This window comes from Temperatibacter marinus (assembly GCF_031598375.1).
In the GTDB taxonomy this organism is placed as follows: Bacteria; Pseudomonadota; Alphaproteobacteria; order Sphingomonadales; family Kordiimonadaceae; genus Temperatibacter; species Temperatibacter marinus.
Genome location: NZ_CP123872.1, coordinates 1 through 56767 on the forward strand (window position 1 = coordinate 1; position 56767 = coordinate 56767).

Consider the following 56767-nt stretch of genomic DNA (forward strand, 5'->3'; position numbering starts at 1 on the left):
ATGCGTGTCTTACTCATAGAAGATGATCCAACGGTCACCAGATCAATAGAGCTGATGCTGGCATCAGAAGGGTTTAATGTATACAGCACAGACATGGGCGAGGAAGGCCTTGATCTTGGAAAGTTGTATGACTACGATATCATCCTTTTAGATCTTAACCTTCCCGATATGCATGGGTATGATGTTTTGCGCCAGCTTCGGGCATCAAAAATTGAAACCCCTATCTTGATCCTCTCAGGCCTGACTGAAATGGAAAATAAGGTCAAAGGTCTCGGATTTGGGGCCGATGATTATCTCACCAAACCTTTCCACAAAGAGGAACTCGTTGCGAGAATTCAGGCTATTGTTCGGCGCTCTAAAGGGCATGCGCAGTCTATCATCACGACAGGTCAGCTGTCGGTAAATCTGGACCAGAAAACTGTAGAAGTGAATAAGAAACGTGTCCATCTTACTGGGAAAGAGTATGCGATGATCGAGCTCTTTTCTCTTAGAAAAGGTACGACGTTAACAAAAGAAATGTTTCTCAATCATTTATATGGGGGCATTGACGAACCTGAGTTAAAGATTATTGACGTTTTCATCTGTAAATTGCGAAAGAAAATTGCAACAGCTGCAGGCGGTGCTAATTATATCGAGACTGTGTGGGGACGAGGATATGTCCTGCGGGAACCTGAGGCTGCAGAATAAATTGTCACCAATATGGATCCAATATGGATAAAGACAAAGTGTCATTGATGGTAAAGGCCTGAGGAATTCAGGCCTTTTTTTTGGCTGTAATTTTTTAGAAGCTCAAACCCAGTTACTTCGAAGGGCCGTATTCAGCACAGTCCCCTTTATGGTCTGTATCCATGCCACTGACGATCTTCCAATTTTTCCCTTTAGGTTTTGCTAAAATAAATGTGTTCACACCGCATCCCACCAACTTTCCATTAAAATGAATTGTAAAGGGTGCCCAAACTGTTGCCAGGTTTCCAAATTGTGTGACCTTAAGGTCAAAGATTTTTTCATCCGCAGCCCCCTGATCCAATGTCCCGACCCACTCACTCCAACGGGGCAAAGCATCTCCCTTCACTTCGCCTTTTGAGGTGACACGGCGCAGGCTCGCACCCTCCACCCAATGTGAAAGCAGGGCCTCTTTATCCCCTGCGCGCATTGCATCAAACAAAGCCTCGATGACTTTTTGCGGCGATGTTTCTTGTTCCTCTACCGCAGAGACTTGAAGTGCTACTATGCATGTGGCTAAAATGAATGCGATTGTGTATTTCATAACTTTTCTCCCTCAAACCATGAGAGCAAGACAAGCAAGAAAAGTCTAGTAAGAAATTCGTTTACTAAGCATTGAGGTCTGCAGCTGTGTATCTCTTTATAACAAAAATTTCATAGAGTAACACTTTGAGTATCTTATAGAATAATTCCACTCTTTTGCTCATTTTGTTTTTACTAAAAACCGCAGAGCCCTTATAGTTAAAGCTTATGAAAAAAAGCATCAAGGCCATCACCTTCCTCTTTATAACGATTCTAGTCTTAAGCCTAGTGATTGCTATATTATCTATTGATCATGTCATAGATAATAAGGCAACCACTGCACACTTCTTTTATAACAACTGCAAAAAGATATGGTCTCATAGGGGATACACCCAAAATACTGATCAAAATTCAATCGAGGCTATGCAAGCAGCGATTGATCTCAGCGCACCTGGGCTAGAGATCGATGTTTTTTTTGATAAAGATCATAATGAATTTATTGTCTCACATGACTATCCATACAACCTTAAAAATGGAGAGATATTAAAATTAGAAACAGTCCTTCAAAAATTCGGAAACTCGATTTATTATTGGTTAGATTTTAAAAACTTAAGTCAAATGTCCAAAACTGAAGCCTTGGAGGCCCTAGAAGGGTTAACAAAACTTGATAAGGCATACCAGCTGAAGACTAGGACCTTGTTGGAATCTAAAAATACTCGTAATTTGTCTTTCTTTACGCAATCGAACTTCCCTACCAGTTACTGGTTTACGCATTCTCCTGATGCAAGCGTCTTTAGATTTTGGATTGATACTTACAAAGCTAAAATTAAATATCTCTATGGTGATTTTTCTGCTATTTCTATGGACTATAGACAGTATTCAACGCGGCTTAAAAATGCCCTAGGTGAAATCCCAATTTTACTATGGACAGTCAATGACAGTCCTCTTCTATCAACTTATTTAAACGATAGATCAGTAAAAATAATTCTCACTGATGAACAATTTTTTGATATAAATAAATGTAGCCTTTAAAGTTAGGCAAGAGATTCAAAGGGATGAAGAATGAACTATAAATTACTCATTTTACCCCTCACAATACTGACTTATTGTATTCTAATCAATCTTGCTAAATTTGATGCCTCAATTGTAAAAGGCCTCATTCACATCGCTTTTCAATCTTGTTTATTGCTAGGCCTATTCACTCTTGTAAAAAGAAAAGGGATTAGACTAACTCTTGCTTTAGTATTGAGTGCGGAACTGTTTACACAACTCACGTATCAGTCCTCCCTCTCGGTAAGCCTCATCATGAGTCTCTTAAACACATCTCTTGGTGAAGTCATCTCATTCATCAGCTACAACAGCCTTCAAATTCTTACGATTGGGCTGTTTCTATTCAGCATCACCGCAGCCCCATCCCAGCAACGTCAATCAATCTCATATCTCTTAACCTTTGTTGGCATTCTCTATGTTTTTATGCCTCTAGGTATCTCTAGCAACAACCTCTTCTCATCAGACCATTATAAAAGCTATCTAAAGACAGGGATGGCACGAGGGTTTTCGGAAAGATATACTAAAATTGAATATGCCATCCATGAGGATATTGGGGGTAGACTGCCAGCGATTAAATCAATTCGCGGCATTATGGATAGCCTCGTCTTATTTTCCCGCCAAGTCAACATCGAAAGCAGCTGGAGCCACGTCACATCCTCTCGCAATGGTAAGGATTTATTGGTCATAGGTATCGGTGAAGCACTTAGAGCTGATAATTTAGGGATTTATGGGTATTCTAGACAGACAACACCTCTCTTATCGCAACGCATAAATACACTTGATTTATTCAAAAATACATATGCGGCCGGAACAAATACATGGAGTTCTATTCCTGCAATCTTAACAAAAATGAATCAGACACCCGATCTCTCAAAATCTATTATCAATCTGGCAAAAGATGCCGGGTATACAACTTACTGGATCTCAAATCATGCCAAGGTAAGCCGCTGGGATTTTTCAGTGTCTGCTCTGGCGGGTCAAGCCGACCATTCTTTCTTTTTTTCCACAGATGAAGGCGGGGAAGTCTACGATGAGGCGTTGTTAAAGACGCTAAAGACCATGCTTGTAAAGAGGGACGATAAATCCCTTTTTATCTTACACTTTTATGGGTCACATATGTCATTTGAAGATCGCTACCCTAAGAATTTCTCTAAATTCAGAGGCGAAAACTCGTCTTTAGACCGCTATGATAACTCAATTCTATATACTGATTATGTTCAGGATAAGATCATAGACTTGGTGGCCGCAGAAAAAGGAAAATATCTATTCTTTGCAGACCACGGACTTACCTCACCAGAGGGTAAAATACCTTTGAGGCATGATGTCAGAAAAAGCCCAGATCCGAATTCATTAAAAGTACCGTTTTTTACATTTCCAAAAGAAGAGTTTTTAACAAGCCTTCATGAAAAAGAGGCTATTTCCCTTTATTATTTTGAATGTATTTTCTCGAGATGGGCGGCTATTACTGCCCCTGACCTACAGGCGAACAAACATTGTGAAACCAAGAGCGGCGATCAAGATATCCAGTTTCTTGATTCCAACCTGAAACTTCATACGATCTCCTCGCAAAAGAAGTCACACTAGGCTGTTTTTTTCTTCACCTTCTGATCATGTTTTCGAACAAAATCTTTAAAGCGCGGACAAATGTCCTCTCTCCAGCGTCGACCATTAAAGATACCATAGTGTCCGACTTTGGGGGCAAGGTAATAGTCTTTTAATTCATGCGGCAGTGACGTTGAAATATCCAAAGCAGCCTTCGTCTGTCCCTGACCAGAAATATCATCTAGCTCCCCTTCTATAGCAAGAATAGCTGTCTCGTTGATTGCTTCTGGTTTAATGGTCCGCCCCTTTGAAACCCACTTTCCATCGGGTAAAAGGTGACGCTGAAATACAATATCAATCGTCTGCAAATAGAATTCTGCAGTCATGTCCATCACTGCCCGATATTCTTCGTAAAAAGCCCTCGTTTTATTTGCGCTCTCTCCGTCGCCGGTGACCAGTTTCTCAAACATTTCATTATGCTTATCCACATGATCACCTAGATTCATTGTCATAAAGCCTGCGAGTTGCAGAAATCCAGGGTAAACTTTTCTCATCATTCCAGGATTTGGTGCTGGAACCATCGTGATAACGTTATTTTCAAACCAACTATAGGGGCGATCTTGCGCCAACTGATTTACCTCTGTCGGGCTTTTTCTTGTATCGATCGGGCCACCCATCAGTGTCATTGAGGCAGGCGTACACGGATGATCTTCTTCACTCATAAGAGCAAGAGCAGCATAAACAGGCACACAAGGCTGACAAACGGCTAATATATGTGTGTTCGGTCCTAAATCCTCTAACCAATCAACAATATAATCAACATAATCGTCTAAATCGAAACTGCCCTCCGTCATGGGAATTTTTCGGGCATCGCGCCAATCTGTGATATAAACATCATGATCTGGCAAAAGAGCTTCAACTGTTCCCCGTAATAAAGTGGCATAATGTCCAGACATGGGAGCGACAATCAATACCCGAGGATCACTGCAATGAGTTTTCCTCTTAAAATGTTTAAGTTGCCCAAACGGGCGACGGCTAACAATTTGCTCTTCTACCTCAATGGTCTGCCCCTCAATAATCGTTGAAGTCAGGCCGAATTTAGGCTTGCCGTATCGTCGCGTTAACTGTTCGAGAATATCAAAGCTTGCAGAGGCAAAACGCCCTGCCGGTGTATGAGATACAGGATTAGTCGGGTTAGAATAAAACTTCTGTCCCTGTGTTGCCATATAGCGCATTGGCGCAAAAGCCATCTGTTGCATTTCATAAAATGTGTATAGCATGATAAACTTTCTGATACTAAGAACTTGAGATAGAACGCTCTGCTGGGAAATTAATTGTAATTTTTGTCCCTTCACCCATTTCACTGTCCAGTTCAATGGTGCCTTCATGTTCATTCACAAAGGAAGCAACAATCGCAAGGCCCAGTCCTGTTCCTTCGTGGGAACGACTTAAAGCGCCTGAGGCTCTCATAAAGGGCGTGAAAATGTCTTCATGCTCTTCTGAAGGGATGCCAATACCGGTATCCTCAACATAGACCGAGCACCCACCGTCCTCTCGGATATGTGCTTCTAAATGGACTTTTCCTGATTCAGGTGTAAATTTTATGGCATTGGAAAGGATATTGATGACGGACTGCTTAATGCGCAGCCGATCCCCATGCAACAGAGGGAGGTCGTTAGGGATCTTACTGGTAAGTTTTAAACTCTTAGACGCGGCTTGCCCACTCATCAGAGAAACGCTTTCATTCAGTAAATCTGTAAAGGCAAAGTCTTCAGGTTCCATCTGCATTTGGCCCGCTTCAATTTTCGCCAAATCCAAGACTTCACCAAGCAACGCTCCTAAATGTTCACTGCTGTCCTTAATATCATTCAAATAAGATTTATAGCGGTCATTTCCAATGGGACCAAACATCTCGTCACTCATAATACTAGAAAAACCAATAATCGCATTCAACGGCGTTCTTAATTCGTGGGAGACATTAGCAAGGAAAGCTGATTTAGCACGGTTTGCCTTCTCCGCCTCTTCTTTCGTTGCTATCAATTCCATGGTGATTTTACGACCATTCTGCACTTCTTTTTCGAGTTCCCAAGTCCTTTTACGAAGGGTATCTTCAGACGAAGCCAGCGCTTTGTTCGTTGCTCGCATATTGTCCAACATTGCTTGTGACTTATCAAAAGCATTATTCAGAGATTGTGCAAGAATACCGATTTCATCTTCGCGATGATTTTCTGCAATTGGGATTCGGCGCTCACCGGGCTGCTCGGGGTCAATTAAACTCACCTGTCCAACCATCTGCGAGAGAGGTTTCGTCAGAGACGCATAAAAGACAAAATACAAAAGCCCCACAAGGAGAAAATTGCGGATAAACCCTGACAGAAAAATTGTCATCACGCGGGAGAAAAAGGGCTGCATACCGAGGGCTTTATCAACGACCACTTCTAATCGGCCTGGCTTATCAGAGAAAGTGTTTTCAACTTCAAGGTCACGAGAGAATGTGATCATATCCGTTACAAAAGAGCGGGCTATCCTAAGAGTTGTGCTGTTCTTACTGAGTTCTTGGTCTGTTGAAACATCTCTATAGGACGCAAGAATTTCATTATTCTCATCAATAATCCGGGCTTCCCGAATGAAAGGATAAATGACAAGCCCTTCTACCATTTCTTCCGCCAACTCAGGATCAAGAATCATTACAACACGAGAAGAAGATTTAGAGTGCACCAGCATAATCTCTTCTACAGAACGAGAGAGCTCATCCCCTTCTTGCAAATAATCCCAATAAACCTGGAGGCAGGAAAGCAAAATTCCAACAGAAAAGGCGATGAGAACTGCTGTCCTTGCCATCTTAAAAGATAATCTTTTCTGCCAATCCGACTTCAAATAAACCTCCCCAAGCCAACTATTCGAGACAACGTCGTGAATAGTAACAGTTAATTCTTTATTAAGTGTAAACGAAGACTACTGTCATTTCCTCTTTCTGACCAGTGAAATATTAGGGAATGATGCTTTTGCGCTGCAAAAAAGACATCCGATATTAACAGTAAACTTTTACCACTTTCCAACATTCCCCATAGATGCCCAAGGTTCTTTGGGAGGCAGCCTTTCCCCTTGCTGTAATAACTCTATGGAAATATTATCAGGGGACCTAACAAATGCCATATGACCATCGCGGGGTGGACGGTTAATTGTGACACCCGCATCCATCAGGCGCTGACATGTCTCATAAATATTTTCAACATGATAGGCTAAATGCCCAAAGTTTCGACCTTCATCATAGACTTCGGGATCCCAGTTGTATGTAAGTTCAACCTGAGAAGATTCGTCGCCTTCAGCAGCTAAAAATACAAGGGTAAAACGACCGGCCGGCACCTCTTTACGATTCACCTCTGTGAGGCCGAGTTTTTTACAATAAAAATCTAGAGACTCATCTAAGTCTGAGACACGAACCATTGTGTGTAAATATTTCATAAAATTCCCTATGTGAAGATTTGCTTCATCAATCGCTCTAAGGCGACCTGATCAACGTTATTAAAGGACCCTAAATCTGTAGAATCCACATCAAATACAGCCAATAATTTGCCCTTTTGATCAAGAACAGGCACGACTATTTCAGACTGACTCCGACTATCACACGCAATATGATTTGGATGCGCATGAACGTCATCTACAATTTGCGTTTCCTTTTCCTGCGCTGCAAGACCACAAACTCCCCGGCCAAATGCAATTCTAAGACAGCCTAGGGTACCCTGATAGGGGCCGACAATTAATTCATCCTCTTTCAGCGGGTCGACAATGTAAAATCCGGTCCAAAAATATGTTTCAGGAAAGGCCTGAGAAAGTAGACAGCTAATAGTGGCCATTTGGGCTATTCTATTTTCCTCACCGTCAAGAACTGCAAGGATTTGGCCTTCAACCTCAGTGTAAATCTGTTCTTTTCGTGTATCTTCTAATTTCATATTAAGCGTCACTTATTCTTTTTATAAATTCACTATCACCATCAAAGTGTACTCGACCTGTTTCAAGTTCAGCACCCATTTTCTCGTAGAAAGTAATGGCAATTTCGTTGAAATCAAGGGCTGACCATTCCATGGCGATACAGTTTTTATGCTGAGCAAATCTAGATATCTCCTGCATGAAGGAAAACCCTGCACCCTTCCCTCTTGCCTTTTGTTGAATATACACATCTTCGATATAGAGTACAGGCTTCCCTCTGAAACTTGAAAATTTTATCGCAAGCAAGGCGTAGCCTACTATGTGACCATCTCGTTCAGCAACCAATCCATAACCGATTGGGTGAGGTGAAAAAAGGATACTCTCTAAATCTTGAACCGATGCAACAACAGCATCAGGCCGCCTTTCATGCGTTGCTAATTCTTTGATAAGAGCTAAAACAATCGTGAGATCTTTCTTTTCAACAGGTCTAAAAAACATGCTTTTTCTTTTCATTGATTAGGGAATAGCCTATATAGCATAGGATCTCTCTATAAAGGGAAAAGAAGAATTTAGCACTATGAAAAAAGTTATCATTGGCATTGGCGGCGCAAGCGGCTCTCTTTACGGCATTCGTCTTCTAGAAGTCCTTAAACCTATTGAGGAAATAGAAACACATCTGGTTATGTCAAAAACTGGCCGGATGAATATTGGACTAGAAACCGAATATACCGTTATAGAGGTAGAAGGCTTAGCAGACTTTGTGCATAAAAACTCAAATGTCGGAGCCTCGATTGCTAGTGGGAGCTTTAAGACAGACTGCATGATTGTCGCAGCGTGTTCCATGAAAAACCTATCCGGCATTGTTCATAGCTTTGCAGATGATTTACTAACTCGCGCTGCTGATGTAATTCTCAAAGAAAACAGACAGCTCATTCTGATGCCTCGTGAAACACCCTTACATGCTGGTCACTGTGAACTGTTACTTAAGGCAACACAAATTGGGGCTCTCGTAGCACCGCCCATGCCTGCTCTTTATACGAAACCACAAACAATTGATGAGATGATTAACCATACCGTTGGCCGTATCTTAGACTTGGCACATATTGATAGTGGCCTTGTGGATCGGTGGCCTGGGGCAGAAAACCTTTAGATTTACATATTTCCAAAGTCACCTTTTTCTATCCGAGTAAATCAGTGGCCACTTCTTTAAAGGGTCTAGGATCTTGTAAAGAGTCAGCTGTGACTGGCACACGGGCAGCGATCAGCTTTTTCGACTGCATGAATTCCGCCATTGATGAAATACAGTCTGCGGCTATCATCCGCCCCTCTTTCAGATAAAAGAAAGCAAGCTTGCCTTCCTCTCGGCTTCCACGCTCAATGATTTCATCGTAGCCTTGGTTTAAACCAACCATCTGAAGTTTCAACTCATATTGATCAGACCAGAACCAAGGTTGTGCGTTATAAGATACGTCGTGACCACATATATGCTGTATGGCTACTTTTGCTTGATCCACAGCATTTTGAACAGATTCAAGGCGCATGTGACGATCATAAAAAGGATTATGGTGCCATGTGACATCCCCGACGGCGTATATATCCGAATCTGATGTTTGGCATTGGGCATTGACCACAATCCCTGCTTGGTTTGTCTCTAACCCCGCCGCATCAGCGAGTTCGCTATTGGCGATTAATCCAATTCCAATAATAACAAGATCAGCTTCCAAGCGTGCCCCGTCCTGTGTCACCACTGAACGTATGCAGTCATCCCCTTCAAAAGCAGTCGCAATTTTATTCAATTGAATGTCGACACCCTTTGAAGAATGAACAGCGTGATAAAACTCAGAGACAGTGGGCGCAGTAACACGTTTAAGCAATCGATCCTCTGCCTCAAGCAGTGTAACAGACTTCTCTGCGCCGCGCGCAACCGCTGCGATCTCAAGACCAATATAGCCGCCGCCGATAATGACGATCTTTTCTGCTTTATCCCATGAAGCATGCATTGCATCAATATCTGCAATCTTTCTAACATAGTGAAGACCTGTTTTATCGCACCCTGGCACTTCAAGCTGACGCGCATGGCCGCCTGTTGCTAAAATCAAAGAGCCGTAAGGAATGGTTGAGCCATCCGCAAGCAAGACTGACTTTGCCTCCCTATCAATCTTTTCAGCGCGACAGTTCAATTTGAGATCTACATTCATATCTTCGTAGAGTTTTTGACGATTTATGACGAGACGTTCTCGTGTCATCTCCCCTTTCAAGTAGGCTTTCGAAAGGGGTGGTCGTTGATACGGCAGTTCATTCTCATCCGAGATAAGAACGATAGATCCATCAAATTTTTGCTGTTTTAAACTCGTCACCAGCTGCGCCGCCGCGTGACCTCCACCAATTATAACGATATCAGCCATAATAATCCCCACTTAAATAATTCTACCACCGCAATATAGGGCGGACTGTAAAAAAAACACTGACAATTATCAAGATCCATAACAAAAGAAAGGCCCGCCAAATTCATAGCGAGCCTTGCCTCTTTAAATTTAAACCATGAACCTATTTGCCCGGCAAGACATAACTTGCAGAGGCTCCGGGCCCAAGCGGCAAGTCTAATCCTATCCATGTCATGGTCATGAGAAGGCCGAGAACCAACATCCAGATAGAATAAGGAATCATCATGGCCGTCAAACTGCCGAGACCAAACTCAGGTTTCCAGCGCTGACAGAAAGCAAGAATTAGAGGGAAATAAAACATCAATGGTGTGATGATATTTGTAGCACCGTCTCCCATTCTGTAGGCTGCAGTCGCCATTTCAGGGCTTACCCCAAGCAACATAAACATTGGGACCATCACGGGAGCCAGTATGGCCCATTTAGCACTGGCAGATCCTACAAAGATATTAATCATGGCCGCAATCAGAATCATGAGCCCAATCAACACAGGCATCGGCAGATCTGTCGATCCCAGAAATTCTGCACCGTTGATCGCTAAAATTATTCCCATATTCGACCAATTGAACATTACAACAAAATGTGCTGCTGTAAAGACGATGACAAGATAATAGGCCATGTCCTTCATAGAATCTGCCATCATAGTCACAACATCACGGTGATCCTTCACCGTTCCAACAGCCGAGCCATAGGCCCACCCTGCAAGCAGAAACATGACAAAAAAGCCTGCTACCAACGACTTATAGAAGGGAGAAAGTTGTGCAGTCGCAACTGCAGACTCATCAATCAGAGGTGTGCCTGGTCCAAGAGTAATATAAACCCAAAAAGCAATGACGGCGAGAACAGCAAGTCCCGCTCTCTTTAGACCCTTTCTCTGCTGTTCAGAAAGTCTGCCCTGATCTTCTGCACTAATATCAATTGTGCTTTCTTTTGCATTAAATTTACCGAGGCGCGGTTCGACAATTTTATCTGTCACATACCAAATAATCGGTAGAAAAACAAAAGTCATCGCCATGATGAAATACCAGTTACCTGCAATATTTGCATCCCATGTTGGCACCAATAGCTCAACGGCTGATTCTGTTATTCCAAACAGCAGTGCGTCTAGTTGACCTGGCAACAAATTCGCTGAAAAACCACCAGACACCCCTGCAAATGCCGCTGCAATGCCCGCAATTGGATGGCGGCCAGCTGAGGCGAATAATATGCCGGCAAGAGGAATGAGTACCACATAAGCGGCATCTGCCGCCAAGTTCGCAATCATGGCAACCAAAGCAACCACTGGGGTGAGAAGCATTTTGGGTGCTGAAGCGACCCCTGCGCGCATTGCACTGGAGAAAAGCCCTGTGCGCTCTGCGACACCTGCTCCCAGCATCACAATCAACACATATCCCAAAGGATGAAAGTGAGTCATAGTTTTTGGCATATCTACAAAGAGCTTTTCAATATTTTCTGCAGACAACAAACTGCTGACAGCAATCACCGTCGCATTGCCCGCAGAATCCTTAATCGTAGGATGCAAAGCAGAAACGCCCATCGACGATAATAGGACAGAGGCAATAACGAGAAAGAGAATAAGCCATAAAAAGAGAAAGACAGGATCAGGTAATCTGTTACCCGTGCGCTCAATCCATCCTAAAATTCCGCTATTCAGTTCTTTTGGTTGATGATCAGACATATATTCCTCCCTAGAATAATGGCAGTATAGTATGGCGAAAAATCAAGAATGCAAGGAAGCCTTATAAAAACAAAGCAAAGACCTAAGAATAAAGCAAAAATAGGGAAAATGGTGCGGCCAAGAAGACTCGAACTTCCACGGGATACAATCCCACAGCGACCTCAACGCTGCGCGTCTACCAATTCCGCCATGGCCGCGAAATGGTGTGCGGCGATAAATAGCGAAAGCCCTTTAAAGACGCAAGCCTTTTTTTGAAATAATATTTAAACTTGTAATTGAGACATCATGCGAGTGATTGAAACCCCAACTCTATCTCCGACTATCATGATTTCACCGCGCGCAATTAATTCTTCATTCGCATAGATCCAGCACTCATCTTCATGGCGCGCATCTAAGTCAATCACTGCGCCGCGACCCATCTTAAGAAGCTGACGGACAGGCATAATTGATTTACCAAGGGTAACGGTAATTTCAACGGTGACTCGATTAACAGCTTGTGTAGCCATAACATCCTACTTCTTAATTTCTTTGGTGACCTTACACTAAGCCATTCAGATAAAAAGGTAAAGAGGGTTTCTATTGACCTAAATTCTAGAACATATATATAGCCTGTATAGAGGAAAAAGGATCTTGCGATGGCCCTTGAATGGAAAATAAGTGATCAGACTGTTGACTATCCATATGCGATGAACGCGATGGAAGAGCGCGCAGCTGCAATCTTCACGAACTCCGCAGAGGAGCAAGTTTGGTTGCTTGAACATGAACCGCTCTATACAGCTGGAACCAGCGCTGATCCTTCTGATCTTTTAGACCCTGATCGTTTCCCAGTTTACGATGCTGGACGTGGCGGTCAATATACATACCACGGGCCCGGTCAACGCGTAGTATACTTCATGCTCAATTTGAATGAGCGCGGTAAAGATCTTCGAAAGTTTATTTGGAATTTGGAAGAGGTTATTATACAAACCCTTGATGCCTTCCAAGTGAAGGGGGAACGTCGTGATGGGCGTGTGGGGATCTGGGTAAAGCGTGATAACGGTCGAGAAGATAAAATTGCTGCCATTGGTGTTCGTGTTAGAAAATGGGTAACCTTTCACGGAATCGCTATAAATGTAGATCCTGATCTCTCACATTTTAATGGTATAGTTCCCTGCGGCATTGAAAGTCACGGCGTTACAAGCTTGCATGATCTTGGGCATATTTTGACCCTTGAAGATGTCGATGTCATTCTAAAAGAAAAATTTGAAACCATTATGGGGATGAGCCCTAGGCCAATGATGGAAATCCACCAAGCTGTGCCCGCGGATAGTATGTCCCCGATCGTGCGCAGCGAAAATGATGATATCCTCACAACAAACCCTGTTTTTCAGCTCTAGGTTAGCGTTTAAACCCAAAGAGGCTCGCGCCTTTAGGGGCGATAGTCATATGTCTATTTGTAGCCACACAGAGAATAAGTCCAACAGCGATCATATACGTTAACATTGCAGAGCCCCCATAAGACACCAAGGGGAGAGGCACCCCGACAACTGGCATCAATCCCATAACCATTCCGACATTAATTAACGTATATAAGAAAAGTGTGAACCCAAGCCCTGACGCCAGCAAGCGACCATAATGGTTTCTACACCCCACTCCTATGAGGACACCATAGCTAAACACAAGCATATAGAGAGCAAGAAGAACGGCTCCTCCAACCAAGCCGAATTCTTCAACTTGGGCTGTAAAAATAAAATCTGTCCTCATCTCGGGCAAAAACTTGAGATGGCTTTGAGTTCCTTGAAGAAACCCTTTGCCAGACATTCCACCAGAACCAATGGCGATTTTAGACTGAATAATTTGGTATCCCGCCCCATAAGGGTCTGATTCAGGATTCATAAATGTGATGACTCGACTTTTCTGATAATCTTTCAGTGCAGACCATGCAATTGGGGTCGCAACAAGGGCTAAGACAGCCCCTACAATAAAGAGCCAACGCGGTACACCGGCTAAAAAAATCACGACAATACCACCCGCCAAAATCATTAAACTTGTCCCCAAATCAGGTTGCCGAAGAACAAGCAAGATTGGCAGGGCCACAAGAAAGACTGGAATGATGAGGCTTTTTAATGATTTCACTTTATTAAAATCAATGCCGTGGAAATACCGTGCCATTGCCATCACAACAGCAACTTTCATTAACTCCGAAGGCTGAAGGCGCATAAAGCCGAGATCTAACCAGCGTTGTCCGCCCATGCCTGTGTGTCCTATAAATTCAACGACAACAAGTAAAATAAGACCAAAGAACCAGGCAGGATAAGACAGAGACATCCATACACGGATATCTGTTGTGGCAATGACAATCATTACGGCAAAAGATAGGGCAAACCTTTGAATATGAGCCGCCGCATAGGGTTCATAAGTACCACCAGAGACAGAATAGAGCATCGCCACACCCACTGAAGCTAACCCACAGACAAGCAAGACGATGAACCAATTCAGGCCGATTAGCCGTTGCCACCACGTCTTGTCATTGTGTCGCGGAGCAAACATACCGGTTTTACCCATCAAGTCCCTCCTCTTTTTCTCTTGCCAGTCGCTTCGCCACCTCTTCAGGTGTGAAATTACCTGTCTCAGTTAATTTATAGAGTATTTCACGGCCGATCGGAGCTGCGACAGAGCCGCCACCGCCTCCATGCTGGACAAGGACAGAAACAATATACTCAGGATTATCAAAAGGAGCATATCCTACAAAAAGAGCATGGTCCCGAGATTTCCAGGCAAGATCTTCATTCTTCACGACGCCATCTTTTCTCTCTGCCTTCGAGATGGTTCTAACTTGAGACGTTCCTGTCTTGCCTGCAATCTTTTGAGTGTCTCTTGGATTCCGGAAGTCATGGGCAGTGCCCCCGCTCTTCATGACATCATGCATTCCGTTTCGCATTAATTCTAGATGTAAAGGGTTCGCATCAAGGGTCGCTGTACCAGATAAATGATCTGCACCTATAGTATCTTGGATTAACTTTGGAAATATCGCTTTGCCTGTCGCTAAACGAGCGGTCATAACCGCTAATTCTAAAGGTGTCGCTGTGAAGGCTCCTTGACCAATAGAAGCATTCAGGGTTTCCCCTTGATACCAATTTACGCCTAATGCCGATTCTTTCCATGCCTTTGTAGGAACCAGACCTTTGGAAACGCCATCAAGCCCAATGTCGTAGGATGTTCCTAGGCCAAACCTTTCGCACACAACAGCCAGATCATCAATGTCCAATTTTTCTGCAAGTTCATAATAATAAACATCACAACTTTTGGCGATTGACTGAAGTAAATTTACACGCCCATGACCTTTATCTTCCCAACAGTGATAAGTGCGGTCCCCGTAAGTGTGTTTACCCGTGCATCTGACTGTTGTCTCTTCAGTGATTAAGCCTTTTTCAAGAGCCGCGAGCGCAACAAGCATTTTTATTGTCGATCCAGGAGGGAATTTTCCAGCGAGAGCTTTATTCAACAAAGGTTTTCTTGGATCTTTTAAAATTGCATTCCAGTTTTCCTGGCTAATCCCAGAATTAAAATCATTGGGATCATAAGAGGGCGTCGATGCCATGGAAAGAATTTCGCCTGATTCAGCTTTCATTACCACTGCACCTGCAGCTTGTTCGCCCAATTTTTCAGCAACAAACTGTTGAAGTTCCATATCCAAGGTCAATTGAATGGGATGCCCCTCTTCAGCATCCTGGCGCGGATCTAGTTCGCGGATTTCCCGCCCAACTGCATTGACCTCAACGCGTCGCGCACCTGCCCGACCTCTCAGGCTATCTTCATAACGCCGTTCAATGCCGTCGCGCCCTAATTTGAAACCTGGCAGTTGATACAAAGGATCTTTCCCAATGTCTTCGGGTCGGGGACTGCCCACATAGCCAACAATATGCGCCGCAAGGTGACTATAAGGGTAATCTCGTGTCATACCAGAATCTGGAAACACCCCCTCTAGACCTGGAATTTCCACATTAACACGCGCAAAATCATGCCACTCAAGGCCTTTGGCAATTGTAACGGGAACAAAGTTTCTCTGCCGCTTTATTGTCCGCTCTATACGGGAAATCTGATTTTTCGAGAGTGGAAGAATGCGATTAATTTTCTGCAACGTCCTTGATACATTTTGAGTTTGTTCTGGCACAAGGTATACACGGAAATCCTGTTTATTAGTTGCTACCTTCTTTCCATAACGATCCAGAATTTCTCCCCGTTTGGGAGCAATAAGGCGCAAGGAGATCCGATTATTATCAGCTTTAAGCTTATAGCTCTTTCCCTGGATGACAGAAAGATAATAGAGCCGAGCCCCAAGGCCAGCCATAAATGCACCTTGCAATCCAGCAAGCAAGAAAGCTCGTCTGGAATATTTTTGATATCGCTGCCCTTCTCTTGCCACGCTTCACTCACCTAAGCCAAAATTGTTCTACGGATACGCCCCAATAGCAAACCAATGATAGCATAGGAAAAAATTGTGAGCAAAAATTGAAAAAGAATGGGTTCAACAGCTGTCACGCGGCCGGACACAATACTTGTCAACGCCCAGGAAAGGGTGAATAAGCCTGCCGCAAGGACAGCGAAGACTGCCCAATAAATCAAACGGCTTCTGCCTTTATAATATTTGATCTGATTAATCACAAAAAGGCGGGCCAGCACAAGAATTAGAAGATTCAAGCCCATAGGGACATTCAGCCACAAATCTAACATTAATCCAATGATAGCGCAGGCACCATAGGGCATCATCAGAGGACGCGTAGAAGTCCAGTAAAATACACACATTAATGCGAAATGAGGCATCATTAAATTTGATACTCCCGTCCCAACCGGCAAAAGCATTAAAGCAGATAAGAAAAGCGAAACCATCAAAGGCACATAGCCTTTAGCACCAAAAGAAGAAATATTTAGTTTGACTTTAGCCATCCTCTTCCTCCTGTTTTAGCCCGTCTCCTTGAGGTTCTCCTTGATTCAAAAGAGAAGCGTAATTTAAGACACGGACATGATCAATCTTATTAAAAAGACCTGTCGGCTTCATCAATACTGTATTCTCTGAAACTTCAACCACTTGGGCCAGAGGTAAATTAGCAGGAAAAAGTCCCCCATGACCGGAAGTGACAACAAGATCTCCTACTTTCACCTGAACCCCCTCAGGAAGAAAGGCAAGTCGGAGTAGATCGTTATTCAACCCTTCGGCAATGGCGACAGCACCTGACGGAGAGTGAAGAACCGGTATTCGACTATTTATATCTGTGACCAGCAAAACTCGGGCCGTCCATCGACTGGTAGATTGCACCCGTCCAACAACACCGCGATCGTCCACAACAGGCTGGTGCATACGCACGCCGTCCACTTGCCCTGCGCCAATAAGGAAGTTCCTTTGAAAAGCGCCGCCCCCAATTCCGATAACGCGCGCAGTCGCAGCTATGGGCACTTCGCGACCCGGCACTTTTAACATACGGTGGAGCTGCTCATTTTCGCGCATGAATTGTTCAGCTGCCAATCGCCAGCGTCTTAACTCCACATTCTCGGACTTCAGTCGTTCATTCTCTTGGTAAATGTCAGAAGCCCCTGCTACACGTTCTAATCCATCTTGAAGGGCTCTAACGGGGCGCTCAAAAAAGACCAGTACTGGGTAGATCAGATCAGTCGCATAACTACGCATAACAGAAGGTAAACGGCTTCCACTTGCGTCAAAAACCATCAGAACAAGGGCCAGCAAAATATAAAGATAAGCGGTAAATCGATTACGCTTTCCTTTTCTACTTGTTCCGCCTAGTGGATTTGATCCTTGCGCTATCACAGCAAACCAGGTCCCCTCTTAAATTTCCCTTCGCATCATCCCATAGACTGGGCAGAGCACATAAAAAAGGCGTCGATTTCCTCGACACCTTCTTTTTTCTTAGTAACTATCAGACAAGACAGCATGAAGTCCTGGGTCTTCCATGGCGCGCCCCGTTCCAATCGCAACACATGTTAAGGCTTCTTCTGCAACGGCAACAGGCAATCCTGTCGCATTCCGTAAAACTGAATCTAGATCACCAAGCAGCCCCCCGCCGCCTGTAATCACAATACCGCGGTCGACGATATCTGCAGCCAGCTCTGGTGCTGTTTGCTCAAGTGCCACTTTAACACCTTCAATGATAGCTGAAACGGGCTCAGACAATGCCTCTGCGACTTGCGCCTGATTGATTTCCATTTCTTTTGGAACACCATTCATTAAATCACGGCCTTTAATGACCATTGAATTACCAACGCCGTCTTCTGGTGTCATTGCTGTGCCAATTTCTTTTTTAATCCGTTCAGCTGTAGCTTCGCCGATCAATAGATTGTGATTTCGTCTAATATAAGCAATCAAAGATTCGTCCATCTTATCACCGCCAACTCGAACAGAAGTGGCATAAACGATCCCTGCAAGCGAGAGAACCGCAACTTCTGTTGTTCCCCCACCGATATCAACAACCATGGAACCAGCTGGCTCAGTAACAGGCAGACCAGCACCGATCGCTGCTGCCATCGGTTCGTCAATTAAATAGACCTTTCTTGCCCCTGCTTGTTCGGCAGATTCCTGAATGGCCTTCCGCTCTACAGCTGTAGACCCTGAGGGCACACAAATCACAACTTCTGGGCTGGCGAATGAACTGTTATGCACTTTGTGAATAAAGTGTTTAATCATATGCTCGGCCACTTGGAAATCAGCAATGACACCGTCTCTTAGAGGACGAATAGCCTGAATATTTCCAGGTGTCCGACCTAGCATCAATTTTGCTTCATCCCCGACAGCATAGGGGCGAGCCCTTCCATCTTCTAATTTCATTGCGACAACTGAAGGTTCATTCAGCACGATGCCGCGACCTTTCACATAGACAAGTGTATTGGCGGTACCTAAATCGATCGCCATATCACTTGAAAACATCCCCAAAAGCTTAGAGAGCATTGAGCATCCTTTTGTTAAGTGTTACTGTTTCGCCTACTACAATAGACGAATCCCTTTAGAATTCTTATGCGGCTTTTAAGCGCTGCGTGCAAGTCATCTTACCAATTTTTAGGGCAGAAATATGATTTTTTTGTCCAATTATCCAGCACCATGAGGTGGAGACAGCAATTCTTTCAATTCTTTACTCGAAATTGGTTTAGAGAAAAAGTACCCTTGCGCTAATTCACAGCCCAAGGAAGTGAGATAATCACAGATCTCTTTTGTCTCGACCCCTTCCGCAACAACCGTCAGATCCATGGTCGCAGCAATTTTAATGACAGATTCTACGATGACCTTATTTGCAGCCTTTTCGGTAAGATCCCGCACAAAAGATTGATCAATTTTCACCACATCTACCGGCAACATCTGTAGGTAGCTGAGCGAAGAATACCCTGTCCCAAAATCATCAATGTTAATCCGATACCCTTGACGCCTCAGGGTCTTTAAAATCTCAAAAGAATGTGTTTCGTTCGTCTTGAGCATTGCGCTTTCTGTTAACTCAAATTCAAACCGAGAAGCTGATAGGCCTGAATGCAGAATTGGCCGATTAATAGAATCAAGACAGTTCTCTCTTTCCAATTGAAGTGGCGACATATTTATAGCAATCGAAAAAGGCTCATCCTTTTTGAAATTTAGGACTTTAAGCATTTCAATGGAATCTAGCAGAACATAGTCACCAATTCTATCGATCAAGCCTGCTTCTTCTGCCAGAGGGATAAATTCTATTGGAGAAATAAAACCAAGATCAGGATGCTCCCATCGGATCAAAGCTTCTGCACCACAATATTTTTGCGTGGCAAGATGAACTTTGGGCTGATAAACCACGTAAAGTTCATTTCTGTCTAATGCCCCCCTTAAGTCACGCTCTAACCTTGCTGCGCGCTCAACTTTCTCTTCAATCGCTTTATCGAAAATGCAAAAGTTATTTTTGCCACTATTTTTAACTTCATACATGGCAGCATCAGCGCGCTTCTGAAGTCCATCAAGGCTCTTGCCGTGGTCAGGGTATAGACTGATGCCAATACTTGCGGACATATAGATCTCATTGCCTGCGATCAAGACACAGTCAGAGATTTTATTTTGAATGAACTTCGCCTTCTCTACGAGCAATGGCTGAGACCCGACGGAGGGCACAATAATAATGAATTCATCTCCGCTGACACGGGCGACCACATCAGTGTCTGCTAAGTGCGCCACTAATCGATCCGCAATTTCACACAGCAGTTCATCCCCTAGCTTGTGCCCTAATGTATCATTAATTTCTTTAAATCGATCGAGATCTATAAAGAAGAAGGCTACTTGTTCTCCTGCTGAGGCCGCCCCTTGTATGATTTCTTCAGCCACCTTGGTTAATCGGCGTCGGTTGGGCAATCGCGTCAAGTGATCAAGATTGGCATCTATATAAAGCTGTTCCTGAGCCTCTTCAAGTGCTTGTGTCCTTTCAATCACACGACTTTCTAAGCTGTTATTCAAGTCTGAGAGTTCTTGCTTATTCGCTTCAAGCAATCCAATTGTTTCCTGTAATTGTAACCAATTCAGAAAATTCTTTCGACGATATCTTTCAGAGGTAATAGCTAGGATCACCGCCATCATCGTGATCAAAATGATTTCAACGAGATAGATTGTTGTCGGCTCTTCATATAAGTAAAAAAGCGCTATATTCACCACAATGAGCGGCGCGACCAGTATCGTCAGTACATCCATTTCATTAAACTGCATTTTAATGGACATAAAGATACACAGCAATCCATACGCTAGAACACCATTTTCATTTTCAATATCTAAGATAGTCAGCGTAATGATGACATAGTAAATGACAGCGCCAGCGAGCCATGTCATCGCTTTAATCGGTATGAATTGTTTCTTTAGATAAATAAGCAAAAACACCTGAAAACCAAGAGCGATATAATAAGCTACATTATAAGCCTCTTGGTTGGGTTCAAAGGGCATGCCGACATAATCAAATAGAAGGGAAAAAAATGCCAGCATGAAAATTGTAATATGCCCAAAGCATAGAAACTTAAAAGACTCCTTAAGGGAGGTATCTTTATAGTGTTGGCTATAGCGTTCGGGCAGTGCTTTGAAAATCATAGAGTGGCTCTAAGTCAATATACCTAAGGATAAATTACTACTCATAACTCTAAGTTTTAAAAGGGTATATTGAAACTCACTCCAGTTCAAAGGATTTCACGCGTCAGTCGCAAATCCTTCCCTTTTGCTATTTTATGATTAATTTCAGACGAAAAAAAGCGCCCTCCCCTAGGGGAGAGCGCTTCATTCATCAGTATGAAAGAGAGTTTACTCTTCACCAGCCTCGACAGCTTCAGCTGTAGGACCGCTATCCTGACCACGTGCTTCTTCGTTACGATCAACGAGTTCGATAACAGCCATAGGGGCTTTATCGCCAGCACGGAAACCAGCTTTCAATACACGTGTATATCCGCCTGGACGCTCAGCATAACGCGAAGCAAGCTCATCAAACATTTTACCAACTAGCTCTTCGTTTTGAAGGCGTGCAATAGCAAGACGGCGATTTGCAAGGCCACCCTTCTTTGCAAGTGTAACAAGCTTTTCAACAATAGGGGCAAGGTCTTTAGCTTTCGGCAGAGTTGTGATGATCTGCTCATGCTTAATAAGAGCTTGCGCCATATTTTGGAACATAGCTTTACGGTGGCTAGAGGTACGATTAAGTTTACGACCTGATTTGCGATGACGCATGGTTTTTACTCCAATTTGCCTATTGGGCCTTACTGATTACAAGAAGCAGTACCCATAGGTGTCCCCTTCTCTTTTGGGGAGGTTTTTTACAAAGCCCTCTGAAACAGATGTCCGTCTTCAGAGGGCAGGTTTAATTAAAATTCGTTTTCAAGCTTTTTAGCCAGTTCTTCGATATTCTCTGGCGGCCATGCTTGTAGTTCCATACCCAAACGAAGACCCATAGAAGCAAGAACTTCTTTAATCTCATTAAGAGATTTACGGCCAAAGTTAGGTGTGCGAAGCATTTCAGCTTCAGTTTTCTGAACCAAATCACCAATGTAAACGATGTTATCGTTTTTCAGGCAATTTGCAGAACGAACAGAAAGCTCAAGCTCTTCAACTTTACGAAGCAATTGACGATTGATCGCTGGCTCTTCATCTTCTTCATCAGCCTTCGTATCCTCAGGCTCATCAAAGTTAACAAAAACACCGAGCTGGTCTTGAAGAATACGTGCTGAGAAAGCAAGTGCATCTTCAGGTGTCACCGTTCCGTCTGTTTCAATAACCATAGAAAGCTTGTCATAATCCATCACGTCACCTTCACGTGTTGCATCAACATTATAGCTTACTTTTGTCACTGGGCTGTAGAGTGCATCAACAGGAATAAGACCAATTGGTGCATCTTCAGGGCGATTATGCTCCGCAGCAACATAGCCTTTTCCAGATGAAACAGTTAATTCCATATTCAATGTTGCACCTTCATCAAGGTGACAAAGAACCATTTCTTTATCAAGAACTTCGACATCAGCAACTTCGCTAATCTGAGAAGCTAATACTTCTCCTGGACCCGAAGCTGTCAAGTGAAGACGCTTTGATGTTTCAGACATAACACGAACAGGTAATTTCTTAACCTGAAGGACAATGTCAGTCACATCTTCGCGGACACCTGGAACAGATGAGAATTCATGAAGAACACCTTCAATGTGGATACTTGTGACAGCACCACCTTGTAGAGATGATAGAAGAACACGACGCAGGGCATTACCCAAAGTCTGTCCATAACCACGCTCTAGCGGTTCTACAACAATTTTCGCCCTGCGTAATGGATCTGAGCCTGGCTCAATTACAAGGTTGCTTGGTTTGATAAGTTCTTGCCAGTTTTTCTGGATCACGATTGAACCCCTCGCCTCTTAGGGCCCCGCTCTTTCCTACATTGAATGACGGGGCTGAATTTAACAAATATACGGCTTGGTACTCGTACTACACTATAATTATACGCGGCGCTGCTTTGGTGGGCGGCAACCGTTGTGAGGGATTGAAGTTACATCACGGATCGATGTGATTGTAAAACCAATAGCCTGCAATGCACGAAGTGCACTCTCACGTCCAGAGCCTGGACCTTTAACTTCTACATCCAAAGTCTTCATGCCGTGATCCAATGCTTTCTTACCAGCATCTTCAGCAGCAACCTGCGCAGCATATGGAGTAGATTTACGTGAACCACGGAAACCCATCATGCCTGCAGAAGACCATGAAATTGCGTTACCCTGTACATCTGTAATGGTAACCATTGTGTTGTTGAATGAAGCATTCACGTGCGCAACACCATTTGTGATGTTTTTGCGTGCGGAGCGTTTTACACGTCCTGTATCTTTAGCCATCTCTATCAGACCTTTCTAACTTAACTTGAGCCCTAAACAGCGTTAATTATTTCTTCTTACCAGCAATAGCCACGGCCTTACCCTTACGTGTACGTGCGTTTGTAGACGTACGCTGACCACGAACAGGGAGCTTGGCGCGGTGACGAAGACCACGGTAAGTTTTTAAATCCATCAAACGTTTGATGTTCATTGCTACTTCACGACGAAGATCACCTTCAACATTGAAGTTAGCATCAATTTCTTCACGAATTCCGATCACTTCTGCATCAGAAAGTTCGTGTACGCGACGCTCACGAGGAAATCCTAGTTTCGCGCAAATCTTTTTAGATGATGTCAGTCCAATACCGTGGATATATGTCAAAGCAATTTCCACGCGCTTATTGGAAGGAATATTTACACCAGCAATACGTGCCATTTTTATAGTCCTATCTACTCTTGTGTCTCCATTATCTTCCGTCAAAATCAAGAGATGATTCTCTCTCATACTGACCAGATCGGAGGCCTCTTTGTTTCATTTAATTCAATGCCTTACCCTATAATACATCTGGGGCACGACAAAAAAGCATAACCGTCACCGGAAATGCTAACGTACGGGGCATATAGGATAATCCCCCGCGCGTCAACCTTTCAGTGAAAGTTTTTTATGCGGATAATACCGCGTCAATTGATGCAGTCACTGAATCGATGTCTTCCATCCCATCCACTTTCTGCAAAATTTCTTTTTCAACATAGTAAGGCAACACAGGGGCAGTCTCATCATAGTAAGCATCTAGACGCTTCGCTACTGTCTCTGCATTGTCATCAGCACGCCGTTTAAATTCTGTTCCATCACAATAATCGCAAACACCTTCAATGCGGGGTTTGAGATTACGATCATGGTATCCCTCTCCGCAATTCGCACACGTATAGCGACCAGAGATTCGGTCAACAAGAGCCACATCATCCACTTCAATTTGAATGACATGATCAAGATGCAATCCTTCCTCACTCAGCATCACATCCAAAGCTTCCGCTTGAGCGATCGTGCGCGGGAAACCATCCAGAATGAAGCCGTTCTTACAGTCTGCCTCTTTTATGCGGTCTGCGATAATACCAATAACAATATCATCAGATACCAGTTGACCGTTTTCCATACGATCTTTTGCTTGTTGGCCGTAATGAGTCCCATTTGCGACAGCCGCACGAAGCATATCACCTGTAGAAAGCTGGACTAGGCCACGCTTCTTTTCAATCCGCTGCGCTTGAGTTCCTTTACCTGCACCAGGCGGGCCAAATAAGATCAAAATCATTAGCGACGCCCTCTCTTGCCTTTAAGCTTAGTCTTTTTAATTAAGCTATCATATTGCTGTGCAAACAAGTGCGATTGAATTTGTGTCACAGTATCCATAGTAACATTCACCACAATCAAGATACTTGTTCCGCCGAGATAGAAAGTCACAGCGGACTGAGAAATAATGATTTCAGGCACAATACATATCAGAGAAAGATATGCAGATCCGATGACCGTTAAGCGGGTAAGGACATAATCAAGATATTCAGCTGTCCGAGCACCAGGGCGAATTCCAGGAATAAACCCATTGTGTTTCTTCAAATTATCCGCAGTTTCTTCAGGGTTAAACTGAATTGCTGTGTAGAAGAAACAGAAGAAAACAATCATCACGACATAGAAAGCAATGTATAAAGGTTTCCCAGGTCCCATATTGGCAGTAATGAAAGTAATCCACTCAGGTGCGTCCTGACCAGCATAGAAGCCAGCGACAGTCATTGGCATCAATAAAAGCGAGCTCGCAAAAATTGGAGGAATAACACCCGCAACGTTCAATTTCATTGGCAGGTGAGAGTTATTTTCTTGCATAGCGCCACCGTGGGCTTGCGCACGCTTGGGATATTGAATGCGAATCTTACGCTGTGCACTTTCGCAGAAAACGACAAACCATATCATAGCAGCAACACCAACTAGGATCGCGAGAAGCACAGGCAATGACATAGCATTTGTACGGTTCAATTCAAATGCTTGAGCGAATACGCCAGGAAGTTCTGCAACAATACCAGCAAAAATAATCAGTGAAATACCATTACCAATACCACGCTGTGTAATTTGCTCGCCTAGCCAAACAAGGAACATGGTTCCACCAACAAGGGTTACAACAGTAGTGAACTCAAAGAACATACCATTTGGATATAAAACGACACCCGCTTGGCTTTCTAGTCCCGCAGCAAGAGCGTAGGCTTGGAAAATAGTGAGGATAACAGTACCGTATCGTGTGAATTGATTGATTTTTTGACGGCCACGCTCGCCTTCCTTCTTCAACTCAGAAAGGCTTGGAACCATAGAAGTCATCAACTGCATTATAATAGACGCAGAAATGTAGGGCATGATGTTTAACGCAATGATCGACATGCGTGACAAGCCACCTCCAGAAAAGAGGTTGATCATGTCGATGAAGCCACCCTTCATATTGTCAAACATGCTTGAAAGTGCCCCCTGGTCGATACCAGGTAGAGGGATATACGTACAGATACGATAAACGATCAATGCACCAAGGGCGAACAAAATCCTTTGTTTAAGTTCGTCCGCCTTCGAAAAGTTGGACCAGCTAAGGTTTGCAGCCAGTTGTTCTGCAGCAGATGCCATTTTAGTTATTCTCCAGCCCTAAAAGGATATCCTCTTATTGAAGTCAAGGATGTCCGTATAATAATTCTTATCATTTCAGGTGGCTATTAAGCCCCATAGTTTCAAGTATAAAAGTGATAAACAAATTCACTCTACTTGAAAAGCAAGAAATTGCCGAAGGACGTACCTGTCCTCCGACAATCAATTTTTTGTGCAATTAGTCGATTAAGCGACTGTTACTTTACCGCCAGCTTTTTCAACTGCTTCAACAGCAGCTTTAGAAGCACCAGTAACTGTAATGTCAACTTTTGCAGTCAATTCACCTTTCGCCAATAGACGAATACCGTCGATGACTTTACCGACAACACCAGCATCAACAAGGATCTCAGAAGTAATAGGCTTCTTCGCATCCACTTTGCCAGCATCAATCGCTTTTTGAAGGCGACCAAGGTTAACAACCTCGAACTGTTTTTTATTCAAAGATGTAAAACCACGCTTTGGAAGGCGACGGTAGATAGGCATTTGACCGCCCTCAAAACCATTAATCGCAACACCAGAGCGAGCTTTTTGACCTTTGTGTCCAGATCCAGCAGTTTTACCTTTGCCAGATCCAATACCACGACCAACGCGCATACGGCCTTTTACAGAACCGTCTTGTGCTTTTAATTCGTTCAGTTTCATGTTTTTTCTCCTGAACTACTATTCTTCGATGCGAACCATATGGCGAACTTTATGGATCATACCGCGGATTGCAGGTGTGTCCTCAAGTTCACGAGTACGGTTCATCTTGTTAAGTCCAAGACCAACAAGCGTTCTACGCTGAGAGTCTTCACGACGGATCGGTGAACCGATCTGTGTCACTTTGATTGTTTTAGCTTTAGCCATGGTGATTACTCCTCAACAGCTGAGTCATCGTCGGAACGAACGACAACGTCACCGCGACGTGCAACAATGTCGGCAACTTTCTTACCACGCATTGCTGCAACAGAGCGTGGAGACTTCTGACGCTTAAGAGCGTCAAATGTTGCACGAACCATGTTGTAAGGGTTAGAGCTACCAATAGATTTAGCAACAACGTCCTGTACACCAAGTGCTTCAAATACCGCACGTGTTGGACCACCAGCAATGATACCAGTACCCGCAACAGCTGAGCGTACATGTACGCGACCAGCGCCGTGACGGCCAGCAATATCATGGTGCATTGTACGACCTTCACGAAGGGGTACACGGATCATGTTCTTCTTGGCAGCTTCAGTAGCTTTCCGGATAGCTTCAGGAACTTCCTTTGCTTTACCGTTACCGAAACCTACACGGCCACGCTGATCACCTACTACTACAAGAGCAGCAAAACCAAAGCGACGACCACCTTTTACGACCTTGGCCACACGGTTAATGTGAACAAGCTTTTCTGTTAATTCGCTTTCTTCGCGTTTACGTTCTGGGCGAGCCATAATGATGTCCTTTCCTATAACTTCTACTTAGAACACCAAGCCGCCTGCACGCGCTGCTTCAGCCAATGCTTTGACACGGCCGTGGTATACGAAACCACCGCGATCAAAAACAACTGATTCAACGCCTGCCGCTTTGGCACGCTCAGCAATTAATTTACCAACATTCGTCGCTGCATCGGCATTAGAGCCTGCAGCAGAACGAAGATCCTTATCCAGCGTAGAAGCTGCAGCAAGTGTAGTACCCTTAACATCATCGATGATTTGAGCATACATATGCTGGTTGGTACGGTGGATAGAAAGACGAGGACGCCCGTTAGACACTTTTTTAAGTTGTGTACGGTTACGCTGACGACGTCTTTCAAACATTTTAATAGTATTTGCCATGTCTGCCACCTATTACTTCTTCTTACCTTCTTTTCGGAAGATATATTCACCTTCGTACTTAACACCTTTACCTTTGTAAGGCTCAGGCTTGCGGTATTCACGAATTTTAGCAGCTGTTTCACCAACCTGCTGTTTATTAATACCAGAAATCAAAACAGTTGTTTGATCTGGCGTCTCAATTTTAATTCCCTCTGGAACTGGAAATTCCACATCGTGAGAGAAACCAAGCTGCAAGTTCAATGTAGAACCTTTAGCTTGCGCACGATAACCAACACCGTTGATTTCGAGTTTTTTCGAGAAACCGCTAGTAACACCTTCGAAAATGTTAGCAACGAGAGTACGCTGCATGCCCCACATAGAGCGAGCACGCTTTGAGTTATTGACAGGTGTAATAGCAATTGAATTATCTTCCTGAGTAACATTTACTTCAGGAACAAAAGTCATTGCCAATTCACCTTTAGGGCCTTTAGCCGTCAGGTCGGTACCGTTCATAGTCACAGTAACTCCAGACGGGATTGCCACAGGCTTTTTACCGATACGAGACATTGTATCTTTCCCTTCCTATACTAGACTTAGAATACGGTACAAAGTACTTCACCGCCTACATTGCCGTCACGTGCTTCTGCATCAGACAGAACACCTTTAGGTGTAGAAACGATTGAAATACCAAGACCATTGTGTACGCGCGGTAGATCGTTCACAGAAGAGTAAACGCGACGACCAGGCTTAGATACACGGTTAATTGTAGAGATAACGCTAGCGCCATCCACATACTTAAGTTGAATTTTCAGCTCAGCTTTGTTGTTCTCAAACTCAGCATAATCATACCCAAGTATGTAGCCTTCACGCTCAAGCACATCCAGAACACGCTGGCGAGCACGTGAAGAAGGAGTTTTAACTTCCGACTTACCTGCCATAATACCATTGCGGATACGGGTTAGCATATCGCCGATTGGATCGGTCATAGACATATTCTAATCCCTCCTTACCAGCTAGATTTCGTAATACCTGGGATCTTGGCAGCAGAGCCAAGTTCACGCAGAGCAATACGAGACATTTTAAATTTACGGTATACACCGCGCGGACGACCTGTAACTTCACAGCGGTTACGAACACGTGTTGCAGCCCCGTTACGAGGAAGAGCAGCAAGTTGCATACTCGCCATCCAACGCTCATCTTCAGGAAGCTCGCGGTTCATTACGATCGCTTTTAGCGCAGCACGCTTAGCAGCATACTTTTTTGCAAGACGCTTACGACGCTCATTCTTCACGATTGAGGATACTTTAGCCATTTCTAATCTCCTTCACCGTTATTTCTTGAACGGCATGTTAAAACCGCTAAGAAGCTCGCGCGCTTCATCATCAGTTTTAGCAGTCGTACAAATAATGATATCCATTCCGCGGATCTCATCTACATCATCGTAGTTGATTTCTGGGAATACGATTTGTTCTTTAATGCCCATAGCGTAGTTACCGCTGCCATCAAATGACTTAGGATTTACACCCTGAAAGTCACGAATACGTGGCATAGCAATTGTCACTAGACGGTCAAGGAATTCATACATACGCTCACCGCGTAGTGTAACCTTAACACCAATAGGCATACCTTCACGCAGTTTAAAGCCCGCTACAGACTTACGTGCGCGTGTTACCATAGCTTTTTGACCTGAGATTTTTGTAATCTCTGTCTGAGCTTTAGCAACTTTTTTCTTGTCGTTAACAGCCTCGCCAACACCAACATTGATAACAATTTTATCAAGGCCAGGGATCTGCATAGGATTGTTATATCCGAACTTTTCTTGCAAAGAAGCACGGATTGTCTCAGCGTACATTGTACGTAGACGTGGTTGTGCATTAGCCATCGATCAGCTCTCCAGATTTCTTCGCAAAGCGTACTTTCTTTCCATCCTCAGAACGGAAACCAACGCGTGTAGGAGCACCATCCTTAGGATCTTCGATCATAAGGTTAGAAAGCTGAATTGCAGCTTCTTTAGTCTCGATACCACCTGCATTAGTCTGAGACGGACGGTTGTGTTTCTTAATTAGGTTTACACCTGAAACAACAGCACGTCCTTCCGACGTAATCATTTTTGTGATTTCGCCGCGCTTGCCTTTGTCTTTTCCAGCAATCACAACGACTTTGTCACCTGTTTTAAGTTTCGCAGCCATTATAATACCTCCGGAGCAAGAGAGATGATTTTCATGTGTTTCTTAGCGCGTAGTTCACGAACTACAGGCCCAAAAATACGTGTGCCGATAGGTTCGTGGCTTTTATTCACCAGAACTGCGGCATTGCGATCAAAACGGATTGTTGATCCATCTTGACGGCGTACTTCTTTAGCAGTGCGTACGATCACAGCGCGATGCACGTCACCTTTTTTAACACGACCCCGTGGGATCGCCTCTTTCACTGAGACAACAATAATGTCGCCTACTCCGGCAGTTTTGCGCTTGGAACCGCCAAGCACTTTAATGCACTGCACCCTCTTGGCGCCAGAGTTGTCCGCCACATCGAGGTTGGTTTGCATTTGAATCATAGGTTTTACCCTTTACTAATTAAAGACAAAACAAAGGTAAGGCCCTTAGGCCTCACCAGTGATTACTGTCCATGTTTTCAATTTCGAGATAGGACGACATTCTTGTATTCTAACAATATCGCCAACCGCTATTTGGTTACTCTCGTCATGAGCGTGGTACTTCTTAGAGCGTTTAATAATTTTGTCAAGAAGAGGATGTCTAAAACGACGTTCTACTTTAACAACAATAGTTTTCTCACCCTTGTTTGAAACAACAGTACCCTGCAGGATGCGTTTTGGCATGATTATTACTCCTTACGCTTCTGCGTTTTCAGCAAGGATCGTATTGATTCGCGCGATTTCACGACGAATAAAACGAACACGAGCTGTATTTTCAAGTTGACCAGCAGCAGCCTGGAAACGCAGATTTAACTGCTCTTTTTTCAGACTGACAAGCTCCTCGCGGAGCTCATCTTTGCTTTTGGTACGAAGATCAGCAGCTTTCATGGCTATCTTCTCCTAGTTCATACGTTGAACGATACGGCACTGAACGGCCAGCTTAGCTGCTGCTCGTTCAAATGCACCACGTGCAACTTCTTCAGAAATGCCGTCAATTTCGAACATGATGCGGCCAGGTTTAACCTTCGCACACCAATAATCAACAGACCCTTTACCTTTACCCATACGCACTTCAGCAGGCTTGCTGGTTACAGGGGTATCAGGGAAAATACGGATCCATACTTTACCTTGACGTTTCATGTGACGCGTCATCGCACGGCGAGCCGCCTCGATTTGACGCGCGGTCACGCGGCCTGGCGTCATCGCCTTAAGACCAAATTGACCAAAGTTCAATGCTGTTCCGCCCTTGGCATTGCCATGGATACGGCCCTTTTGAGCCTTACGGAACTTAGTACGTTTTGGTTGCAACATATCAGTCGCTCCTCAGTCTTATCGACGACCAGGGCCACTAGCCTGCGCATCTTTGATGCGACGCTCGTGAGCACTTGGATCGTGTTCCATGATATCACCTTTGTAGACCCATACTTTGATACCAGTGATACCATAAGCAGTAAGGGCTTCAGAGGTGCCGTAATCGATGTCCGAACGCAGTGTGTGCAGAGGCACACGACCTTCGCGGTACCATTCTGTACGAGCGATATCAGCACCACCCAAACGACCAGAACAGTTAATACGAATGCCACCAACACCGAGACGCATTGCAGAACCAACAGCACGCTTCATTGCGCGGCGGAAAGCCACACGACGCTCTAGCTGTTGTGCAATTCCGTCAGCGATCAATTTCGCATCAATCTCAGGCTTGCGAACCTCAACAATGTTTAGGCTCACTTCAGCTTCTGTCATTTTTGCTACCTTGGCACGGTACTTCTCAATGTCAGCACCTTTCTTACCAATGATAACGCCAGGACGTGCTGTAAAGATTGTTACACGACATTTTTTCGCAGGACGTTCGATAACAACGCGAGATACACCAGCTTGCGGAAGTTCTTTGAAAATCATTTCACGGATTTTCATGTCTTCATGCAACATGCTGCCATATTCTTCGCCTTCAGCGTACCAACGAGACTCCCAGGTGCGGTTAACACCTAGACGGAGACCTACTGGACTTACTTTCTGACCCATCTTAGTTCTCCTCTACTTCGCGTACAACAATACGCAGACGGCTAAATGGCTTCAGGATTTTACCTGTACGACCACGAGCACGCGCACGGAAACGCTTCATTGTAAGAGCCTTACCAACACTAGCTTCCGCTACGATGAGGCTATCTACATCAAGGTTATGATTGTTCTCAGCATTTGCAATTGCACTTTCGAGAACTTTCTTTACATCGATTGCCGCTTTTTTGTGGCTGAATGTTAAAGCAGCAAGAGCCTTTTCAACTTTCATTCCACGAATCTGCTGAGCAACCAGGTTCAATTTTTGTGGTGAACCGCGAAGCATGGTTGCGGTTGCCAGCGCTTCGTTGTCGGCTACGCGACGAGCATTAGCTTGCTTACCCATGTTTATTTCCTCTTCGCTTTCTTGTCCGCAGCGTGACCCCAATAGGTACGCGTTGGAGCAAATTCACCAAGCTTATGGCCAACCATATCGTCAGTTACGTAAACTGGGATAAATTTTTGACCGTTATAAACGTTAAATGTGATGCCTACAAAGTTCGGCAAAATTGTCGAACGACGAGACCAAGTTTTAATCACATCACCGCCTTGAGCTGATTCCACCTTCTTCATGAGGTGCAAGTCAACAAAAGGACCTTTCCATACAGAACGAGCCATCTAAGTGCCCTCCTATCGCTTCTTGCGTTCATGACGAGAACGCAGAATATACTGATCTGTGCTCTTGTTTGAACGTGTGCGTTTACCTTTTGTCGGTTTACCCCAAGGAGTAACCGGATCACGACCACCAGAGGTACGACCCTCACCACCACCATGTGGGTGATCAACCGGGTTCATCGCCACACCACGAACTGATGGACGACGACCTTTCCAGCGATTGCGGCCCGCTTTGGACAGCTTCTGGTTTTGGTTGTCAGGGTTGGATACTGCACCTACAGTTGCCATGCACTCACCGCGAACAATACGCATTTCGCCAGAAGAAAGGCGAACCTGCGCGTAGCCACGATCACGACCTACAAGCTGTACGTATGCACCCGCAGAACGTGCGATCTGTCCACCTTTACCGGCTTTCATCTCAACGTTATGTACGATTGTACCGACAGGCATGTTTGCCAAAGGCATTGCATTACCAGGTTTGATATCGACTTTCTCACCAGCGACAACTTTGTCACCCACAGCAAGACGCTGAGGCGCAAGGATGTATGCCAGTTCGCCATCTTCATATTTGATGAGAGCGATGAAAGCTGTACGGTTAGGATCATATTCAATGCGCTCAACGGTTGCCGAAACATCCCATTTAGTACGTTTGAAATCGATCATACGGTATGCACGCTTGGCACCACCACCACGACGACGCGAAGTGATACGACCAGTGTTATTGCGGCCACCAGATTTTGTGAGACCTTCGGTCAGCTTCTTTACTGGCTTACCCTTATAGAGCTCTGAACGATCAATAAGAACAAGACCACGCTGGCCTGGAGTCATCGGTTTATATTGTTTAAGTGCCATTGTCTTAAACTCCCGATGTCACGTCAATGCTGCTACCTTCAGCAAGTTTAACCATCGCTTTTTTATATTCAGCGCGCTGACCACGGATCCCGCGGAAGCGTTTGATTTTACCTTGCTGACGCACAGTATTAACTGACTTAACTGTTACATCAAAGATGCTCTCAACAGCAGCCTTAATTTCAGGCTTAGTTGCATCGATCGCTACTTTAAATGTATATGTGTTATTTTCCTGTCCCAATGTTGCTTTTTCAGTAATCACTGGGGCTTTGATGATGTCATAGTGCTTTGCTACGTTGCTCATGACAGACGCTCCTCAAGCTTCTCGACGGCAGCTTTTGTCAAAACAAGAACTTCACGACGAAGAATGTCGTAGACGTTCGCGCCTTGGCTCGGCAACACATCGATCAATGGAATGTTAGAGGCAGCCTGCAGGAAGTTAGCGTTAACGTCTGCACCATCAATGATGAGAGCAGATGTAACACCTAGCTTAGAAAGCTTTTCCTTAAGTGCTTTTGTTTTACCTTCAGCCAGCTCAGCATTATCAACAATGATAAGCTTTTCTTCAGCTACTTTAGAAGAAAGAGCAGACTTAAGACCCATTGTACGGATCTTTTTAGGTAGATCGTGGCCATGATCGCGCGGGATCGGGCCAAAAGCACGACCACCACCAACAAAGATGTTAGAGCGACGAGAACCATGACGGGCTCCACCACCACCTTTTTGGTTGCCAAATTTCTTACCTGTACGAGCAATATCACTGCGGAATTTCACAGCGTGTGTACCCGCACGGCGTTTAGCCAACTGCCAGTTTACAACGCGGTGCAGAATGTCTGCACGCACATCAACACCAAATACGGCATCATTCAATTCGATGTCACCGCTTTTCTTGGCATCCAAGGTCAGTACCTGTTGTTTCATGACCTTATTCCTCACTTGCTTCAGCAGTTTCAACTGCAGCTTCTTCAGCTGGAGCTTCCGCTACTGGTGCTTCTTTTACACGAACAGCTGCAGGGAAAGGAAGACCTTCTGGTGCTGCTTTCTTAACAGCATCATTAAGGAGCAACCAAGAGCCTTTAGCGCCTGGTACGCCGCCTTTAACAAGGATCAAACCTTCTTCTGCGCGTGCTTCGACTACGACTAAGTTCTGAACAGTAACGCGCTCATCACCATAATGACCAGCCATCTTCTTGCCTTTAAATACACGACCTGGGTCTTGACACTGACCTGTAGAACCGTGTGAACGGTGTGAAATAGATACACCGTGTGAAGCACGAAGACCACCAAAGTTGTGACGCTTCATCGCACCAGCAAAACCTTTACCTTTTGAAGTGCCCACTACGTCAACGTGTTGGCCAGCGACAAAATGATCTGCTGTGATTTCTGCGCCCACTTCAACGAGGGCATCGCTTGGTACGCGGAATTCGCATACCTTACGCTTAGGAGCTACTTCAGCTTTAGCAAAGTGGCCGCGAGCAGCTTTAGAAGTGTTCTTAACTTTCGCAGAACCGGCACCCAACTGAACAGCTGTGTAACCATCTTTTTCTTCTGTACGCTGTGCAACAACTTCAACTGAGTCCAACTGAAGAACTGTTACTGGAACGTGCTGACCCTGGTCGTTAAAGACGCGAGTCATGCCTACTTTTTTTACAATAAGACCTGTACGCATTGTTCTGCTCCTACTGCAACTTGATCTCAACATCAACGCCAGCTGACAAGTCAAGCTTCATCAAAGCATCGACAGTCTGTGGTGTTGGATCAACGATGTCCAATAGACGCTTGTGCGTACGCATTTCGAACTGCTCACGAGATTTTTTGTTTACGTGTGGACCACGTAGAACTGTGAACTTTTCGATCTTGGTCGGCATTGGGATCGGCCCGCGTACCTGTGCTCCGGTACGCTTGGCTGTTGAAGCGATCTCATTTGTGGCCTGGTCCAGGACACGGTGGTCGAACGCTTTCAACCGAATACGAATATTTTGTGTTGTCATTTTATTTCAACTTTCAAAAGAGGTGCCCCAGACCATCCGGGGCACTTAATGACGAGTAACGAATTACTCGAGAATTTCAGCTACAACGCCAGCACCTACAGTACGACCACCCTCACGGATAGCGAAACGTAGACCTTCGTCCATAGCAATCGGTGCAATCAGGGTAACTTTGAAAGATACGTTATCCCCTGGCATTACCATTTCTGTACCTTCTGGCAACTCAACACTACCTGTTACGTCAGTTGTACGGAAGTAGAACTGTGGACGGTAGTTTGCAAAGAATGGTGTGTGACGACCACCCTCTTCTTTTGTCAGAACGTATGTTTCTGCTTTAAATGTTGTATGCGGCTGGATTGAACCAACGTGTGCTAGAACCTGACCACGCTCAACGTCGTCACGGGCAACACCACGAAGAAGCGCACCAATGTTATCGCCTGCTTCACCTTGATCAAGCAACTTACGGAACATCTCAACACCTGTAACCGTTGTTTTTGTTGTATCTTTGATACCAACGATTTCAATCTCTTCACCAACTTTAACGATACCGCGCTCAACACGACCTGTACATACTGTACCACGACCTGAAATCGAGAACACATCCTCAACAGGCATCAAGAAAGCACCATCAACAGCACGCTCTGGCTGTGGAATATACTCATCAACAGCTGCCATCAGCTCAAGAATCTTATCGTTACCAATTGCAGCATCACGGCCCTCAAGAGCAGCAAGCGCTGAACCAGCAATAATCGGAATATCATCACCAGGGAACTCATACTCTGAAAGAAGCTCACGAACTTCCATCTCAACAAGTTCTAGAAGCTCTTCGTCATCAACCTGATCAACTTTGTTCAAGAAAACAACAAGCGCTGGAACACCAACCTGACGCGCTAGCAAAATGTGCTCACGTGTTTGTGGCATTGGGCCGTCCGCTGCGTTTACAACAAGAATACCACCATCCATCTGAGCAGCACCCGTGATCATGTTCTTCACATAATCTGCGTGACCTGGACAGTCAACGTGCGCATAGTGGCGGTTCTCTGTCTCATACTCAACGTGGGCTGTAGAAATCGTAATCCCACGCTCACGCTCTTCTGGAGCTTTATCAATATTTGCAAAATCAACTGCATCAGACATCCCAGCATCAGCCAATACTTTGGTGATCGCAGCTGTAAGCGTTGTCTTACCATGGTCAACGTGACCAATTGTACCAACGTTACAGTGCGGCTTGGTACGTTCAAACTTTTCCTTAGACATTGTCTAAATCCTTTTCAATCTCGGCCCCTCTTTGCGAGGGGTCCATAACTTGGTTTGTTGTTTATTAATTAACCAGCCAACTTGGTCTTAATTTCTTCAGCCACGTTGTTTGGTACTTCTGCATAATGATCAAATTGCATAGAGAACTGAGCACGACCCTGTGTGAATGAACGAAGATCATTCACATAACCGAACATGTTATCTAGCGGAACCATTGCATTTACGACAGTAGCCGGACCACGAGTTTCAGAACCCTGGATCTGACCACGACGCTTATTCACGTCACCAATTACATCGCCCATATACTCATCAGGAGTAACAACTTCGACTTTCATAATTGGCTCTAGAATTTTAATACCTGCCTCTTTCGCAGCCTGACGAGCAGCACCACGACCAGCAAGTTCAAATGCCATCACAGACGAATCGACGTCGTGATAAGCACCATCCACAAGACGCACAGTAAAGTCGACGATCGGGAAACCAATCAACGCACCAGATACTGCGATATCTTTAATTCCTGTTTCAACACCAGGAATATATTCTTTAGGGATGTTACCACCCTTAATCTCATCGATAAACTCGAAGCCAGAACCCGGCTCAGCAGGAGAAACAACCATTTTCACGCGACCAAACTGACCAGAACCACCAGACTGTTTCTTGTGGGTGTAGTCAATTTCAACTTCACGCGCAAAACGCTCACGGTAAGCAACTTCAGGCGCCCCTACGTTACACTCAACTTTGAATTCACGCTTCATACGGTCAACCAAGATATCAAGGTGTAGCTCACCCATACCTGAAATAACCGTCTGACCTGATTCTTCATCAGAACGCACACGGAAAGATGGATCCTCAGCAGCCAAACGGCCAAGAGCAATACCCATTTTTTCCTGATCAGCTTTTGTCTTAGGCTCTACCGCAACAGAAATAACCGGATCCGGGAATTCCATACGCTCAAGGATAACCTGAGCCTTAAGATCACAAAGTGTATCCCCTGTTGTTGTTTGCTTCAGACCCGCAAGAGCAATAATATCACCCGCACGCGCTTCTTTAAGATCTTCACGGTTGTTCGAGTGCATTTCTAGCATACGACCAACTTTTTCTTTACGTGTCTTAACAGAGTTCGCAACCTGCATCCCTGTTGTTAGAACACCAGAATAGATACGACAGAATGTTAAAGTACCAACAAATGGGTCGTTCATAATCTTAAAGGCAAGAGCCGAGAAAGGCTCGTCATCAGAAGATGGACGTGTCATTTCAATCTCATGGTTATCAGGATCAACACCGTTAATCGCTGCAACGTCAAGAGGTGACGGCATGAAATCAACCACAGCATCAAGAAGAGGCTGAACACCTTTGTTTTTGAATGCTGTACCGTTCAATACAGGAACGAAAAGAGATTCTTGCGTCCCTTTACGGATCGCAGACTTCAACTCTTCTTCGCTAATTTCTTCACCCTCGAGGTATTTCTCCATAAGCGCGTCATCAGCCTCAAGTGCAGTCTCAACCATCTCTTCACGAGCTGCAGTCGCTTCATCAAGAAGGTCTGCACGAATGTCGTGATACTCATAGGACGCACCAAGATCTTCACCAACCCAAAGAACTTCTTTGAATTTGATCAGATCAATTAGGCCTTCATAAGCAGATTCTGCACCAATAGGAAGCTGAACCACACAAGGTGTAGAACCAAGACGTTCGCGGATCATATCCACACAACGACCAAAGTTAGCACCCATACGGTCCATCTTGTTGACAAAACACATACGCGGAACGTCGTATTTATCAGCCTGGCGCCATACTGTTTCTGACTGAGGCTCAACGCCAGCAACAGAGTCAAATACAGCTACCGCACCATCAAGAACACGCAAAGAACGCTCAACTTCAATTGTGAAGTCAACGTGACCAGGTGTATCAATGATGTTAATGCGGTGATCATTCCAGAAACAAGTTGTCGCAGCAGAGGTAATTGTAATACCACGCTCCTGCTCTTGCTCCATCCAATCCATAGTGGCGCCACCATCGTGAACTTCACCAATTTTGTGCGAACGACCTGTATAGTACAGAATTCGTTCTGTTGTAGTAGTTTTACCAGCATCAATGTGTGCCATGATACCAATGTTACGATAGCGCTCAAGCGGCGTTCTACGTGCCATGTTACTAATTCCTTATTACCAACGGTAGTGTGAGAATGCTTTGTTCGCTTCAGCCATCTTGTGCGTATCTTCACGCTTCTTGATCGCTGCACCACGATTGTTGCATGCATCCATTAGCTCACCAGAGAGACGAGCAACCATTGTTGTCTCGTTACGCTTACGTGCTGCTGCAATCAACCAGCGAATAGCCAATGCCTGTGAACGCTCAGCGCGAACTTCACAAGGAACCTGATACGTTGCACCACCAACACGGCGAGAGCGAACCTCTACAGCAGGTTTAACATTGTCTAGAGCTTCGTGGAACATAGCCATAGGCTCAGTTTTAGCTTTTTCTTCCATAACATCCAGTGCACCGTATACGATACGCTCTGCAACTGACTTTTTACCGTCAATCATTAGGGAATTCATAAATTTTGTAAGTACGACGTCACCATGTTTTGGATCTGGCAGTACCTGACGCTTCTCAGCGGAGTGTCTACGTGACATATCTCAAATCCTCTTCTATTACTTAGGACGTTTTGTACCGTATTTAGAACGGCTCTTACGACGATCTGCAACGCCCTGTGTATCCAGAACACCACGCAGAATATGATAACGAACACCAGGCAAATCTTTCACTCGACCACCACGGATAAGCACAACAGAGTGCTCCTGGAGGTTGTGACCTTCACCTGGAATGTATGATGTCACCTCAAATCCATTTGAGAGGCGAACACGAGCAACTTTACGCAGCGCCGAGTTAGGCTTTTTAGGTGTAGTTGTGTACACACGTGTACATACACCGCGTTTCTGCGGACACGCTTCAAGCGCAGGTACGATATTACGTACTGGCTTGTCTTTTCTTGGCTTACGAACCAATTGGTTAATGGTAGGCATTTATATTCCTTTGCCGTTTTTCTCTTTCACCATTGCTACAAAAGGCTGCCTTCTTTTCTGCTGATAAGGCGTTTTAACAGCAAAAAAACCTATACTGCGACTCGATTAGAGACCAGTAAGGCAGCCCGATTACTAAATTTTCCGTCCTAAAAGCCCGAATTCCAAGCGTTTCGCTGGTATAGCGACCACCATTGGCGGACCTTTTGGGATGCGGCTATCTACTATGAAACGCCCAAGAGGTCAAGGGCAAAAGAAAGTGCGTAATTTTATTGCGTATCCTGTCGCAAAACTGAGCAATTAAAACAAAAAAAGAGCGTTTTGACTTTTTAGGCTCAGAAACAAAAAGAATCATTCTTTTGATGAGTATTAAAACAAAAAGGCCCGACAAAAGTCAGGCCTTTTCACATGATTAATTTATAAGGTCCATCGGCTTATGCTTCTGAACTTGCCTCAGAATCACCGCCGGAAAAAGCAGCTTCTGCTTCCGCAACATGGTCTGCAACAACTTCTTCCGTTTCCATCGCCTCTAACGCTTCTTTATCACGCTTAGCGGCTTCCACACGAAGACGGTTCATCACAGACCCCGTTCCTGCAGGGATCAGACGACCAACAATCACATTCTCTTTCAGACCGATCAGCTTATCGCGTTTACCAGCAACAGCTGCTTCTGTTAGAACACGTGTTGTTTCCTGGAATGAGGCGGCAGAAATAAAGCTTCGCGTTTGCAAGCTTGCTTTCGTAATACCAAGTAGAATTGGCTCACCCTTAGCAGGAAGACGTCCTTGCTCTGCAAGTTTCTCATTGATTTCACGGAACTCTTCACGGTCAACCTGTTCCCCAGGAAGCAATGTAGATTCACCAGATGCGTTCACTTCAATTTTCTGAAGCATCTGACGAACAATCACTTCAATATGCTTATCGTTAATCTTCACACCTTGAAGACGGTAAACATCTTGAACTTCCTGAACAAGGTAATTAGCAAGAGCCTCAACACCGAGAACACCAAGAATGTCATGGGGTGCAGGATTTCCATCGATCAGATACTCACCTTTTTGGATGAAATCACCTTCAGCAATAGTAATGTGCTTCCCTTTTGGTACAAGATATTCTACAGGCTCCGCATCCTCTTCGCGCGGGCGAATAGTAATACGACGTTTGTTTTTATAATCTCGACCAAATTCAACATATCCGTCGATTTCAGCGATAACAGCACAATCCTTCGGACGACGTGCCTCAAACAACTCAGCCACACGTGGAAGACCACCTGTAATATCTTTTGTTTTTGCACTCTCGCGAGGAATACGAGCAATCACATCACCCGCTGCTACCTGAGCACCATCTTCGACAGAAAGAATCGCATCAACAGAAAGGAAATAGCGCGCTTCAGAACCATTGGCTAACTGAACAACTTCATCATTTTCATTCCGTAAAGTAATACGAGGACGAAGATCAGACCCTTTTGGTGCCATACGCCAGTCAGAGACGACGCGAGACGCAATCCCTGTACCTTCGTCGACAACTTCCTGAATAGAGACGCCTTCTACAAGATCAACAAGGCGTGCAATACCATTCTGCTCCGAGATGATTGGCATTGTATACGCGTCCCACTCGGCAAGCTTTTCACCGTTAACGACACTATCGCCTTCATCTTTCATCAAGTGTGACCCATAAGGCAGACGGTGACGAGCACGTTCGCGCCCTTCGTCGTCTTTAACCACAACTTCAAGGTTACGTGACATCACAACCTTGCGGCCTCTTGAGTCAGTCACGACATTTCTGTTTTCAATGGTAATGGCACCATCTGCAGATGATTCAATTGTTGATTCAGCATTTACAGTCGCTGCACCCCCGATGTGGAATGTACGCATTGTCAACTGTGTACCCGGCTCACCAATCGATTGAGCTGCAATAACACCAACGGCTTCACCGTGGTTAACTGGTGTACCGCGAGCAAGATCACGACCATAACAAGTCGCACAGACTCCACCGCGGCTTTCACAAGTGAGGACAGAACGAACTTTCACTTCCGAGTGACCCGCTGTTTCAATCGCGTCTGATTCAACTTCACCAAGAAGCGTTGCTGCTTCAAACAAAATCTCACCAGAAACTGGATCTTTCACATCTTCAGCGAGACTTCGGCCAAGGATTCTCTCAGAAAGTGGTACAAGGACGTCACCGCTCTCTGAAACTTCGCGTGCCATAATACCGCCTTCAGTTCCGCAATCTTCCTCAACGATTACACAATCCTGAGAAACATCAACCAAACGACGTGTCAAATAACCAGAGTTCGCTGTTTTCAACGCCGTATCAGCAAGACCTTTACGGGCACCGTGAGAGGAGTTGAAATATTCGATCACGGATAGACCTTCTTTAAAGTTTGAGATAATTGGAGTTTCAATAATCTCACCAGAAGGTTTCGCCATGAGGCCACGCATACCAGCCAGCTGCTTCATCTGTGCCGCACTACCACGAGCGCCAGAGTTCGCCATCATGAATACTGAGTTGATGTCATTTTCACGGCCCGTTTCGTCGACCGTTACTTTTTCCATTTCTGCCATCATGGCATCAGCCACCTTATCTGTACACTGAGCCCAAGCATCAACAACTTTGTTGTACTTTTCACCCTGTGTAATCAGACCGTCCTGATATTGCTCTTCATATTCTTTAACGAGAGACCTTGTTTCTTCAACAAGATTTATTTTCGCTTCTGGAATAATCATGTCATCTTTACCGAAGGAAATACCCGCATGACACGCACGCTTAAAGCCTTCAGACATGATAGCATCAGCAAAGAGAACAGAGGCCTTCTGACCGCAGTGGCGATAAACAACGTCAATGACTTCAGAAATTTCTTTCTTGCCAAGGCGACGGTTCACAAGTGAGAAAGGCACTTTAGCATGCTTAGGCATGTGAGACGCTAAGATCAAACGACCTGGAGTAGTTTCAACACGCTCAAATACAGTTTCACCTGCAGCATTCACGCTTTCGAAATTCGCCACGATGTTAGAGTGAAGTGTTACCACTTTCTCGTCTAAGGCATATTGAATCTCATCAGCACTTGCGAAAGCTTTTCCTTCACCAAGATCACCTTTACGCGCCATTGTCATATAGTAGATACCCAAAACCATATCCTGTGAAGGCACGATAATCGGCTTACCATTGGCTGGCGACAGAATGTTGTTTGTAGACATCATCAAGACACGAGCTTCTAGCTGTGCTTCGATAGACAATGGGACGTGAACGGCCATCTGGTCACCATCAAAGTCAGCGTTAAAGGCAGAACAAACAAGAGGGTGAAGATTAATCGCTTTACCTTCAATAAGTTTCGGCTCAAACGCCTGAATACCAAGACGGTGAAGTGTTGGCGCACGGTTCAAGAGAACTGGGTGCTCACGGATCACTTGCTCAAGGACATCCCAAACTTCGCGACGTTGCTTTTCAACAAGTTTCTTCGCAGCCTTAATCGTTGTCGCTATACCAAGCTTATCAAGGCGTGAGTATATGAAAGGCTTAAATAGCTCGAGCGCCATTTTCTTTGGCAGCCCACACTCATGTAGCTTCAATTCAGGGCCTGTCACAATTACAGAACGACCTGAGTAATCAACACGCTTACCGAGAAGGTTTTGACGGAAACGACCCTGTTTCCCTTTCAACATATCTGAAAGAGATTTTAGAGGACGTTTATTCGCACCCGTAATAGTACGACCACGGCGACCGTTATCAAAGAGAGCATCCACAGATTCCTGAAGCATTCTCTTCTCGTTACGAATGATGATATCTGGTGCTCTTAGTTCGATCAGGCGCTTCAGACGATTGTTACGGTTGATCACACGACGGTAAAGGTCGTTCAAATCAGATGTCGCAAAACGACCACCATCCAGAGGCACAAGAGGACGCAGTTCTGGCGGAATAACCGGCACAACTGTTAAAATCATCCATTCAGGACGGTTGCCAGACTCAAGGAAAGCCTCAACAACTTTCAAGCGTTTGATAATTTTTTTCGGCTTAAGTTCAGATTTAGTCTCTGCAAGCTCTTTCAGCAAATCTTCCCGCTCTGATTCAAGATCAATACTCTCAAGAAGTTTGCGAATTGCTTCAGCACCAATACCAGCCTGGAAAGAATCTTCACCATACTCATCTTGTGCACGGTAGTAATCTTCTTCACTGAGAAGCTGGAACTGCTTAAGCGTTGTCAAGCCTGGCTCAATGACCACATAATATTCAAAGTATAAAACACGCTCAAGATCTTTGAGGGTCATATCGAGAAGCAAACCAATCCGGCTAGGGAGAGATTTAAGGAACCAAATGTGTGCAACAGGTGCTGCAAGCTCAATATGGCCCATACGCTCACGACGTACTTTTGATTGTGTAACTTCAACACCACATTTTTCACAAATGATGCCGCGGTATTTCATCCGCTTATATTTTCCGCAAAGACATTCATAATCTTTGACTGGACCAAAAATACGCGCACAGAATAAACCATCTTTTTCTGGTTTAAATGTACGATAATTGATGGTCTCAGGTTTCTTGATCTCACCAAACGACCAAGAGCGAATACGCTCTGGTGATGCAATCGAGATCTTAATCTGATCAAATGAATCCGATTTCTGGTTCGGATTGAAATATTTCATAACTTCCTGGTTCATTTTCGGCGTCTTTCTAATTAAAGCCTAAACCATGCCTGCCACCCACACTGTGGATGGGCGGGGCAGATCTCAGATCCGCCCCTGGCGCCCTTCTTATTCTTCGCTATTCAAAAGCTCGACATCGAGACCAAGTGAACGGATTTCTTTCACAAGTACGTTGAAAGATTCCGGAATACCTGCTTCGAATGTATCATCACCTTTGACAATCGCTTCATACACTTTGGTACGACCTTGAACATCATCTGATTTGACGGTCAACATCTCTTGAAGTGTATAGGCAGCACCATAAGCTTGAAGTGCCCATACCTCCATCTCACCAAAGCGCTGTCCACCAAACTGCGCCTTACCACCCAGCGGCTGCTGTGTAACAAGAGAGTATGGTCCGATAGAACGCGCGTGGATCTTATCATCCACAAGGTGATGCAATTTCAGCATATAAATGTAACCAACTGTCACTTTTCGGTCGAACTTTTCACCAGTACGGCCATCGTAAAGATAGACCTGCCCGGATTTATCCAACCCAGCCATTTCTAGCAGGTCACAAATATCGGCCTCAACAGCCCCGTCAAATACCGGCGTCCCCATTGGAACACCATTTGTCAGGTTGCCAGCAAGTTCGAGCATCTCAGCTTCATCAAGATCAGATACATCTGACTGATATTGATCTTCGCCGTAAACGGCCTTGAACTTGTCATGGAACGCATCGATTGCCATACCTTCATGCTTATAAGCGTCAAGCATCTGGTCGATCTGACGGCCAAGACCACGTGAAGCCCACCCAAGGTGCGTTTCAAGAATCTGACCAACGTTCATCCGCGATGGTACACCCAGAGGGTTCAAACACACATCAACTGGCGTTCCATCCTCAAGGTAAGGCATGTCTTCTTGTGGTAGAATGCGAGAAATCACACCCTTGTTACCATGACGACCCGCCATTTTATCACCTGGCTGAAGTTTACGCTTAACAGCAACGAAGACTTTAACCATCTTCAGAACGCCTGGAAGCAATTCATCACCGCGTTGAAGTTTTTCAATCTTTTCATCAAAACGCTTCTGAAGACTTTCACGACTTTCGTCGAACTGACCCTTCATCGCTTCGATATCATTCATTGCAACTTCATCATCAACGGCAATATCCCACCACTGAATGTTTGGCATTGCGTCAAGAGCTTCCTCTGTAACCACTGATCCTTTTTTCAGATCGCGATTTCCAGATGTTACTTCACGACCAACCAAGAGAGGTTTAAGACGGCCATAGATGTTACGCTCAAGAATAGCGCGCTCATCTTCACGGTCTTTTGTCAGGCGTTCAATTTCTTCTCGCTCAATTGTCATTGCGCGCTCATCTTTATCCACACCATGGCGGTTAAACACGCGAACCTCAACAACTGTACCGGCTACTCCAGGAGGCAAACGCATTGATGTATCACGAACATCAGACGCTTTTTCACCAAAGATTGCACGAAGAAGCTTTTCTTCAGGAGTCATTGGGCTTTCGCCTTTTGGAGTAATCTTACCTACCAAAATATCTCCAGGATGAACTTCCGCACCGATATAAACGATACCTGCTTCATCTAGACTTCTAAGACCTTCTTCACCCACGTTAGGAATATCACGAGTGATTTCCTCTGGGCCAAGCTTCGTATCACGAGCCATAACTTCAAATTCTTCAATATGAATTGAAGTGAAGACATCTTCCTTAACGATACGCTCTGAAATCAGGATTGAATCCTCGTAGTTGTAACCATTCCATGGCATGAAGGCCACTAGAGCGTTACGACCCAAAGCCAATTCACCCATATCTGTTGACGGACCATCACAGATGATGTCGCCAGCGTCAATCTTGTCACCCACTTTTACAAGAGGCTTCTGATTGATACAGGTATTTTGATTTGATCTCTGGAATTTACGAAGTGTATAAATATCGACACCAGATTTAGAAGCATCCGTCTCTTCTGTCGCACGAATAACAATACGTGTTGCATCAACTTGCTCAACGACACCAGGGCGTTTCGCAGCGATTGCAGCACCACTATCTCGAGCAACAACAGCTTCCATTCCTGTCCCAACAAAGGGTGCTTCAGCGCGCACAAGTGGCACGGCCTGACGCTGCATATTCGAGCCCATCAAGGCACGGTTAGCATCATCATTTTCCAAGAAAGGAATCATTGATGCCGCAACAGATACGAGCTGCTTTGGAGACACATCCATCAGATCAATGTCGTCAGGACGTTTCATAACAAATTCGCCCGCTTCACGACATGATACAAGATCATTCTCAAATGAATCGTCAGCTGTAAGAGGTGCATTCGCCTGCGCAACAGAATATTTACTTTCTTCCATTGCGGACAAGTAAACAACATCCCCAGTGACTTTACCCTTAACAACCTTGCGGAATGGACTTTCAATAAATCCATATTTATTGACCTGTGCATAGGTCGCAAGAGAGTTGATCAGGCCAATATTCGGCCCCTCTGGCGTTTCAATCGGACAAATCCGGCCGTAATGGGTCGGATGCACATCACGCACCTCAAAACCAGCCCGTTCGCGCGTTAGACCACCAGGGCCAAGCGCTGATAGACGACGCTTATGCGTAATCTCTGAGAGTGGGTTCGTTTGATCCATAAACTGAGACAGCTGAGAAGAACCAAAGAATTCACGAACACTTGCAACAACAGGCTTCGCGTTAATCAGGTCATGCGGCATGACAGTATCAATGTCTACAGAAGACATACGCTCACGAATTGCACGCTCCATACGTAGCAAGCCGATGCGGTACTGATTTTCCATCAATTCACCAACAGAGCGCACCCGACGGTTACCCAAATGGTCAATATCATCAATTTCACCGCGACCGTCTTTTAGATCCACAAGTGTCTTAAGCGTGCGCAGAATATCTTCACGGCGAAGAACACCGATATCATCATCACACTCAACGTTAAGACGCATGTTCATCTTCACACGACCAACCGCAGAAAGATCATAGCGCTCTTCATCGAAGAACAAGCTATAGAATAACGCATCAGCCGTTTCTTTTGTTGGCGGCTCACCTGGACGCATCACTTTATAAATCTCTGCCAAAGCACCGTCTTCAGTCTCAACCTTATCAGCTGCGAGTGTGTTACGGATATAAGGACCGACATTAACATTATCAATATCAAGAACATTGATCTCATCAATACCTACAGATTTAAGTTTCTCGAGAATTTCCTCGCCAAGCTCTTGCCCGGCCTCAACGTGAATACGACCCGTCTTTTCATCGATCATATCTTCAGCAGCATATTTGCCAAATACATGCTCTTCAGGAACAAGGATGGCTTCAACGCCGTCTTTTTCAAGCTTCTTAGCAAGGCGCGGTGTAATTTTCTTACCCGCAGGGGCAACAACTTCGCCACTATCCGCATTCACAAGATCGAACAAAGGCTTTTGACCGCGCCAAGAAGTCGCGTCAAAGGCAACGCGCCATCCATCAGCCGTTAAGCGATAGTTCAATGAATTATAGAAATAGTTGAGAATGTCCTCTGAAGACAAGCCAAGAGCATAGAGCAATGAGGTCGCAGGCAATTTGCGGCGACGGTCAATGCGTACGTTCAAAATGTCTTTTGGATCGAATTCAAAATCCAACCAAGAGCCACGGTAAGGAATGACACGTGCAGCAAATAAATATTTACCAGACGCGTGCGTTTTACCACGGTCATGATCGAAAAAGACACCAGGTGATCGGTGCATCTGAGACACGATAACTCGCTCAGTACCGTTAACAACGAATGTACCATTATCCGTCATCATCGGCAGGTCGCCCATGTAGACATCCTGTTCTTTAATATCAAGAACAGATTTCGCCTCTGTGTCTGGATCAATTTCAAAAACAATCAACCGAAGTGTGACACGAAGAGGAGCAGCATAGGTAATATCCCGCTGCATACATTCTTCAACATCATATTTCGGTGCCTCGATCTCATAACGAACATATTCCAGAGACGCCGTCCCTGCAAAGTCGTTGATCGGGAATACAGATTTTAATACTTTTTCCAGATCAGAATTTTTACGTTCCTCTTCTGTTGCACCAGGCTTGAAAAAGTTATCATAAGAGTGACGCTGTACCTCAATTAGATTAGGCATCTGTGTCACTGCGGAAATGCGACCGAAGTCCTTCCGCACGCGTTTACGACCAGTAAAAGTAGCGGTCATTTATCGCCCTCACGCTGCTTACTGTCATCCCCAGGTCTGCCAATCAGATCCCAGCCGACAAATTTAGAGCATATTAAGCCTGCCATCACTGTCCCCGTTTTCAAGCGGATACACTGGCAAGCTAAATATACTCTATGCGGAAATTAGGCCATGCCCTCTTTCCTTATGTGTTAAGTGTGTGTGACTTAACGCACTTTTATGCTTCTGTAAACAAGGAAACTCGAATCTCTAAAATTAATCCTGTTATCAGAAGCCAAAAGGCCGAGCGCAACTAAGCCCTCGACCTCTCAGTAAGATGTAACAAGAATTACTTAAGCTCAACTTTAGCGCCAGCTTCTTCAAGTTTCTTCTTGATTTCTTCAGCTTCGTCTTTAGAAGCAGCTTCTTTAACAGTTTTAGGCGCGCCTTCAACCAATTCTTTAGCTTCTTTAAGACCAAGACCTGTGATCGCACGTACTTCTTTAATTACGTTGATCTTCTTAGCACCAGCTTCAGCAAGGACAACGTCAAATTCGTCCTTCTCAGCAGCAGCTTCTTCACCACCACCAGCAGCAACAGCAGCAACTGCAACAGGTGCAGCAGCAGAAACGCCCCACTTGTCTTCTAGTAGCTTTGATAGTTCAGCAGCTTCCATTACTGTAAGTGCAGATAGTTCTTCAACCAATTTATCTAGATCAGCCATTGATCGTACTCCAATTTATAAGCCTGTATGTTTATTTCATAGACAGGGCATTTATCAGTTTCACATTTAATTTGCTCAAGCGGCCAAAGCCACAGGAGATATTTTATAGCTTATTAAGCTGCGTCTTTTTCGCCATAAGCGCTGAATACACGTGCCAACTGACCAGCTGGAGCTGCAGTAACTGCCGCCACTTTTTGTGCTGGTGCAGAAAGAACACCGATAAGCTTGCCGCGAAGCTCGTCCAGAGAAGGCATTGTTGCAAGAGCTTGTACGCCCGCAACATCCAACACTGTAGAACCCATACCACCGCCGATGATGCGAAGTTTTTCATTATTCTTCGCAAATTCAGCAATAGCTTTCGCAGGAGCTACAACATCGTCAGCATAGCCAACAGCTGTAGGGCCTGTGAAAAGGTCAGCAAGACCTTCATATTCAGTATCTTTAAGCGCAAGACGAGTCAGCCTGTTTTTGGTTACCTTCAGAGTAGCACCAACTTCACGCATTTGAGCGCGTAGAGCAGTGATCTCTGCTACGGTAAGACCGTCGTAGTGAACGACAACAACTGATTCAGCATTTGCAAAAACTTCGTTTAGCTCGCCGATCAACTCTTGTTTTTCGTTTCTTTCCACGTCTCGTCTCCAATAAGGATAATCAGACAAATGTCTTCAAATCCGATTGAGTTCAATGCTTGCCACAATTAGCAAACACATTCTCTGTCCTTGAATTTCGGGAATACATTCGTTCAAAGGATTGGGAACCCAATCTAGTGAAACCGCTACCCCGTCTCATACTGGCACCAGCAAGATTGCGACGTCTTGCTTTAACATTAAGCCCTGATGGTCACTTACTAGAAACCCACATCACAGCACCAATAATCTTGGACAGTACTGACCAAACAAAACATCCGTTTGATCAAGTTGCCTCGCTAGTACCAGACCAGCGAAGCAAAATCAATACACTATTACGCTTCTAGTGTTGAAACGTCAATTTTAAGGCCTGGCCCCATTGTAGAAGAAAGAGCAACACGCTTAACGTATGTACCTTTCGCTCCAGATGGCTTAGCTTTAATTACTGCGTTTACAAAAGTTTTTACGTTCTCAGCAATAGCAGCTTCTTCAAAGCTTACTTTACCAACACCGCCGTGGATGATACCTGCTTTTTCAACACGATACTCAACCTGACCCGCTTTAGCAGCTTCAACAGCAGCTTTAACGTCCATTGTCACTGTACCAAGTTTTGGGTTAGGCATCAGGCCTTTTGGTCCAAGGACTTTACCTAGGCGACCAACAACAGCCATCATATCCGGTGTAGCAATCACACGCTCGAACGGCATGTCACCACCCTGAATACGTTCCATTAGGTCTTCAGCACCGACAACATCAGCACCAGCAGCTGTTGCTTCTTCAGCCTTAGGGCCGCGAGCAAACACTGCAACGCGAAGTGTTTTACCAGTACCATGAGGTAGGCTAACAACACCGCGAACCATCTGGTCAGCGTGACGTGGGTCAACACCCAAGTTCATAGAAACTTCTACAGTCTCATCAAATTTTACAGCAGAACGAGCTTTCAACTCTTTAACAGCTTCGTCAATTGTGAAAAGCTGATCCTGAGAAATGCCGTCGTTCATTTTTTGAATGCGCTTAGCGATTTTTGCCATGATACTAGTCCTTCACTTCAATGCCCATAGAGCGAGCAGAACCTTCGATAATCAGCATAGCTGCTTCGATGTCATTCGCACTAAGGTCAACCATTTTAGCTTCTGCAATTTCGCGAACTTGATCACGTGATACAGAACCCGCTACCTCACGTCCAGGATGATTAGACGCAGACTTAAGGCCAGCTGCTTTCTTAATGAAATAGCTTGCTGGTGGTGTTTTTGTTTCAAAAGTGAAAGAGCGATCAGCATAGACAGTAATGATGGTTGGAATTGGCATTCCAGGTTCCATCTTCTGTGTCTTTGCGTTAAACGCCTTACAGAATTCCATAATATTAATACCGCGCTGACCCAGTGCCGGACCGATTGGTGGCGATGGGTTGGCCTGTCCAGCAGGCACCTGCAGCTTTAGAAAACCGTCGATTTTCTTAGCCATTTGACTATCCTTTCAATGTTATAGAAACAAACCCATAAGCTTGCTTCTTTATAAAAGTGCGTGGTGCGGTCTGAATGGCAGACCTCCCACACTACTCACACGCTGCATGCAGCGCGTAAATTCCAATAGACTACGTGACTTTCTCCACCTGAACATAATCCAACTCAACTGGGGTCGCACGACCAAAGATTGAGACAGAAACTTTCAAGCGAGCCTTGTCTTCGTCAACTTCTTCAATAGATCCGTTAAAGCTTGTAAACGGACCATCAACAACCTTCACTTCTTCACCAACTTCAAAGGTAATATTTGGACGTGGACGATCCACCCCTTCTTCGACTTGATTCAGAATGCGCGCCGCTTCAGCATTGCTGATCGGCTGCGGGCGGTTTTGGTTTCCAAGGAATCCTGTTACTTTGGACTGATCTTTAACAAGGTGATAGGTATCATCTGTCATGATCATTTTGATCAATACGTAGCCAGGGAAGAATTTCTTTTCAGACGCAACCTTTTTACCTTTGCGCACCTCAAAAACTTCTTCAGTTGGGACAATCACGTCATCAACAAGAGAATCCAGCTCTTTGCGAACTGCTTCAGCCTTAATTGCTTCCGCTACTTTCTTCTCATAGCCAGAGTAAGCATGAATGATATACCACCGTGCATTAGCCACAATAAATCCCCTAGAACCCAAGCAGAGCAGATACTGCACTACCGAGAATTGTATCAATAAGTACAAAGAAACTAGCCATAATAACCACCATGATGAATACCATCACAGAGCTTGTGTTTGTTTGCTTAGCAGATGGCCAAGCAACCTTAGAGCCTTCTTGACGGACCTGACGCACGAATTCGCCGGGTGATGTCTTTTTGCCTTCAGCCATATCTTTGTCCTTAACCAAACTGATTTTCATCAGCATTTTATCATTTATTGGCAGGGGCGGAGGGACTCGAACCCACGACACCCGGTTTTGGAGACCGGTGCTCTACCAACTGAGCTACACCCCTATATAAATAGGTGACGATTACAAATGTGCAACCGTCAGACGCGCGGTATAGGGAACTGAAGCGTTTCATGCAAGTCTTTTCTGCATATCCTGTTAATAAAAAACGACAATCCCTCCGGACAGCTATCTTTCCCTTAACATCACATCAGTCTCACCGCTTTTCTGCGCAACAATCTTTCTTCTAGACTTTACGCAAAAAAAAGAGGCGAGCTTAAAAGCTCGCCTCATTCTTTAGATTCGATTACTCGAGAATTTCAGCTACAACGCCAGCACCTACAGTACGACCACCCTCACGGATAGCGAAACGTAGACCTTCGTCCATAGCAATCGGTGCAATCAGGGTAACTTTGAAAGATACGTTATCCCCTGGCATTACCATTTCTGTACCTTCTGGCAACTCAACACTACCTGTTACGTCAGTTGTACGGAAGTAGAACTGTGGACGGTAGTTTGCAAAGAATGGTGTGTGACGACCACCCTCTTCTTTTGTCAGAACGTATGTTTCTGCTTTAAATGTTGTATGCGGCTGGATTGAACCAACGTGTGCTAGAACCTGACCACGCTCAACGTCGTCACGGGCAACACCACGAAGAAGCGCACCAATGTTATCGCCTGCTTCACCTTGATCAAGCAACTTACGGAACATCTCAACACCTGTAACCGTTGTTTTTGTTGTATCTTTGATACCAACGATTTCAATCTCTTCACCAACTTTAACGATACCGCGCTCAACACGACCTGTACATACTGTACCACGACCTGAAATCGAGAACACATCCTCAACAGGCATCAAGAAAGCACCATCAACAGCACGCTCTGGCTGTGGAATATACTCATCAACAGCTGCCATCAGCTCAAGAATCTTATCGTTACCAATTGCAGCATCACGGCCCTCAAGAGCAGCAAGCGCTGAACCAGCAATAATCGGAATATCATCACCAGGGAACTCATACTCTGAAAGAAGCTCACGAACTTCCATCTCAACAAGTTCTAGAAGCTCTTCGTCATCAACCTGATCAACTTTGTTCAAGAAAACAACAAGCGCTGGAACACCAACCTGACGCGCTAGCAAAATGTGCTCACGTGTTTGTGGCATTGGGCCGTCCGCTGCGTTTACAACAAGAATACCACCATCCATCTGAGCAGCACCCGTGATCATGTTCTTCACATAATCTGCGTGACCTGGACAGTCAACGTGCGCATAGTGGCGGTTCTCTGTCTCATACTCAACGTGGGCTGTAGAAATCGTAATCCCACGCTCACGCTCTTCTGGAGCTTTATCAATATTTGCAAAATCAACTGCATCAGACATCCCAGCATCAGCCAATACTTTGGTGATCGCAGCTGTAAGCGTTGTCTTACCATGGTCAACGTGACCAATTGTACCAACGTTACAGTGCGGCTTGGTACGTTCAAACTTTTCCTTAGACATTGTCTAAATCCTTTTCAAACTTCACACAGTCCCTGCGCCTAGCATGGGCAGTGTCTTGTTAGCTCTTGATCACCAGCCAACATAGCTGTTGATCAGTTAAATCTGGAGCGGGTGAAGGGAATCGAACCCTCGTCGTAAGATTGGAAATCTTCTGCTCTACCATTGAGCTACACCCGCATTATACTCAGTACATTGCCACTAAAACGCCGTAAACGTAGGAGCAACAACAAACCCTTCCAGTGGTAAGCCTCATTTAATAATGAGCCAAGAGGAAGGAAAATAGTGGTGGAGGGGACTGGATTCGAACCAGTGTACTCTAAGAGGCCGGATTTACAGTCCGGTGCATTTAACCGCTCTGCCACCCCTCCACTATTTTCTGGCAGTTGAAAAGCTTTCAAACTGCCCACACTTTTCAGTGCGACGGTGAGCGCAATATGCGTATTATTTTGCCCGTGTCAATACGAAGTTGAAAGAAATGCGCATTTTTTTTACCCCGCCTTCTTCACATTGAGAATGACGAATGGGTTTTTCCCCGCTATAAGCATCTCAAATTGGCTTAATTTCTAGCCTTCTTAAAGGGTTTAATTCTATGGCACGCAAACCATCACGCACTGAAAAGAAATTACTGAAACAGGGTAAAAAACCGTCAAAACCACCTAAAGCATCAAGCAAAAGCACGGCATCAAAGAATCAACCTCAACAAGGACGGCCTCAAAAACCGAAAACTGTATCTGCCAAGCTTCCCCATCTAAAAAAAGGAAGCTATTTCATCTTTGGTAGAAACGCTATTGAAGCTGCACTTAAGAATGAGGACAGAGATTGCTTGCGATTGATCGGTATTGAGAAGGCCTTAGTAAAGGCCGAACACCTGATGGCCATTCGTCCAGGATTGCGTGTTGACGGCGTCAAGAGCACAGACCTTTTTAAGGAACATGTCCCTGCTGATAGCCCACATCAAGGTATCCTTCTAGAGGTCTTACCCCTTCGAGAAAAGTCAATTGAAGATTTTAACGAAGCGGGCGATCGCCAGCTTATGCTTATCCTAGATCAAGTCACAGATCCCCAAAACGTCGGAGCGTGCTTGCGTGCAGGTGCGGCCCTCGGCGCTCATGCCCTCATCACACCTGATAGAAATTGCCCTCTGGAGAATGGCACCATTGCGCGCACCTCAGCTGGTGGCCTTGAAAGCCTCCCGTGGTTAAGAATTGGTAATTTAGCGGCAACTCTCGACGATTTAAAAGATAAGGGCTTTTGGGTTGTGGGATTAGACGGGGACACGGACACATCTTTAAGAGAGATAGATTCGAACGGAAAAATCGCTCTAGTGATGGGTAATGAAGGGCGTGGCATGCGAGACCTGACACGCAAACAGTGTGATATCATTGCAAAAATTCCTATGACGGGCCGCGTTGAAAGCTTAAATGTTGCTACAGCAGCCGCCATTGCACTGTATGAATTAGGACAGACCTCATGATAGGAATTGAAGAGATCGCACGGAAATTACAGATGGAACCGCACCCTGAAGGGGGGTTTTACAAGCGAACCTACTGCAGTGATGTGAAACTTGAAGGGGGCAAGCGTGGCACTGCTAGTGCAATCTACTTCATCCTTCCTTCAGGCCTTCAAAGCCGTTGGCATACAACTGATGGTGACGAACTTTGGTTCTGGCATGCAGGCAGCCCCCTCGACCTTCTGGTCGCTAACGCCGAAGGAAAAGCTTCTAAAACCATTAAACTTGGCAACGACTTCATGGGGAATGAGGTTCTACAATTTACTGTTCCGGCTCGGCACTGGCAAGCTGCTCGTTGTGCTGGGCAAAATGCCAATGATTGGACATTGGTCAGTTGTGTTGTAAGCCCCGAGTTTCAATTTGAAGGGTTTGTCATGGCAGAAGAAGGCTGGACACCTTCACTATAATTTAGCCACCCTCATACCCTAAAATACGATCTATAATTGCTTTAAACAATTATTAAGTGACTTTCTTCTATTCTGCTTCCTTTCAGTATTGTGTAAAGGAAGACATGATGAAGCAGGTTTTATTTATATCGAAGACAATAAGTCAGTCGGTCTCATGGGCTGCCACCGCGACAATCGCTCTGATTTCCATATTGGCGAGCCTCAGTTACCCAAGTCACGCTGAAGGGGCTGGCACGACAGATAAGACGGATGCTATTTTATTCCTCTCTGCTCATAAACAGTCCTATTTCATCCTTCCCTCTTTGAACATATCCCTTCTGAGCGAGAATTCTGCAAGTGGGAGAGTCCTTCAAGAGGCTGCTAGAGAATATATGTCCCTTAAAAAATATAACTGGCCAGTTGAGAGTTATAGAGGGAAAGCACGAATTTTGAGGCAGAGTTTCAACAGATTCCAAAAAAACCTGACTAAGCAGAGATCACCTCTGCACTACTTAGACTATCCTATGGAATATACCTCCCTTTTCACTTTTCAAAAAAGCCAATATGCATCTTCTCGTTCAGAATACATCCAAAAACTAGGTCAAGTATTGACCAACCTTGAAATGGGCCCCCATAGCCCCTCAAGCGTATCTGGGTTTTCATCTTTTATTCATAGCCAAATCGCTTTATTTAAAGGGAATTATGAAGAATCTTATCGTATGATCGAGGATGCTGTGAGTGAAGCTCCTCACCTTTTACACTCAGGAGATATCTACCTTCAAAGGATATCCTTAGCTTTACTCACTCAAAATTTACTAAAGGCAGAAGCTTTAGCAAATGCTCTTCCAGCAAATACCATCTTGCCATTCTATATTAATTATATGTTTGGAGAAGCTTATTACATTTATGAGAATATTGATCAGAGTCTAGCTTGGATAAAAAAAGGTCGAGATGCTTATTCAGCAGAAGGATGCAGGATTGAGCCGCGTTTCACCTATTTCCTTCAAACATCAGGGCAATCGAATTTATTGTTAGGTCATGACAGCCCCTTAGTAAATCCTTTTGCTTCCTTCAAAGATTCTCTTGCCTTTCACCGAATTCCTCGCATGCCTTCTGAGCATGTCTCCCTTTTTAAAAAAGGCATGGCGGTCGCCGCCATAACATTTGATGACAGCGGCACTGCAGCCTGTGTTCAGTCGGCTTTTGACCCTTCAGTATCTCATTTAAGTCAGT

General features: G+C 44.8%; 63 protein-coding genes, 4 tRNA genes and 1 pseudogene (1 of these 68 cut by a window edge). 9 read left to right on the forward strand and 59 right to left on the reverse strand.

Annotation, left to right across the window (positions count from 1 at the left end; all coding sequences use genetic code 11):
• Positions 1-687, forward strand: coding sequence for a response regulator transcription factor CtrA (gene ctrA, locus QGN29_RS00005; protein ID WP_310798589.1), 687 nt, complete (start codon positions 1-3; stop codon positions 685-687).
• A gap of 112 nt (positions 688-799) precedes the next feature.
• Here ctrA and QGN29_RS00010 read toward each other — a convergent pair whose 3' ends face one another.
• Complete coding sequence (locus QGN29_RS00010) at positions 800-1267, reverse strand: YybH family protein (protein WP_310798590.1); 468 nt, start codon at positions 1265-1267, stop codon at positions 800-802.
• Positions 1268-1473: 206 nt separating this feature from the next.
• On the opposite strand from QGN29_RS00010, the gene QGN29_RS00015 reads away from it, so the two are divergent.
• Together QGN29_RS00015 and QGN29_RS00020 are read left to right on the forward strand one after the other, a co-directional pair.
• Positions 1474-2277: a glycerophosphodiester phosphodiesterase gene (locus QGN29_RS00015; RefSeq protein WP_310798591.1), complete on the forward strand. Its 804-nt coding sequence runs from the start codon at positions 1474-1476 to the stop codon at positions 2275-2277.
• A 30-nt stretch (positions 2278-2307) separates the two neighbouring features.
• Positions 2308-3879 (forward strand): phosphoethanolamine transferase, encoded by a 1572-nt coding sequence (locus tag QGN29_RS00020; RefSeq protein ID WP_310798592.1) that lies wholly within the window; start codon positions 2308-2310, stop codon positions 3877-3879.
• Here QGN29_RS00020 and QGN29_RS00025 read toward each other — a convergent pair.
• The 5 genes from QGN29_RS00025 to QGN29_RS00045 form a co-directional block, all read right to left on the reverse strand.
• Positions 3876-5117, reverse strand: a complete 1242-nt coding sequence (locus tag QGN29_RS00025; RefSeq protein ID WP_310798593.1) for a polyhydroxyalkanoate depolymerase — start codon at positions 5115-5117, stop codon at positions 3876-3878. The two genes, QGN29_RS00020 and QGN29_RS00025, sit on opposite strands and share 4 nt — an antisense overlap.
• Before the next feature lie 16 nt (positions 5118-5133).
• Complete coding sequence (locus QGN29_RS00030; protein ID WP_310798594.1) at positions 5134-6678, reverse strand: sensor histidine kinase; 1545 nt, start codon at positions 6676-6678, stop codon at positions 5134-5136.
• Positions 6679-6882: 204 nt separating this feature from the next.
• Positions 6883-7302: a VOC family protein gene (locus QGN29_RS00035; protein ID WP_310798595.1), complete on the reverse strand. Its 420-nt coding sequence runs from the start codon at positions 7300-7302 to the stop codon at positions 6883-6885.
• A gap of 8 nt (positions 7303-7310) precedes the next feature.
• Positions 7311-7790, reverse strand: coding sequence for a free L-methionine (R)-S-oxide reductase MsrC (msrC, locus tag QGN29_RS00040; protein WP_310798596.1), 480 nt, complete (start codon positions 7788-7790; stop codon positions 7311-7313).
• Position 7791: 1 nt separating this feature from the next.
• The gene (locus tag QGN29_RS00045) at positions 7792-8265 is read right to left on the reverse strand and encodes a GNAT family N-acetyltransferase (protein WP_310798597.1); all 474 of its coding nucleotides are present in this window, start codon (positions 8263-8265) and stop codon (positions 7792-7794) included.
• A gap of 79 nt (positions 8266-8344) precedes the next feature.
• Between QGN29_RS00045 and QGN29_RS00050 the strand changes: the two genes are divergently transcribed.
• The gene (locus QGN29_RS00050; RefSeq protein ID WP_310798598.1) at positions 8345-8917 is read left to right on the forward strand and encodes a UbiX family flavin prenyltransferase; all 573 of its coding nucleotides are present in this window, start codon (positions 8345-8347) and stop codon (positions 8915-8917) included.
• Between the two features lie 28 nt (positions 8918-8945).
• Here QGN29_RS00050 and QGN29_RS00055 read toward each other — a convergent pair whose 3' ends face one another.
• The 4 genes from QGN29_RS00055 to QGN29_RS00070 all read right to left on the reverse strand — a co-directional run bounded on the left by QGN29_RS00055 (position 8946) and on the right by QGN29_RS00070 (position 12392).
• Positions 8946-10172 carry an NAD(P)/FAD-dependent oxidoreductase gene (locus QGN29_RS00055; RefSeq protein ID WP_310798599.1) on the reverse strand — a complete coding sequence of 409 codons (1227 nt, stop codon included), beginning with the start codon at positions 10170-10172 and terminating at the stop codon, positions 8946-8948.
• A 142-nt stretch (positions 10173-10314) separates the two neighbouring features.
• Positions 10315-11886, reverse strand: a complete 1572-nt coding sequence (locus QGN29_RS00060; protein WP_310798600.1) for an AbgT family transporter — start codon at positions 11884-11886, stop codon at positions 10315-10317.
• A gap of 109 nt (positions 11887-11995) precedes the next feature.
• Positions 11996-12083: transfer RNA gene (locus QGN29_RS00065), tRNA-Leu, on the reverse strand.
• A gap of 66 nt (positions 12084-12149) precedes the next feature.
• A complete protein-coding gene (locus QGN29_RS00070) occupies positions 12150-12392 on the reverse strand; it encodes a FliM/FliN family flagellar motor switch protein (RefSeq protein WP_310798601.1) in 243 nt (80 codons plus the stop codon).
• Positions 12393-12521: 129 nt separating this feature from the next.
• Here QGN29_RS00070 and lipB point away from each other — a divergent pair.
• Positions 12522-13154, forward strand: a pseudogene (gene lipB, locus QGN29_RS00075) (lipoyl(octanoyl) transferase LipB); the annotation flags it as partial.
• Positions 13155-13263: 109 nt separating this feature from the next.
• Here the strand turns inward: lipB and rodA are convergent.
• The 41 genes from rodA to rplJ form a co-directional block, all read right to left on the reverse strand.
• A complete protein-coding gene (gene rodA / locus QGN29_RS00080) occupies positions 13264-14430 on the reverse strand; it encodes a rod shape-determining protein RodA (RefSeq protein WP_310798603.1) in 1167 nt (388 codons plus the stop codon).
• Positions 14423-16291: a penicillin-binding protein 2 gene (gene mrdA / locus QGN29_RS00085; protein ID WP_310798604.1), complete on the reverse strand. Its 1869-nt coding sequence runs from the start codon at positions 16289-16291 to the stop codon at positions 14423-14425. The genes rodA and mrdA overlap by 8 nt, the downstream gene beginning before the upstream one ends.
• An 11-nt stretch (positions 16292-16302) precedes the next feature.
• Positions 16303-16812 (reverse strand): rod shape-determining protein MreD, encoded by a 510-nt coding sequence (mreD, locus tag QGN29_RS00090; RefSeq protein ID WP_310798605.1) that lies wholly within the window; start codon positions 16810-16812, stop codon positions 16303-16305.
• On the reverse strand, positions 16805-17689 hold the full coding sequence (mreC, locus tag QGN29_RS00095) for a rod shape-determining protein MreC (RefSeq protein WP_310798606.1): 885 nt from the start codon (positions 17687-17689) through the stop codon (positions 16805-16807). The genes mreD and mreC overlap by 8 nt, the downstream gene beginning before the upstream one ends.
• Positions 17690-17788: 99 nt before the next feature.
• Positions 17789-18823 (reverse strand): rod shape-determining protein, encoded by a 1035-nt coding sequence (locus QGN29_RS00100; RefSeq protein ID WP_310798607.1) that lies wholly within the window; start codon positions 18821-18823, stop codon positions 17789-17791.
• A gap of 138 nt (positions 18824-18961) precedes the next feature.
• Positions 18962-20953 carry a putative bifunctional diguanylate cyclase/phosphodiesterase gene (locus tag QGN29_RS00105; RefSeq protein WP_310798608.1) on the reverse strand — a complete coding sequence of 664 codons (1992 nt, stop codon included), beginning with the start codon at positions 20951-20953 and terminating at the stop codon, positions 18962-18964.
• A gap of 207 nt (positions 20954-21160) precedes the next feature.
• Positions 21161-21580, reverse strand: coding sequence for a 50S ribosomal protein L17 (rplQ, locus tag QGN29_RS00110; protein WP_310798609.1), 420 nt, complete (start codon positions 21578-21580; stop codon positions 21161-21163).
• Positions 21581-21714: 134 nt separating this feature from the next.
• Positions 21715-22731, reverse strand: coding sequence for a DNA-directed RNA polymerase subunit alpha (locus tag QGN29_RS00115; protein ID WP_375164614.1), 1017 nt, complete (start codon positions 22729-22731; stop codon positions 21715-21717).
• 99 nt (positions 22732-22830) lie between these two features.
• The gene (rpsK, locus tag QGN29_RS00120) at positions 22831-23220 is read right to left on the reverse strand and encodes a 30S ribosomal protein S11 (RefSeq protein ID WP_310798610.1); all 390 of its coding nucleotides are present in this window, start codon (positions 23218-23220) and stop codon (positions 22831-22833) included.
• A gap of 46 nt (positions 23221-23266) precedes the next feature.
• On the reverse strand, positions 23267-23635 hold the full coding sequence (gene rpsM / locus QGN29_RS00125; protein ID WP_310798611.1) for a 30S ribosomal protein S13: 369 nt from the start codon (positions 23633-23635) through the stop codon (positions 23267-23269).
• Between the two features lie 226 nt (positions 23636-23861).
• The gene (locus QGN29_RS00130) at positions 23862-24509 is read right to left on the reverse strand and encodes an adenylate kinase (RefSeq protein ID WP_310798612.1); all 648 of its coding nucleotides are present in this window, start codon (positions 24507-24509) and stop codon (positions 23862-23864) included.
• Positions 24509-25855, reverse strand: a complete 1347-nt coding sequence (gene secY, locus QGN29_RS00135; protein ID WP_310798613.1) for a preprotein translocase subunit SecY — start codon at positions 25853-25855, stop codon at positions 24509-24511. Before secY ends, QGN29_RS00130 begins: the two co-directional genes overlap by 1 nt.
• A gap of 204 nt (positions 25856-26059) precedes the next feature.
• Positions 26060-26515: a 50S ribosomal protein L15 gene (rplO, locus tag QGN29_RS00140; RefSeq protein WP_310798614.1), complete on the reverse strand. Its 456-nt coding sequence runs from the start codon at positions 26513-26515 to the stop codon at positions 26060-26062.
• 18 nt (positions 26516-26533) lie between these two features.
• Positions 26534-26719, reverse strand: coding sequence for a 50S ribosomal protein L30 (gene rpmD / locus QGN29_RS00145; RefSeq protein WP_310798615.1), 186 nt, complete (start codon positions 26717-26719; stop codon positions 26534-26536).
• Between the two features lie 5 nt (positions 26720-26724).
• Positions 26725-27285 carry a 30S ribosomal protein S5 gene (gene rpsE / locus QGN29_RS00150; protein ID WP_310798616.1) on the reverse strand — a complete coding sequence of 187 codons (561 nt, stop codon included), beginning with the start codon at positions 27283-27285 and terminating at the stop codon, positions 26725-26727.
• 27 nt (positions 27286-27312) lie between these two features.
• Positions 27313-27669: a 50S ribosomal protein L18 gene (rplR, locus tag QGN29_RS00155; RefSeq protein WP_310798617.1), complete on the reverse strand. Its 357-nt coding sequence runs from the start codon at positions 27667-27669 to the stop codon at positions 27313-27315.
• Positions 27670-27681: 12 nt separating this feature from the next.
• Positions 27682-28215, reverse strand: coding sequence for a 50S ribosomal protein L6 (rplF, locus tag QGN29_RS00160; RefSeq protein WP_310798618.1), 534 nt, complete (start codon positions 28213-28215; stop codon positions 27682-27684).
• Between the two features lie 26 nt (positions 28216-28241).
• Positions 28242-28640, reverse strand: a complete 399-nt coding sequence (gene rpsH, locus QGN29_RS00165) for a 30S ribosomal protein S8 (protein WP_310798619.1) — start codon at positions 28638-28640, stop codon at positions 28242-28244.
• Positions 28641-28654: 14 nt separating this feature from the next.
• A complete protein-coding gene (gene rpsN / locus QGN29_RS00170) occupies positions 28655-28960 on the reverse strand; it encodes a 30S ribosomal protein S14 (protein ID WP_310798620.1) in 306 nt (101 codons plus the stop codon).
• 18 nt (positions 28961-28978) lie between these two features.
• Positions 28979-29530, reverse strand: a complete 552-nt coding sequence (gene rplE / locus QGN29_RS00175) for a 50S ribosomal protein L5 (RefSeq protein ID WP_310798621.1) — start codon at positions 29528-29530, stop codon at positions 28979-28981.
• Complete coding sequence (gene rplX, locus QGN29_RS00180) at positions 29523-29840, reverse strand: 50S ribosomal protein L24 (protein WP_375164720.1); 318 nt, start codon at positions 29838-29840, stop codon at positions 29523-29525. The genes rplE and rplX overlap by 8 nt, the downstream gene beginning before the upstream one ends.
• Positions 29837-30205, reverse strand: coding sequence for a 50S ribosomal protein L14 (gene rplN / locus QGN29_RS00185; protein ID WP_310798623.1), 369 nt, complete (start codon positions 30203-30205; stop codon positions 29837-29839). The genes rplX and rplN overlap by 4 nt, the downstream gene beginning before the upstream one ends.
• A 45-nt stretch (positions 30206-30250) precedes the next feature.
• Positions 30251-30487 (reverse strand): 30S ribosomal protein S17, encoded by a 237-nt coding sequence (gene rpsQ, locus QGN29_RS00190; RefSeq protein ID WP_310798624.1) that lies wholly within the window; start codon positions 30485-30487, stop codon positions 30251-30253.
• A gap of 12 nt (positions 30488-30499) precedes the next feature.
• A complete protein-coding gene (gene rpmC / locus QGN29_RS00195; RefSeq protein WP_310798625.1) occupies positions 30500-30691 on the reverse strand; it encodes a 50S ribosomal protein L29 in 192 nt (63 codons plus the stop codon).
• A gap of 12 nt (positions 30692-30703) precedes the next feature.
• Positions 30704-31114, reverse strand: a complete 411-nt coding sequence (gene rplP / locus QGN29_RS00200) for a 50S ribosomal protein L16 (RefSeq protein WP_310798626.1) — start codon at positions 31112-31114, stop codon at positions 30704-30706.
• A gap of 18 nt (positions 31115-31132) precedes the next feature.
• Positions 31133-31825, reverse strand: a complete 693-nt coding sequence (rpsC, locus tag QGN29_RS00205; protein ID WP_310798627.1) for a 30S ribosomal protein S3 — start codon at positions 31823-31825, stop codon at positions 31133-31135.
• 1 nt (position 31826) lies between these two features.
• Positions 31827-32204, reverse strand: a complete 378-nt coding sequence (gene rplV / locus QGN29_RS00210; RefSeq protein WP_375164615.1) for a 50S ribosomal protein L22 — start codon at positions 32202-32204, stop codon at positions 31827-31829.
• 2 nt (positions 32205-32206) lie between these two features.
• Complete coding sequence (gene rpsS / locus QGN29_RS00215; protein ID WP_310798628.1) at positions 32207-32476, reverse strand: 30S ribosomal protein S19; 270 nt, start codon at positions 32474-32476, stop codon at positions 32207-32209.
• A gap of 12 nt (positions 32477-32488) precedes the next feature.
• Positions 32489-33325, reverse strand: coding sequence for a 50S ribosomal protein L2 (gene rplB / locus QGN29_RS00220; protein ID WP_310798629.1), 837 nt, complete (start codon positions 33323-33325; stop codon positions 32489-32491).
• A 4-nt stretch (positions 33326-33329) separates the two neighbouring features.
• The gene (locus QGN29_RS00225; RefSeq protein WP_310798630.1) at positions 33330-33626 is read right to left on the reverse strand and encodes a 50S ribosomal protein L23; all 297 of its coding nucleotides are present in this window, start codon (positions 33624-33626) and stop codon (positions 33330-33332) included.
• Entirely contained in the window at positions 33623-34243 is a 621-nt protein-coding gene (rplD, locus tag QGN29_RS00230; RefSeq protein ID WP_310798631.1) for a 50S ribosomal protein L4, read from the reverse strand. Before rplD ends, QGN29_RS00225 begins: the two co-directional genes overlap by 4 nt.
• Before the next feature lie 4 nt (positions 34244-34247).
• Positions 34248-34991: a 50S ribosomal protein L3 gene (gene rplC / locus QGN29_RS00235; protein WP_375164616.1), complete on the reverse strand. Its 744-nt coding sequence runs from the start codon at positions 34989-34991 to the stop codon at positions 34248-34250.
• A gap of 10 nt (positions 34992-35001) precedes the next feature.
• Complete coding sequence (rpsJ, locus tag QGN29_RS00240) at positions 35002-35313, reverse strand: 30S ribosomal protein S10 (protein ID WP_310798632.1); 312 nt, start codon at positions 35311-35313, stop codon at positions 35002-35004.
• A 63-nt stretch (positions 35314-35376) separates the two neighbouring features.
• Entirely contained in the window at positions 35377-36567 is a 1191-nt protein-coding gene (tuf, locus tag QGN29_RS00245; RefSeq protein ID WP_310798633.1) for an elongation factor Tu, read from the reverse strand.
• A gap of 68 nt (positions 36568-36635) precedes the next feature.
• Positions 36636-38717, reverse strand: coding sequence for an elongation factor G (gene fusA / locus QGN29_RS00250; RefSeq protein WP_310798634.1), 2082 nt, complete (start codon positions 38715-38717; stop codon positions 36636-36638).
• A gap of 15 nt (positions 38718-38732) precedes the next feature.
• The gene (gene rpsG, locus QGN29_RS00255; RefSeq protein WP_310798635.1) at positions 38733-39203 is read right to left on the reverse strand and encodes a 30S ribosomal protein S7; all 471 of its coding nucleotides are present in this window, start codon (positions 39201-39203) and stop codon (positions 38733-38735) included.
• A gap of 18 nt (positions 39204-39221) precedes the next feature.
• Entirely contained in the window at positions 39222-39593 is a 372-nt protein-coding gene (gene rpsL, locus QGN29_RS00260; protein ID WP_310798636.1) for a 30S ribosomal protein S12, read from the reverse strand.
• Between the two features lie 431 nt (positions 39594-40024).
• Positions 40025-44242 (reverse strand): DNA-directed RNA polymerase subunit beta', encoded by a 4218-nt coding sequence (gene rpoC, locus QGN29_RS00265; RefSeq protein ID WP_310798637.1) that lies wholly within the window; start codon positions 44240-44242, stop codon positions 40025-40027.
• A 93-nt stretch (positions 44243-44335) separates the two neighbouring features.
• A complete protein-coding gene (rpoB, locus tag QGN29_RS00270; protein ID WP_310798638.1) occupies positions 44336-48433 on the reverse strand; it encodes a DNA-directed RNA polymerase subunit beta in 4098 nt (1365 codons plus the stop codon).
• A gap of 307 nt (positions 48434-48740) precedes the next feature.
• Entirely contained in the window at positions 48741-49115 is a 375-nt protein-coding gene (rplL, locus tag QGN29_RS00275; protein WP_310798639.1) for a 50S ribosomal protein L7/L12, read from the reverse strand.
• A 113-nt stretch (positions 49116-49228) separates the two neighbouring features.
• Positions 49229-49744, reverse strand: coding sequence for a 50S ribosomal protein L10 (gene rplJ, locus QGN29_RS00280; protein WP_310798640.1), 516 nt, complete (start codon positions 49742-49744; stop codon positions 49229-49231).
• A 137-nt stretch (positions 49745-49881) separates the two neighbouring features.
• Here rplJ and QGN29_RS00285 point away from each other — a divergent pair, with 137 nt between their 5' ends.
• Positions 49882-50088 (forward strand): hypothetical protein, encoded by a 207-nt coding sequence (locus QGN29_RS00285; RefSeq protein ID WP_310798641.1) that lies wholly within the window; start codon positions 49882-49884, stop codon positions 50086-50088.
• Here the strand turns inward: QGN29_RS00285 and rplA are convergent.
• From rplA to QGN29_RS00325, 8 genes are all read right to left on the reverse strand, one after another.
• Positions 50077-50772, reverse strand: coding sequence for a 50S ribosomal protein L1 (gene rplA, locus QGN29_RS00290; protein WP_310798642.1), 696 nt, complete (start codon positions 50770-50772; stop codon positions 50077-50079). The genes QGN29_RS00285 and rplA overlap by 12 nt on opposite strands.
• Positions 50773-50776: 4 nt before the next feature.
• On the reverse strand, positions 50777-51205 hold the full coding sequence (gene rplK / locus QGN29_RS00295; protein ID WP_310798643.1) for a 50S ribosomal protein L11: 429 nt from the start codon (positions 51203-51205) through the stop codon (positions 50777-50779).
• 130 nt (positions 51206-51335) lie between these two features.
• Positions 51336-51872, reverse strand: coding sequence for a transcription termination/antitermination protein NusG (nusG, locus tag QGN29_RS00300; protein WP_310798644.1), 537 nt, complete (start codon positions 51870-51872; stop codon positions 51336-51338).
• Between the two features lie 10 nt (positions 51873-51882).
• Positions 51883-52083 carry a preprotein translocase subunit SecE gene (gene secE, locus QGN29_RS00305; protein ID WP_310798645.1) on the reverse strand — a complete coding sequence of 67 codons (201 nt, stop codon included), beginning with the start codon at positions 52081-52083 and terminating at the stop codon, positions 51883-51885.
• Between the two features lie 48 nt (positions 52084-52131).
• Positions 52132-52207, reverse strand: a tRNA-Trp gene (locus QGN29_RS00310).
• Between the two features lie 240 nt (positions 52208-52447).
• Positions 52448-53638: an elongation factor Tu gene (gene tuf, locus QGN29_RS00315; protein WP_310798633.1), complete on the reverse strand. Its 1191-nt coding sequence runs from the start codon at positions 53636-53638 to the stop codon at positions 52448-52450.
• Positions 53639-53741: 103 nt separating this feature from the next.
• Positions 53742-53815: transfer RNA gene (locus QGN29_RS00320), tRNA-Gly, on the reverse strand.
• Positions 53816-53921: 106 nt separating this feature from the next.
• Positions 53922-54006, reverse strand: a tRNA-Tyr gene (locus QGN29_RS00325).
• A gap of 221 nt (positions 54007-54227) precedes the next feature.
• Between QGN29_RS00325 and rlmB the strand changes: the two genes are divergently transcribed.
• From rlmB to QGN29_RS00340, 3 genes are all read left to right on the forward strand, one after another.
• Positions 54228-55112 (forward strand): 23S rRNA (guanosine(2251)-2'-O)-methyltransferase RlmB, encoded by an 885-nt coding sequence (gene rlmB / locus QGN29_RS00330; protein WP_310798646.1) that lies wholly within the window; start codon positions 54228-54230, stop codon positions 55110-55112.
• Positions 55109-55555, forward strand: coding sequence for a cupin domain-containing protein (locus QGN29_RS00335; RefSeq protein WP_310798647.1), 447 nt, complete (start codon positions 55109-55111; stop codon positions 55553-55555). Before rlmB ends, QGN29_RS00335 begins: the two co-directional genes overlap by 4 nt.
• 107 nt (positions 55556-55662) lie before the next feature.
• Positions 55663-56767, forward strand: partial view of a hypothetical protein gene (locus tag QGN29_RS00340; protein WP_310798648.1) — the 5' portion only. It continues 107 nt past the right edge of the window; the window shows 1105 of its 1212 coding nt (coding positions 1-1105); its start codon is at positions 55663-55665; its stop codon lies beyond the right edge, outside the window.

Bases quoted from the DNA above. Each gene is read 5' to 3' on its own strand.
- rplF (WP_310798618.1), bottom strand. From the start codon at position 28,215: ATGTCTCGTATCGGTAAAAAGCCTGTGGCAATCCCGTCTGGAGTTACT.
- rplK (WP_310798643.1), bottom strand. From the start codon at position 51,205: ATGGCTAAGAAAATCGACGGTTTTCTAAAGCTGCAGGTGCCTGCTGGA.
- secE (WP_310798645.1), bottom strand. From the start codon at position 52,083: ATGGCTGAAGGCAAAAAGACATCACCCGGCGAATTCGTGCGTCAGGTC.
- fusA (WP_310798634.1), bottom strand. From the start codon at position 38,717: ATGGCACGTAGAACGCCGCTTGAGCGCTATCGTAACATTGGTATCATG.
- QGN29_RS00020 (WP_310798592.1), top strand. From the start codon at position 2,308: ATGAACTATAAATTACTCATTTTACCCCTCACAATACTGACTTATTGT.
- rpsN (WP_310798620.1), bottom strand. From the start codon at position 28,960: ATGGCTAAAGTATCCTCAATCGTGAAGAATGAGCGTCGTAAGCGTCTT.
- rlmB (WP_310798646.1), top strand. From the start codon at position 54,228: ATGGCACGCAAACCATCACGCACTGAAAAGAAATTACTGAAACAGGGT.
- QGN29_RS00010 (WP_310798590.1), bottom strand. From the start codon at position 1,267: ATGAAATACACAATCGCATTCATTTTAGCCACATGCATAGTAGCACTT.
- QGN29_RS00055 (WP_310798599.1), bottom strand. From the start codon at position 10,172: ATGGCTGATATCGTTATAATTGGTGGAGGTCACGCGGCGGCGCAGCTG.
- rpsS (WP_310798628.1), bottom strand. From the start codon at position 32,476: ATGGCTCGTTCTGTATGGAAAGGTCCTTTTGTTGACTTGCACCTCATG.
- rplL (WP_310798639.1), bottom strand. From the start codon at position 49,115: ATGGCTGATCTAGATAAATTGGTTGAAGAACTATCTGCACTTACAGTA.
- QGN29_RS00105 (WP_310798608.1), bottom strand. From the start codon at position 20,953: ATGATTTTCAAAGCACTGCCCGAACGCTATAGCCAACACTATAAAGAT.
- QGN29_RS00035 (WP_310798595.1), bottom strand. From the start codon at position 7,302: ATGAAATATTTACACACAATGGTTCGTGTCTCAGACTTAGATGAGTCT.
- rplP (WP_310798626.1), bottom strand. From the start codon at position 31,114: ATGTTGCAACCAAAACGTACTAAGTTCCGTAAGGCTCAAAAGGGCCGT.
- QGN29_RS00070 (WP_310798601.1), bottom strand. From the start codon at position 12,392: ATGGCTACACAAGCTGTTAATCGAGTCACCGTTGAAATTACCGTTACC.
- rplO (WP_310798614.1), bottom strand. From the start codon at position 26,515: ATGAAACTGAACGAATTAAAAGCACAAGACGGTTCTGTAAAAGGCCGT.
- rplA (WP_310798642.1), bottom strand. From the start codon at position 50,772: ATGGCAAAAATCGCTAAGCGCATTCAAAAAATGAACGACGGCATTTCT.
- rpsK (WP_310798610.1), bottom strand. From the start codon at position 23,220: ATGGCTAAAGATACAGGACGTGTAAAACGCTCCGCACGCAAAAACATC.
- QGN29_RS00030 (WP_310798594.1), bottom strand. From the start codon at position 6,678: ATGGCAAGGACAGCAGTTCTCATCGCCTTTTCTGTTGGAATTTTGCTT.
- rpsJ (WP_310798632.1), bottom strand. From the start codon at position 35,313: ATGACAACACAAAATATTCGTATTCGGTTGAAAGCGTTCGACCACCGT.
- rpmD (WP_310798615.1), bottom strand. From the start codon at position 26,719: ATGGCTAAAGCTAAAACAATCAAAGTGACACAGATCGGTTCACCGATC.
- rpsL (WP_310798636.1), bottom strand. From the start codon at position 39,593: ATGCCTACCATTAACCAATTGGTTCGTAAGCCAAGAAAAGACAAGCCA.
- rplC (WP_375164616.1), bottom strand. From the start codon at position 34,991: ATGCGTACAGGTCTTATTGTAAAAAAAGTAGGCATGACTCGCGTCTTT.
- rpsH (WP_310798619.1), bottom strand. From the start codon at position 28,640: ATGTCTATGACCGATCCAATCGGCGATATGCTAACCCGTATCCGCAAT.
- QGN29_RS00060 (WP_310798600.1), bottom strand. From the start codon at position 11,886: ATGTCTGATCATCAACCAAAAGAACTGAATAGCGGAATTTTAGGATGG.
- rpsE (WP_310798616.1), bottom strand. From the start codon at position 27,285: ATGGCTCGCCCAGAACGTAAACGCGAAGAAAGCGAATTAACAGAAAAG.
- rpsG (WP_310798635.1), bottom strand. From the start codon at position 39,203: ATGTCACGTAGACACTCCGCTGAGAAGCGTCAGGTACTGCCAGATCCA.
- secY (WP_310798613.1), bottom strand. From the start codon at position 25,855: ATGGCATCTGCTGCAGAACAACTGGCTGCAAACCTTAGCTGGTCCAAC.
- rplV (WP_375164615.1), bottom strand. From the start codon at position 32,204: ATGGGTAAGCAAGCTAATGCTCGTCGCGTAGCCGACAACGAAGCGCTG.
- rpoC (WP_310798637.1), bottom strand. From the start codon at position 44,242: ATGAACCAGGAAGTTATGAAATATTTCAATCCGAACCAGAAATCGGAT.
- QGN29_RS00015 (WP_310798591.1), top strand. From the start codon at position 1,474: ATGAAAAAAAGCATCAAGGCCATCACCTTCCTCTTTATAACGATTCTA.
- tuf (WP_310798633.1), bottom strand. From the start codon at position 36,567: ATGTCTAAGGAAAAGTTTGAACGTACCAAGCCGCACTGTAACGTTGGT.
- rplD (WP_310798631.1), bottom strand. From the start codon at position 34,243: ATGAAACAACAGGTACTGACCTTGGATGCCAAGAAAAGCGGTGACATC.
- QGN29_RS00225 (WP_310798630.1), bottom strand. From the start codon at position 33,626: ATGAGCAACGTAGCAAAGCACTATGACATCATCAAAGCCCCAGTGATT.
- tuf (WP_310798633.1), bottom strand. From the start codon at position 53,638: ATGTCTAAGGAAAAGTTTGAACGTACCAAGCCGCACTGTAACGTTGGT.
- QGN29_RS00045 (WP_310798597.1), bottom strand. From the start codon at position 8,265: ATGTTTTTTAGACCTGTTGAAAAGAAAGATCTCACGATTGTTTTAGCT.
- rplQ (WP_310798609.1), bottom strand. From the start codon at position 21,580: ATGCGTCATCGCAAATCAGGTCGTAAACTTAATCGTACCTCTAGCCAC.
- rpsQ (WP_310798624.1), bottom strand. From the start codon at position 30,487: ATGCCAAAACGCATCCTGCAGGGTACTGTTGTTTCAAACAAGGGTGAG.
- rodA (WP_310798603.1), bottom strand. From the start codon at position 14,430: ATGGGTAAAACCGGTATGTTTGCTCCGCGACACAATGACAAGACGTGG.
- msrC (WP_310798596.1), bottom strand. From the start codon at position 7,790: ATGAAATTAGAAGATACACGAAAAGAACAGATTTACACTGAGGTTGAA.
- mreD (WP_310798605.1), bottom strand. From the start codon at position 16,812: ATGGCTAAAGTCAAACTAAATATTTCTTCTTTTGGTGCTAAAGGCTAT.
- rpoB (WP_310798638.1), bottom strand. From the start codon at position 48,433: ATGACCGCTACTTTTACTGGTCGTAAACGCGTGCGGAAGGACTTCGGT.
- QGN29_RS00025 (WP_310798593.1), bottom strand. From the start codon at position 5,117: ATGCTATACACATTTTATGAAATGCAACAGATGGCTTTTGCGCCAATG.
- ctrA (WP_310798589.1), top strand. From the start codon at position 1: ATGCGTGTCTTACTCATAGAAGATGATCCAACGGTCACCAGATCAATA.
- rpsM (WP_310798611.1), bottom strand. From the start codon at position 23,635: ATGGCACGTATTGCTGGTGTAAATATTCCTTCCAATAAGCGCGTGGAA.
- rplB (WP_310798629.1), bottom strand. From the start codon at position 33,325: ATGGCACTTAAACAATATAAACCGATGACTCCAGGCCAGCGTGGTCTT.
- QGN29_RS00130 (WP_310798612.1), bottom strand. From the start codon at position 24,509: ATGATTTTGATCTTATTTGGCCCGCCTGGTGCAGGTAAAGGAACTCAA.
- rpmC (WP_310798625.1), bottom strand. From the start codon at position 30,691: ATGAAAGCTGCTGATCTTCGTACCAAAAGCAAAGATGAGCTCCGCGAG.
- rpsC (WP_310798627.1), bottom strand. From the start codon at position 31,825: ATGGGTCAGAAAGTAAGTCCAGTAGGTCTCCGTCTAGGTGTTAACCGC.
- QGN29_RS00100 (WP_310798607.1), bottom strand. From the start codon at position 18,823: ATGCTCTCTAAGCTTTTGGGGATGTTTTCAAGTGATATGGCGATCGAT.
- rplE (WP_310798621.1), bottom strand. From the start codon at position 29,530: ATGGCTAATGCACAACCACGTCTACGTACAATGTACGCTGAGACAATC.
- QGN29_RS00050 (WP_310798598.1), top strand. From the start codon at position 8,345: ATGAAAAAAGTTATCATTGGCATTGGCGGCGCAAGCGGCTCTCTTTAC.
- rplN (WP_310798623.1), bottom strand. From the start codon at position 30,205: ATGATTCAAATGCAAACCAACCTCGATGTGGCGGACAACTCTGGCGCC.
- rplR (WP_310798617.1), bottom strand. From the start codon at position 27,669: ATGGCAAATACTATTAAAATGTTTGAAAGACGTCGTCAGCGTAACCGT.
- QGN29_RS00335 (WP_310798647.1), top strand. From the start codon at position 55,109: ATGATAGGAATTGAAGAGATCGCACGGAAATTACAGATGGAACCGCAC.